Source organism: Flavobacterium jumunjinense (assembly GCF_021650975.2).
Lineage (GTDB): Bacteria > Bacteroidota > Bacteroidia > Flavobacteriales > Flavobacteriaceae > Flavobacterium > Flavobacterium jumunjinense.
Window position 1 is genome coordinate 344,014 of the sequence record NZ_CP091285.1, and the last position, 57,671, is coordinate 401,684.

Sequence of the window (57,671 nt, forward strand, 5' to 3'; positions counted from 1 at the left end):
AACAGCTTGGGTAAATGCCCTTTTCATCAAAAAGAGGATATTATAACAACTGGAACAAATAATCAATATTGGTGGCCAGAATCATTAAACTTAGATATACTTCATCAGCACGATACAAAAACAAATCCATTAGGAGAAGGATTCAATTATGCAGCAGAATTTAAAAAAATAGATTTAGAAGCATTAAAAACAGATTTAAAAAAATTCATGACAGAAAGTCAAGACTGGTGGCCAGCAGATTGGGGTCATTATGGTGGACTTATGATTCGCATGGCTTGGCATTCAGCAGGAACCTACAGAGTCACAGATGGTCGTGGTGGAAGTAATACTGGAAACCAACGTTTTGCTCCATTAAGCAGCTGGCCTGATAATGCTAGTTTAGATAAAGCTAGACGATTGCTTTGGCCAATTAAAAAGAAGTATGGAAATAAACTTTCATGGGCAGATTTAATGATTTTAGCAGGAAATATGGCTTATGAATCTATGGGGTTAAAAACATTTGGATTTGCTGGCGGTCGTGAGGATATTTGGCATCCAGAAAAAGATATTTATTGGGGAGCAGAAAAAAAATGGCTAGATGAAACGAAAGAACGATATAATAATGACCAAAACAGAGAATCATTAGACAATCCATTAGCAGCAGTTCAAATGGGATTAATTTATGTTAATCCTGAAGGAGTTGATGGAAAACCAGATCCGTTAAAAACAGCAATTGATGTACGCACAACTTTTAAGCGTATGGCTATGAATGATGAAGAAACTGTTGCACTTACAGCTGGTGGTCATACCGTAGGAAAAGCACATGGAAATGGAGACGCTTCGATTCTAGGAAAGGAACCAGAAGCAGGTGAAATTGAAGAACAAGGGCTTGGATGGCATAATCCTACGAGAACTGGAGTTGGTGTTGATTCTGTAACAAGTGGACTTGAAGGTGCTTGGACAACAAATCCAACACAATGGGATAATGGATACTTCTATTTATTATTTACTTATGAATGGGAATTAAAGAAAAGTCCTGCTGGAGCTTGGCAATGGGAACCAATTAACATCAAGGAAGAAGACAAACCAGTAGATGCTTTTAATCCAAATAAAAGAAATAATCCGATTATGACAGATGCCGATATGGCAATGAAAATGGATCCTATCTATAGAGAAATATCAGAAAAATTCTATAAAAACCCTGACTATTTTACTGATGTATTTGCAAGAGCTTGGTTTAAATTAACACACAGGGATTTAGGTCCGAAAGACCGTTATTTAGGGACTGATGTTCCACAAGAGGATTTAATTTGGCAAGACCCAATTCCTAAAGTTACTTACACATTAACAGAATCAGAAATAGAAGATTTAAAAGAAAAAATTCTAAATAGTGGTTTATCAAGAACAGAATTAATTAACACCGCTTGGGATAGTGCAAGAACTTTTAGAAGATCTGATTATAGAGGTGGTGCAAATGGAGCCAGAATTCGTTTAGCTCCACAAAAAGACTGGATTGGCAATGAGCCTGAAAGATTACAAAAAGTACTAAATGTCCTAACTCAAATTCAGAGTGGATTAACTAAAAAAGTTAGTCTTGCAGACTTAATCGTTTTAGGAGGAAGTGTTGCAGTTGAAAAAGCAGCCCATGAAGCTGGAGTTGCAACACAAGTATCTTTCTTAGCTGGAAGAGGTGATGCTACTGCTGAAATGACAGACGCAGAGTCATTTTCTGATTTAGAACCAACGCATGATGCCTTTAGAAATTGGTCAAAAAAAGAATATGTTGTTAAACCTGAAGAATTAATGCTAGACAGAGCACAATTAATGGGCTTAACTGCTCCTGAAATGACAGTTTTATTAGGAGGAATGAGAGTCCTTGGAACGAATTACGGAGGAACTAAACATGGTGTTTTTACTGAAAACATAGGCGTTTTAAGCAATGATTTCTTTGTTAATTTAACAGATATGAAGTACTCGTGGAAGCCTACAGGAGAAAATTCCTATAATTTAGTTGATAGAAAAACAGGGAATACAAAATGGACAGCAACTCGTGCTGACTTAGTTTTTGGTTCTAATTCTATACTTAGAGCTTATGCAGAAGTGTATGCACAAGATGATGCAAAAGAAAAATTTGTAAAAGACTTTGTAAAAGCTTGGACAAAAGTGATGAATGCAGACCGATTTGATTTATAAATAAAGTAATTAGTTTCAGCTATCAAAGAACAACTCAATAATAGCTAAAAACTATTTTAAAATAAGAAATAACCATAACTTAATCCTAGTTATGGTTATTTTATTTATAATTTTGCCTTAAGAAATTAAAACAACAATTTAAACACAAAAAACTATGGCATTAGTAGGAAAAAAATTCCCAAACATCACTGTAGATGCAATCTCTGAAATGGGTGACAATTTAAGAATCAACGTTTTAGAAGAAGCTGTAAACAACAAGAAAAAAGTACTTTTATTTTGGTATCCAAAAGATTTTACTTTTGTTTGCCCAACTGAACTACATGCTTTCCAAGCTGCTTTAGGTGATTTCGAAAAAAGAAACACTATGGTTATTGGTGCTTCTTGCGACACAAATGAAGTTCATTTTGCTTGGTTAAATACTGCAAAAGACAACGGTGGAATTGAAGGAGTAACTTACCCTTTATTAGCTGACACAACTAGAAACTTATCTGCTTCTTTAGATATTCTTGATGCAGAATGGGTTTATGATGACAACATGGAAGAAGAAATCTTAGAAGGTTCTAATGTAACTTTCAGAGCTACTTATTTAATTGACGAAGAAGGAAAAATCTTCCACGAAAGTGTAAACGATATGCCATTAGGTAGAAATGTGAATGAATATTTACGTTTAATAGACGCTTATACCCACGTTCAAACTAAAGGTGAAGTTTGTCCTGCAAACTGGGAAGAAGGAAAAGATGCAATGAGTGCTGACAGAAACAGTACAGCTGCTTATTTATCTTCTCACTAATAAATTACTCTGTTTCGAGTTTCAAGTTCAATAAAGAGAACTTGAAACTTGGAACTATTTTAAAATCTTAAATTACAAAGAAAATGTTTACAGAAATAGAACAAGATAACCTAGCTGAAGTTATTGCTTCAAATGAGACTGTAGTTGTACAATTCTCTGCAACATGGTGTGGAAACTGCAGAATTATGAAACCGAAATTTAAAAAAATGGCTTCTGAAAATGAATCGATTCCATTTTTAATGGTTGATGCAGAAAAATTCCCTGAGTCAAGAAAATTGGCAACAGTTGATAATTTACCCACTTTTGCAACTTTCAAAAATGGAAAATTAGTAAATCAAACGCAAACTAATAAAGTTGAAGTCTTAACAGAATTAGTAAAAGAAGTAATCTAATATTTTTTTAAAAAATATAAAAAAATGAAAATACCTGTAATTAAACAGCTGACACAATTTATAGAAGATAACGATCAAGATTATCTAATTGAAACTATTGAGGTTTTAGAAAACTTAACCGAGGTCTCTTCTTTAAAAGACGAGGAGCTTGATGTACTAGGTGAACTTATTTCTAATATGTATGGAGCTCTTGAAGTTCATAAAATGATAAAAGATGGAGCTGATAAAAAAACAGCTTTAAATGATTTCATGAAACGTGTCTTAGGTTCTATAGATAAATAAAAGAAATTTATTTAAATATTCGAACCATTAAGACATTAAGAAAGATTCAGAAAAACTAAATGAAACTTAATATCTTAATGGTTATTTTTTATACAAATTATTTATAATATTTTTTCTTTAACCAAAAAGCTACATTTACCAATATAATCAAAGCTGGGACTTCTACTAAAGGACCAACAACTCCTGCAAAAGCTTGCCCACTATTGATTCCAAAAACCGCAATAGAAACTGCAATAGCTAATTCAAAATTATTCCCAGATGCCGTAAACGACAAGGCAACTGCATCACGATAGTTGGCTCCAATTTTCTTTGAAACAAAAAACATCAAGAAAAACATAACAGTAAAGAAGATTACTAATGGAATCGCTATTCGAACAACATCTAAAGGTAAATCAACAATCATTTCTCCTTTCAAACTAAACATCACAACAATTGTAAACAATAAAGCAATCAATGTAATTGGAGAAACAAACGGAATAAATTTCTGATTAAACCATTTATCTCCAACATATTTTTTAATAAAATAACGACTCGCAACGGCTAATGCAAAAGGAATTCCTAAATAAATCCCAACTGTTTTGGCTATTTCAGTAATTGTAATATCTAATTCTAAACCTTGTATTCCAAATAAAGGCAACATAACTTCCAAATAAAAATAAGCATACAAACTAAAGAAAAACACTTGCAACAGACTATTAATCCCTATTAAACCAGCTGTTAATTCTCTATTACCTTCTGCTAATTCATTCCATACAATAACCATTGCAATACATGGAGCAATTCCGATGATAATTAAACCTGTCATATATTCTGGATAATCTTTCAAGAAAAATGTCGCTAATAAAAACATTAAAAACGGACCAACAATCCAAGTAACAAAAAAAGAAATCCCAATAATTTAGGCTTTGCAAACATTAAAGGTACTTTTGAAAAATCAATTTTAGTTAAAGGTGGATACATCATTAAAACTAACCCAATAGCTAAAGGAATATTTGTAGTTCCAGAAGAAAATGAATTAATAAATCCAGCAGCATTTGGAATAAAAAAACCTGTTCCAACTCCAATTAACATCGCTAAAAAAATCCAAAGCGTTAAATATTTATCCAAAAACCCTAATCTTTTTTTCATTTTAATAGGTTTTATTATTTTCCATATTTGTTAATTATTGCCATTTGACCAGCGTGATAAGCCGTGTGAGAAACTATTCGCCCAAAAGCTTCTGCTTTGGTTTTTGCACCAAATTCATTTGTACTAATAGTTGTTTCCCAATCTTCTTCACTTTGTTTTTCTACAATTAACTTTAAAGAATCAAAAGAATAGATAACATAAGCTTTTAACTCTTGTAAATTTGTCCACTCACCAGTATCTTTTTTATCAATTACTGTTTTTGCAATAACTTTAACTTCTTTTGCTCCGAAAACATTTTTTGCAAATAACAATTCTACATCACCAATATGACGAATTAAAAAACCAACACTATTAACAGATGGTTCTAATTTTTTCATCAAATCTTCTTGTTTAAAATTTTCTAATTGATTTGTGAATCTTGTTCTAGATTCTATCCAAAGTTCTAATAAAAGCTGTGTTTTTGATTTCATAATTATAAAATTAAAATCCTAATAGATTCATTAACCGAAAATAGCAAGAGTTTTTACACTACTCTATTTTATTATTATTTTTTTGCAGCGACTAATTATTATTTTTTATTTGAGAAAAAACATAGTTCATTTCTGAAGCTATTTCTATACTTCTCTCTAAATATTTCACATCCATTAAATCTGTACCATCAAATATTTTTGGATCCTCGTAGCGAATTGGCAAACGTTTTTCTGCTCCAGCAATAAACGGACAACCTTCATCCGCAGACGAACATGTCATTATTGCTGCAAAATTCAACCTAGGATTAAATTCATCATCAAATGTCTTTGAAAAACAAATAATTGGAGGTTCATTTTCCGAATATTTTATGGCATACACAGGATTACTATCATCGCTCAATTTTTGAATTTGAAACCCTTGATTTTGTAATGTTACTGCTACTTTTGAAAACAATGCTGTAGCTTCCGTTCCGCCAGAATAGCAATTCACGTTATTAACACTATAATGAGAAGCCATTGTTTGTGCCCAAATTTGCGATAAATGACTTCTTCTCGAATTATGAGTACATATAAAGTTTAAATTTACAGCTTGCTTATTATCTACTTTTGACTGTACAAATTCAATTAACGGTTGTAAAACTTCCTTTCTTTCACTTGAAACTAGGATAAGTTTTTCTTCTATGATATTTTTAACTATTGAATACATTTATGACTTTTTATAATGACAAAAAATAAAATCTTGCACACTTTCAAATGGTGTTTCGTGTTCTTCAGTAAAACAGTTCTCTAATTGAAAGTCATTCTCGAAAACTGCTTCCATTTTTTCAACTGTATATTGTGTAATTGGCAAGCCACTACATTTCAAAGGTCCTTCATCTGAAAAAGCGCCAATAATTAGATTTGATTTATCTTTTAACGCTCTAACAACATTGTTTTTATATTTTTCAACTTCAGAATCTTCCAATAAAAAATGAAAAGAAGCTCTATCATGCCAAATATCAAATTCATTTTCAATCTGATAATCCAATACATCCGTAACTAAAAAGTTAACAAGCTTAGCCTTATCCCCTAGCCTTGCTTTAACTTTATTAATCGCATTTTCAGAAATATCTAACAAATAAAGATTTGTATATCCTAAGTCAATTAAATTGTCTATCAAAAAACTATCGCCACCACCAATGTCTATTATTTTAGCATCTAAAGACAATTTACAGGCTTTTATTAACTGCAATGATGTTTCTGGTTTTTCCTGAAACCAACTCACTTCTTTTTCCGATTTAGTTTCAAAAATCGTTTCCCAATGTTCTCTTTTATCACTCATATTAACAACATCCAGAATTCGGACTACATAAATTTTCTTTTTCTTTCCATTCGCCAATTTTAACTTTTGGTTTCTCAGTTGGAATTCCGCATTTATCTTTAGCCAAACAATTAGTTAATTTTGATACTAGCAAAAAGTTTTTCCCATCAAAATCAAGATCAAATTTACCAATAGTAGCTGCCATTTGATATTCAACCTCTATTTCTAAATCTTCAATCCCAATAATTTTCTCAGACAATTCAATAATATGAACTAATTTTTCTGGATGCAAACGATGATCATAGTCATTCTCTTCCCATAATTGAAAATTTACAACTTCTTCCTTTCGAACGGTTCCACCACAATCTATAAAATGCTTCGTAACTTTACCTACTTCCGTAACATGAAAATGATTCGGTACTAATTCTCCATTTGGTAATTGAAAAGCTATTGTTGCCAATTCTTTTAACGCGGTTTTAATTTCTGATAATTTCATAATTAAGTAATTTATTATTAGTATTTAACTTTAGCAACATTTGTTTTGTAGCTGATTTGATATTCCTTTAAAATGTTTTTCTATAATAGCAATAGTTGCTTCATTAAGACAATAACAAATTGCTGTACCTTCAATAGTTCCTTTTATGATATTTGCATTTTTTAGTTCTTTTAAGTGCTGAGAAACTGTGGGTTGTGCCAAAGGCAATACATTTACAATATCTCCACAAATACATGAATCAACGCTTAATAAATATTGAATAATCGCAATTCTTGCTGGATGCGACATTGCTTTAAACAAATTAGCTATTTCATTTTGTTCTTCTGTAAAACCCTCTGTTTTTGAAACTCCCATAATTTAATTATTATATTGCAATATTACAATACAACAATTGAACTACCAAATATTTTTAAAACAAAAAAAGCCCTGATAAAAAATCAGGGCTTTTACTATTTAAATGTCCCGTCCTGAAATAAGTTGACATAAAATCGACTTATTATGAATAAATCAGAAAACAGGCCAGCAAAGCGTAGTCAACGCGATTATAATCTGGGCTTTAAATTAGCTGTTATTTCTCAAGTAGAAAAAGGCGAACTTACCTATAAGCAAGCTCAAAAGAAGTATGGAATTCAAGGTAGAAGTACAGTTTTGGTTTGGTTAAGAAAATTTGGTAATTTAGATTGGAGTAACCCCAAGCTTTTGTTTATGGTCAAATCTAAAGAAACTCCAGCCCAAAGCATTAAAAGATTAGAGAAAGAATTAGCTGATGAGAAGCTTAAAAACACAGTGCTAAACACCATGATTGATATCTCAGATAGTCAATACGGTACTCAAATTAGAAAAAAGTTTTCACCCAAACCATCCGACGCATCCAACAAGAAGAAGGCATAAGTATGTCCAGAACTTGTAGATTGTTTGGGGTAAGCCGACAAGCTATTTATCAGCAGGAAGCACGTTGTTTAGAACGAGAGAAAGAATTATTAATAGTAAAGCAACTCGTTGAAAAACAAAGAAGAATTATGCCTCGATTAGGCACAAGAAAACTTTATTTTTTACTAGAACAATCTTTTGTTGAAAATAGAATTAAAATCGGGAGAGATGCATTTTTTGCTTATTTGAAAAGAGAAAAAATGCTAGTTAAACCAATGAAAAATTACACAAAAACCACCTTTTCTAAACACTGGTTACGTAAGTACCCCAATTTATTTAAAGATATCGATATCAACAGAATAGAACAGGTTTTTGTTAGTGACATAACTTATATAAAATCTAATAAAAGAACTCATTATCTATCATTAGTTACAGATGTTTTTAGCAGAAAAATAGTTGGTTATCATTTGAGTGATGACATGAGTGCAGAAAGTGTGGTTAAGGCCTTAAGAATGGCAGTAAAAAACAGAAAAACAAACCTTCAATTAATACATCACTCAGACAGAGGTTTACAATATTGTTCTAAAATTTATCAAAATGAATTAACCAAAAATAATATTATTGCTTCTATGACCGATGGCTATGATTGTTATCAAAATGCTCTAGCGGAAAGAATAAATGGTATTCTAAAACAAGAATTCCTCATATACAAATGTAAATCAGGTGATGAACTTAACCTTTTAGTTAGAGAGTCTGTGGAATGCTATAATAGTAAAAGACCTCATTTGAGTTTAAATATGAAAACACCTAACTTTGTATATGAAAAAACCAGTGAAGTTAACTTCACTGGTTTTAATTAATTTATTGTAAAACTCGTCAACTTATTTTAGGACGACTCAAAAAAAGAATCTAGTGATTATTTTTCACCTTTTTCCATTTTCGCTTTTAATTCAGCTAATGCATCGATATCTCCTAAAGTAGATTTCTCAACATTATTGTTTGAAGAATTATTTTCTACAGATTTAACTGCTTTTTCTTCTTCTTCACGGAAGATAGCTGTGTGAGAAGCTACAACTCTTTTGAATTCTTTATTGAATTCGATAACTTTAAAGTCAGCTGCTTCACCTTTTTTCAATTTTTTACCATCTTCTTTTTCTAAGTGACGAGTAGGAATAAACGCTACAACATCATCTCCGAAATCTACAGTAGCACCTTTATCTACGATTTCACCGATAGTACCGTTATGAACAGTCCCAACAGCGAAAGCAGCTTCATGCTTATCCCATGGATTTTCAGTAGTTTGCTTATGACCTAAAGATAACTTACGACCATCAACATCTAACTCTAACACCACAACTTCCATATTGTCTCCAACATTTACAAATTCTGATGGATGTTTGATTTTTTTAGTCCAAGATAAATCAGAGATATATACTAAACCATCAATACCTTCTTCTAATTCTACGAAAATTCCGAAGTTAGTAAAGTTTCTTACAATACCTGTATGTCTAGAAGCAACAGGATACTTAGCAGTAATATCTGTCCAAGGATCTTGTGTTAATTGCTTAATACCTAATGACATTTTTCTATCTTCTCTATCTAAAGTTAAGATAACTGCTTCAACTTCATCTCCAATTTTCATGAAATCTTGAGCAGAACGCAAATGCGTAGACCAAGACATTTCAGAAACGTGGATTAAACCTTCAACACCTTCAGCAACTTCGATGAAAGCACCGTAATCAGCTAAAACAACTACTTTACCTTTTACTTTATCACCAATAGCTAAATCAGTACTTAAAGCATCCCATGGATGAGCATTTAATTGTTTTAAACCTAATTGAATTCTTGTTTTCTCATCATCGAAATCAAGGATTACAACGTTTAATTTTTGATCTAATTCAAGAACTTCACTTGGGTGATTAATTCTAGACCAAGAAAGATCAGTAATATGGATTAATCCATCTACACCACCTAAGTCAATAAACACACCGTAAGAAGTAATGTTTTTAACCACACCTTCTAAAACTTGTCCTTTTTCTAATTGACCAATGATTTCTTTCTTTTGTTCTTCGATATCAGCCTCAATAAGTGCTTTATGAGAAACTACTACGTTTTTGAATTCGTGGTTGATTTTCACAACTTTAAATTCCATAGTTTTGTTTACATACTGATCGTAATCTCTAATTGGTTTAACATCAATTTGAGAACCTGGTAAGAAAGCTTCAATACCAAATACATCAACGATCATTCCACCTTTAGTTCTACATTTTACGAAACCATTAACGATTTCTCCAGATTCATGTGCAGCAATAACTCTATCCCAAGCTTTGATTGTACGCGCTTTTCTGTGAGATAATACTAACTGACCTGTTCTATCTTCACGAATATCGATAAGCACTTCTACTTTATCACCAACTTTTAAGCTAGGATTGTAACGAAATTCATTTAAAGAGATAACACCTTCAGACTTAGCATTGATATCAACGATAACGTCTCTATCTGTAATTCTAACTACAGTACCATCTACAACTTCGTCATCTTTTGTATCGATGAATGTTTTAGATACTAAATCTTCAAATTCTTCTAAGTTTTTTTCATCTACTACATCAATACCTTCTTCGTAATTGTGCCAGTTAAAATTCGCTAAAAACTCTTCTTGTGTTTTATTAATTTCAGACATTTGCTGATAAAAAATTTGTATGTTGTGTTCTTATAGAGTTTCTTATACAGATTAAAAACTACAACAGTGTTTACATAAATGATTGATACCTAATGGAAACTCAACTCCGTCAAAAGGTGTGCAAAATTACAAATAAATTATTAATTACCAAAGATTTGTAGATAGAAAAGTAGATTTAAACAATGAGATGCGAGAATAAAGAAAATTGACTCAAAAAAAGAAATTAAGTTTTTAAAAACAGTAGTACTATTTTGTAGATTTACATATAAACAATCAAGAACCATGAGTTTACTATTATCTTTAATACACAAAAGCAACAACTCATCAGCGAAAGAGTTTGAAAAACTAATCGACAATTCTCATAACAATTTATTTGGTTTCGAAATTTGGAGAAATGAACTTTGGGGAAATAAAGTTATAGAAGAACTGAATTGCCACTTGCTATTCTCTCTAAAAAAACAGGACCTATTCTTATTTGACAATGATTTGCTAATTCTTAAAAAGGAATGCGAAATCATCTATAACAATATTGAATACATTTCAACTTCAACCACTATTGAAGCTGATGCTATTTCATTTCGAATAGGCAACCTAGAGGAATACATAAAAAAAGCATTAAAGTACCAATCATTAATAGGTTTAAATATTTCTTAAAAAATGAACATTCAAAAACCACTAATACATATTCTCTGGACCACATTTGATACTCTGCCTGTTTGGAATAAAAATGGTAATTGGGATGAATTCGCTAAAAAATATCAAATTTTAAAAGAAAACAAAATTGATTTCACAACTTCACACAAGCACTATAGCAAATACAACAACCAAATAGGGAAACCTACAACAAGATTTCTATCTGACAAAGCAATTATTAAACTAGAAGCCGATATTTTAAACTTAACGAAACCAAATGCCGACCGAATTATTAATGAACTCAACATTGTTCACATAAAAATAACCAATGTATTTGTAGAGATACTATTATTTTCAGATGAATTGGATATTAATCAAAAAATTGCACGTTTAAAAAGTAGAACAGCTACATTATTACATTTTTCATTTCCTGAAGAGTTTCTAGGAAAAAAAACATGGAGCAAAGGATATTGGCAATCTACTTTTAAAAAGAATCAAAAATTAGCATTAAATATTTTAAATAAATAATCATTTATTTAAAGCTATACTACACCTTCTCCTGAATCAAATTCATCACTAGATCGAATTGCTCTCGTTTAGACAATGCCGAATTATTAATCTCAATAGCTCCTTCTGCTTTTACTAATGGAGAATCTTCCCTATGTGTATCGATATAATCTCGTTGTTGTACATTTTCTAATACTTCATCATAGGTTACTTTTTGGCCTTTTTCAATTAATTCATCAAAACGTCTTTGGGCTCTTGTTTCCGCAGAAGCATTCATGAATATTTTTAACTCAGCATCAGGAAAAACTACAGTCCCAATATCTCTTCCGTCCATTACAATGGCTTTATCTTTACCCATTGCTTGCTGCTGCTCCACCAACTTGGTTCTTACTTCTGAAATCTCAGCAATTTTACTTACATTTCGAGACACTTCAATTGTTCTAATAGGCTGTTCTACATTCTCACCATTCAAGTACATTTCTGCAAATCCTAAGTTTGAATTGAATTGAAATTGTAATTTAACATTAGGCAATTGAGAAATTAGCGCTTCTTTATTCAAAAAATCCTCAGAAACATATTCGTTTTGCATAGCAAAGTAAGTTACCGCTCTATACATCGCACCCGTATCAACATAAACATATCCTAATGTTGCTGCTAATTCTTTTGCTAAAGTGCTTTTTCCTGTTGACGAAAATCCGTCTATTGCAATTGTAATTTTTTTCAATGTATTCTATTTTTCTTATTCTAATTTCCTTATTCTAGATCTATTGTTAAACCAAACAAATTAGTACTTGCAGCAAGTGTGTACCTAGAATAGGAATAATCAAACTTAATTTTACCAAAACGTAAACCAAAACCAGCAGAAATCCCTGCAAATGTTCTTTGATCTACTATACTTAATTCTTGCCCTCTTCTAAAATTATACCCTAAACGAATATTAAATCCTTTTTCAGGAAACAACTCTGCTCCTAAAATTACATGTCGTAATGCATTGTTAAAAAACGAAACTTTTTCTTCTTTTGATTCTCCGTCTAATGTGTTTTCAGTTCTATTTGGATTCGAAAAAGCGATATTCCATTGTTGTAAGTTTTCTAAAGTAAGATGCCAACGAACTGGTACATTTTCGACCAATTGAGAAATACCAGCATCTATAGACAGTGGTAATTTTTCTCTCACATCTTGATAGGGTGTAATTTGAAAACCTAAATTACGAACTGTAAATCCATAATTAATATCATTCTTTTCATCGACATATAAAAAACCTAAATCAACTGCTGTACCCCATGAATTGTAAGATTCTAAAGTAGAAGAAATCAATTTCACGTTTGCACCAACATACATATTTGTCCATGGAACATTATATGCATACCCAAAAGACAAAGCAGCTTCACTACCCGTAAAATCGGATGTTAGATTACCCAATTCATCTCTTCCTTCAAAGGTTCCGTAATTTATATAATTGATTCCTGCATGAAAAGTTTGCACATGTCTATCCCAAGTATAAGCATAGGCAGCAGTACCATAGGAAACTTCCCCATAATAGTTTCCGTAATTTGCAGACAAACGTTTGTGCATTTTTGAATTAATTGTTGCTGGATTATAGAATGCTTGATTCACATCATGATCCACAACTGTCACTGTTTTTCCTCCTAAGGCTGCTTGCCTTGGAGATTGTGCTAAATTCAAAAATTGATATACATATTTACCTCCAATTTGCGCTTGACAAAAAGCAACTGAAAAAATAAACAATAACTGTAATCTTAATTTCATTCTTATTTTGAATTACCAACCTGTAATTAATAACTTTTTCGCTGATTTTTCGCTACATTTTTGATATTTAGCGTAAGCTTTCGCAGCAGCAGCAGCAATTTTCTGCTCATCATTCGTGTTACAATATACATTTATTGCATCATGAATTGAATATGCTTCTGGACACATTAGTCCAGTAATCCAAACTAATGGATTTGATTTACACTCTTTTATGAATGGCAAAAAAAATATTTTACTATAGCATGCTAATATAATACAATCTCTTACTTTATTGTCTACATTTTTAATTTCTTCTTCAATTTTAAAATCCATCAAGCCATCATGACCAATATATCCTAATAAATTTGAATTTCCATTAACACCAATCACTTTATTATTTACCATTAAAGTATCTTTCATTTGTCCGGAACAACTTTTCAAAAAATCAACAGTACATTGTTTAATATATTTACCGTTGTAAGCATCTGCAACAAGATAATTCTCTTTTGACGTGTGTTTAAAAACCAATCTTTCCATTTTAACACTATCAATCTGAGAAGATTTAATCAATTTCCATTCCTTACTTTTCTTAAAATAAGTTTTCACACCATACCCACAACCCCAATATAGATTATTCTTAGGATCTTGTCCGTTTCCAATCCCCTTTGGCACAGGTACAATTCCCTGATATTTATTATCGCACAAAGCTACTAAAATATGAATAACTTTTTCAGTTTTATTATCAAACGTAGCATTAGAAGTCAAATTCACTTCTTCTATACTAGAAATTGATTTTGAAATAAACTTCTCTTGAATTGAATTCTCATTCTCCCTCTTATCACAAGAAAAGAAGAAAAGCAAGAAAAAAACAAAATGATAAGTCATACAAAATTGATTTAAACTAATACTATTTATCACTTGAATTTACTGCAATAAAACACCCTTTTATTTTACAGCAAATTTAAATCACAACTGATATAATAACGTAGTAATAATTCTAAAAGTATGTAAACACAAAAAAAACCTAAGCATTAAATATACTTAGGTTTTATATCTTAGAAAAACTTTATTCTTATTCGCTTAATTTTTTTGCGCTTTTAACTTTCTGATCGGTAATTGCAATTTCAACTACTTCACTCATTTTATCTACATAATGAAAAGTCAAGCCTTTTAAATAATCTGGTTTAATTTCATCTATATCTCTTTTATTTTCACTACAAAGAATAATTTCTTTAATATTCGCTCTTTTTGCTGCCAATATTTTTTCTTTTATTCCTCCTACTGGTAAAACTTTCCCTCTCAAAGTAATTTCTCCTGTCATAGCAATACTTTTCTTTACTTTTCTTTGCGTAAAAGTTGAAATCATCGATGTCAACATTGCAATACCAGCACTAGGACCATCCTTTGGAGTTGCTCCTTCAGGAACGTGTATATGTATATTATTACCTGTCAAAACTTCATTTGGAATGCCTAATATTTCATTATTAGATTTAATATATTCCAAAGCAATAGTAACCGATTCTTTCATTACAGTTCCTAAATTCCCTGTCATTGTCATCGTACCTTTCCCCTTAGAAATAGAAGACTCTATAAACAAAATATCACCCCCAACAGAAGTCCAAGCTAAACCTGTAACCACTCCAGCAGAATCATTATTCTCATATTTATCTCTTTCTAATCGTGGTGACTTTAGCACCTCTAAAATATCCTCATCTGTTAAAACCTTATTGTATGTTTCCTCCATAGCAATAAATTTCGCAGCATTACGAACCATTTGAGCAATTTTTTTATCCAATCCACGAACTCCAGATTCTCTTGTGTAGCCAATAACAATTTTTTCTAATTGTTTTTTTCCTATTTGTAAATCATCTGGCGTTAAACCATGCTCTTTCAATTGTTTTGGAAGTAAGTGTTTTTTAGCAATCTCTACTTTCTCTTCAATCGTATAACCCGACATGTTTATAATTTCCATTCTATCCCTTAAAGCAGGCTGTATAGTAGACAAACTATTCGAAGTTGCAATAAACATAACTTTAGACAAATCATATCCTAATTCCAAGAAATTGTCATGAAACTCAGAATTTTGCTCAGGATCTAAAACTTCAAGCAAAGCCGAAGAAGGATCTCCATTATGACTTGTTGATAATTTATCAATCTCGTCTAATACAAAAACTGGATTTGACGTTTTTGCTTTTTTAATACTTTGAATAATACGTCCTGGCATAGCACCAATATAGGTCTTTCTATGTCCACGAATTTCAGATTCATCACGCATTCCTCCTAAAGAAATACGAACATACTCTCTTCCTAACGCTTCTGCAACAGATTTTCCTATTGATGTTTTCCCAACACCTGGAGGACCAAATAAACACAAAATTGGAGATTTCATATCATTTCTTAGCTTTAAAACCGCCAAATGTTCAATGATACGTTTTTTAACATCTTCCAATCCGAAATGATCTCTATCTAATATTTTTTGCGCTCTTTTTAAATCGAATTTATCTTTTGAAAACTCATTCCAAGGCAAATCTAAAAACAACTCTAAATAGTTACGTTGAATTCCGAAATCTGGTGAGTTTGGATTTGAACGTTGCAATTTAGAAAGCTCTTTCTCAAAATGCTCTCCAACATTTTCATTCCATTTCTTTGATTTTGCTTTCTCACGCATTTCATCAATTTCCGCTTCATGAGAAACCCCACCCAATTCCTCTTGAATGGTCTTCATTTGTTGATGTAAGAAATACTCACGTTGCTGTTGATCTAAATCAAAACGCACTTTCGATTGAATGTCATTTTTTAATTCTAATTTTTGCAACTCAAGATTCATATATCGAAGCGTTTCTAATGCTCGCGTTTTTAAATCGCTGATTGAAAGCAATTCTTGTTTTTCCTCTACAGAAAGATTCATGTTTGAAGAAACAAAACTGATTAAAAAAGGATTACTCTCTATGTTTTTAATTGCAAAAGTAGCTTCTGTCGGAATATTTGGACTCTCTCTAATGATTTGAATTGCCAATTCCTTAATCGATTCGATAATCGTATTGAATTCTACATCATCATTTTCAGGACGAACCTCTGCAACTTCTTTGATTGTCGCTTTTAAATAAGGCTCTTCTTGTGTAAAAGTATCTATTTCGAACCTTTTCTTTCCTTGAAGAATTACAGTAGTATTACCATCAGGCATTTTCAGCACTCTAATAATACGCGCAACTGTTCCAATATGATGCACATCGTTTGGAGAAGGTTCTTCAATACTTTCATCTATTTGAGCTACAACACCAATGACTTTGCCTCCAGCATTCGCATCATTAATTAATTTTATAGACTTATCTCTACCCGCAGTAATTGGAATTACTACACCTGGAAACAAAACTGTGTTTCTTAACGATAGAATTGGTAAATCATTTGGTAAAACCTCATTATTCATCTCCTCTTCGTCTTCTGGTGTTAACAAAGGGATTAATTCAGCATCTGAATTAATATCTTGAAGTGACAAGTTGTCAAATGTTATTATTTTTTGATCTGGCATATTTTTAAAAGGGTCATTTTGTCATTATTCATATTCATTATCAGGCTTGTAAAATCTAAAAAATATTAGTTAAACATCTAAAAATCAATACAAATAAAAGAATTATACTAATTATAAGCTAACTATAAAAACAAGATTTATGCCATAAAAAATCCCGAACAAATAAATTCGGGATTAAGTTCTATTTTTTTCAACAGATTAATACAATGTATAATCTACTAATATTGAAGCATAAGTAGTTCCTCCTGAAACTGTTATACTTTTTATTATACCTACATTTTTTGCATACCAATATTCTGTAACCGCAGTTGTACTAGGTGAACCAACCATGCTTGCAATTTGAGTTATTTTAACTTTAATTACATCTGCATACGTTTCTCCATCAACTATTGCTGAAACATTTTTCTCTAAAACAACACCCGAATATGTTGTATTTATAGTTATTCCAGGAAAACCAGTATATGTTGTAGTTTGAGAGTAGCTACCATTCCAAGAGCCCCCTACAGCTAAATTATCGTTCAGAACAACATGTTCATAACCTGTTTGCGTTCCATTCAAACCACCTGCACTTATCGTAATATCATCTGTTTTAAGCTTATATATTCCTGAGTCTTTATTCAAACTAATTGTTACTGTACCTGAAGAGGTAGATCCAGTACCTGATTGAGGAGCAAATTTATAATATGTTTTACCACTTACAACTTCTGTACTTACCATTTTCATAACAGGTAATGCAGTACCATTTCTTTCTAAATGCCATTCATTATTAATTGCAGCCGGCCAATAATCTCCTGAAGAAGTACCTCCTCCTGAAGAATTTCCACCATTATCAACTTCACTAGATAAAGAAGAATCTATAGGTTCGATATTACATGAATTCAATGTAAAAATTGCTGTTATTACAACAAAAAGAAAATTTATCTTTTTCATTTTTAGATTTTTTTTTAAAAATAGATTCAAAAATAACATTTTATTTTATTCCTTAGGCACTTTTGTAAGCAAAAAGACACCCATAATAAAAAATACAGCTAAAAAGACAATTGCATTACGCATTGAACCAGAGAATTGATCGATTGTTGCAAAAATTCCCATTCCAATCACAATTCCGATTTTTTCAGCCACATCATAAAAACTAAAATAAGAAGTGGTATCTTCTGTCTTTGGTAAAAACTTTGAATAAGTTGAACGAGATAACGATTGAATTCCTCCCATTACCAACCCAACGAATCCTGCTGTAAGATAAAAATGAATGGGTTCCGTTACAAAAAATGCAAAAACACAAATAACGGCCCAAATTACATTTATAAAAAGAAGAGCTTTAATATTACCCCATTTTAGTGCCAGCATTGATGTTAAATAAGCGCCTCCAATTGCAACTATTTGAATAACTAAAATACTAATTATCAAACCAGTAGTTTTTTCACTATCTGATGCCCAATTAATTTCCTGTTCTCCAAAATAAGTAGCTACCAACATTACTGTTTGTACTGCCATACTATAAACAAAGAATGCAAACAAGTAGCGTTCAAGTCTTACATTGTTAAATAATTCTTTCTTTACTTTATTTAATTCCCTAAAACCATTGAATAGAATTTCCTTTGTTACTTTGCGTTTTGAGCTATTCCCTTTTGGCAAATAATAAAAAGTATATTGACTAAATACTAACCACCAAACACCTGTTAAAACAAAAGAAAATCGCATCCCATCGAGCGCTTCTTGCCCTTCTTTTCCTAGAATAAAAACAAACAAACAAATCACCAACAAAATAACACTACCAAAATACCCAAATGAATACCCTCTAGCACTTAAATCATCCTGCTGCTCTTCGTAAGCAATATCAGGCAAATACGAATTATAAAAAACAATACTCCCCCAAAATCCAATCAATCCAAAATAGAAACAGGCAACTCCAAAATATATATTTTCAGTAGAGAACCAATACAAACCTATGCAGGACAACGCTCCTAAATAACAAAAGAATTGCATGAAACGCTTTTTATTACCAACATAATCAGCAACACCTGACAATATTGGAGACAACAGAGCTACTGTTAAAAAAGCAAATGCAGTTACATAACTTATTAATGATGTCGGCTTGAAAAATATTCCTAAAAACTCCAAATCTGATCCACCTTTGGGATACAGAAAACCAAAGTATAATGGAAAAATTGAAGAAGAAATCACTAATGAATACACCGAATTTGACCAATCATAAAACGCCCAAGCATTTAACAACTTCTTACTTCCTTTTTGTAATGTTTTAAACATAGCTTATAAATTAAAAAGTCCTGCTTAGCAGGACTTCGAATATACATATTATATTTTATTATTTGAAAGTAACTCCATATTTTGCTGCTTCAGCTTTTGCTTGAGGAATTAAAGCTGTTAATTCTCTAATCCTTGTTTCATTACTTGGGTGTGTACTTAAAATTTCTGGTGGAGCTTGTCCTGATGATAATTCAGACATTCTTTCCCAAACTTTCACAGCATTAATTGGATCATAACCCGCTATAGACATTAAAGTTAATCCAATCATATCGGCTTCACTTTCATGACTTCTACTAAAAGGTAACATTGCTCCAACTTGAGATCCTGCACCATACGCTTGCATAATTAAAGCTTGTGTTTTTGGGTCTTTATTACCAACTGCTACTTGCGTTCCAACAGCACCTAATTGCTGTAACAACCCTGCACTCATTCTCTGTTGCCCATGATTTGCTAATGCATGAGCTACTTCATGCCCCATTACAGATGCTATTCCTGCATCATCTTTACAGACTGGCAAAATACCTGTATAGAAAACAATTTTACCTCCTGGCATACACCAAGCATTCAATTCTTTACTTTCAACTAAATTATATTCCCAAGAATACCCTTCTAAATAATCTGATTTTCCATTAGCGTTCAACCATCTTTCAGCCGCCGTTTTAATCTTCATTCCAATAGTTTCAATTCTTTTCGCATCTTTTGTTCCTTTTAAAACTTTATTTTCAGTCAAAAACTGATCATATTGTTGAAAAGCAGAAGGAAAGATTTGACTATTTGGCACTAAAGCCATTGTAGACTTACCTGTAAAAGGATTTTTTGCACATGATAGTATTAATGCAAAAAAGAATACCGAAACAATTTTTACTTTATTATTCATCTTAATTAGTGTTTATACAAAGTTAATACTTTTCAAAAACCATATCAAATATTAGCCCATAAATATTTTTTAAGATAAATTTAATAATCTTACACCACTATAAATAGTAATTTCGCAACAAAAAGATGTCAAAAAGACAAAAAGTAATATCAAGTAACTCAATACCAAGATCCATTTTATTCATAGCAAGTACGCTACAAATAGTTTCAACTACACTCACTGTAAAATTCGCAAAGAAGCTATTTACAAAACCTATAAAATACAAGGTGCCAAAAAGAGAATTTGAAATGAATATGAATTCTAAACAAGAATTGATTCACATATCTTCTATCAACAAAAAGATAATGACATATAATTATGGCAAGTATTCAAAAAAAGTACTACTTGTACATGGTTGGTCCGGAAGAGGTACACAATTAGTTAAAATAGCTGACAAAATGTTAGAATTAGGTTATTCTACAATAAGCTTTGACGCACCCGCTCACGGAAAATCGCCAGGCAACTCAACATTAATGCTTGAGTTCATTGAAAGTATATTAACATTAGAAAAATTACATGGACCTTTTGAATATGCAATTGGACATTCTCTAGGTAGCATGTCAATATTAAATGCAATTAAAAACGGCTTAGATGTAAAAAAAGCAGTATTAATTGGAAGTGGAGATAGCGTTAATGACATTCTATTAGATTTCGTTTCTAAACTAGGGTTAAAACCAACAATTGCAATAAAAATGAGAGAATCTTTTGAAAAGGATTTTGATGATTCCATGGAAAGTTATTCCTCTTATGTTGCTGCAAAAAACATAAAGACACCAACATTACTCATTCATGACAAAAACGATGATGATGTTCCCTATACAGCATCTGAAAATATTCATAAAAACTTAGAAAACAGCTCCATATTTTTAACAAAGAAACTGGGTCATAGAAAAATATTAGGTGATGAAAAGGTAATTAATCAGATTGAAAAATTTCTTACTAACTAAATAAAAAGCAAATAGGCGTTTCAATTGAAACGCCTATTTGCTTTTTATTTTATGAAAAATATAATCAACTACTTCCCTAACATACTATTTTTTAAATCTTTGTCTGCAGGTTTTCCAGACAGCCAAATACCAAACAAAGCTTTTTTAAAGTCAGCTCCATCAATTGTTCCTTTTTTAGTACCATTTTTATATACTACAACTCCAGATCCAGGAACATTTGCAATTATAAATGAATCTCCTTTATTAAATTCATCTTTAAAAAACGATTTAAATTGATCAATTTTAGTTTTCAAAGCATCCGTTTTTCCACCTGTAGCATTTTGAAATCCTTCATCAACTGCACTTATCATTTTTTCTGAAGTAATCATTCCTGAAACAATATCCAATTTAATTACTGCAGCATCATTACTATTTATAATTTCACTTGCGTTTGAGCTTTTTTTAGGAAGATATAGAGAACCAACATATAAATCGATCCAAAATTTCTCTCTAATTCCAGCACCATTCAATGTCAAATTCTTTCCTTCAACAGTTATATTTTCATCAAGTTTAACACCTGAAACTGTTTTTTGAGCTTGTAAAGATGTCATTGTTGTCATTACAACAATTAAAAATGTAAAAATTCTTTTTTTCATGTTTGTGATTAATTATTAATTCAAATAAACATTAGTAACTTATCCCTAGTTGTCTAACATTGCTCTTTTTAATTTTTCGTCAGCTGGCTTAATGCACAACCAAACTCCGAATAATGCTTTCTTAAAATCCATTCCTTCAATTGTACCTTTTTTTACACCATTCTTAAAAACTGTAATACCAATTTTAGGATTAAAGACAATCATAAACTCATCTTTTTCTTTAAGATCATCTCTAAAAACCGTTAGGAATTTATCAATTTTAGTTTTTATTGAAGTTATGTTTCCATTTGTTGCATTCACAAAGCCTTCTTCCATTAATTCTATCATTTTATCTGTAGAAACTAAACTAGAAACGATATTTATCTTAATAATTGCTGGTTCACTACTGTTTATTATTTCATCAGCATTTGTACTTTTACTTGGAAGATATAATGAGGCAACATATAAATCAATCCACATCTTTTCTTTAACACCTGCTCCGTTTAAAACAAGTTTATTTCCATCAAAAGAAAGAGTCTCATATACACTTACACCAGACACCTTATTTTGAGCGGTTGTCATGTTTATTTGTAAGATCAGAAATGTTAATAGTAGGTAAAGTTTTTTCATAATTTTAAAATATTGTAATTTTTTGTTAAATATATAAATTTTTTCTTTTCAATTTGTTAATTGCAGCATTTAATTCGAATCCTAATAAAAGAACCATACAATTAATCCATATGTAGAACATTAAAACAAGAAGCGTGCCAATTGATCCATACAATTCGTTATATCTTGCAAATTTCTCCACATAAATACCAAATATATAAGAAGTTAGCACTATTAGAAGCGTTGTAAAAACTGCTCCATAACTTATAAATGGGACATTTTTGGTTTCACTTGCACCAAATTTATATAAAATTGACGTCGTTATAAGTATCATTAAAACAACGAACAAATACCTTCCCCATTCAATTAAATAGACATCATTACTTATAAATCCTTGACTTTTAATCTTCTGTATCAATACTTCAAAAATAACAATCGAGGCAACAGTTATAATTAAAATCAAAGATAAAGTTAATGAAATTGCTAAAGCTACGAAATATTGTTTAAAAAAATTTCTAGTTATTGTAATATGCTCTGACATTTCAAAACCACCTAAAATAGCATTAACACCATTTGTCATCAAGAAAATAGACAAAATAAAACCTGATGAAAGGAGACTTTTATAACTCGTATTCATGATGTCTTTTAGAATGAGTTCAATTGCTTCATATGTATTTGGAGGCACACCTTTTTCTACAAAAAACAAGAAATCATTTTGAAAATTTTCAATTGGAATATAAGGAATTAAATTTAAAATAAACAATGCAAAAGGAAATAATGCCATAAAAAAACTAAATGCAACTGCACTTGCCCTATATGAAAAAGCACCTTTTACAATTCCTAAAAAATACAATTCAACAATATCATACAGACTTAAACCTTCTGATGACATGAATGTAATTTTCTTAGCAAAAGCAACTAATTGTTTTACTATTGGAATTTTATTCAACCTCTTTTCTATCGCCTCTGACATTAAAGTGCTTTTAAGCTTAAATCCATATTATAAACTGAATGGGTCAATGCTCCTGATGATATATAATTCACACCACATTCGGCATATTGTCTAATTGTTTTTTCATTTATATTCCCCGAAGATTCTGTCAAACACTTACTTCCTATTAAAGCAACAGCTTCTCTTGTCATTTCAAAAGTAAAGTTATCTAATAAAATTCTATAAACACCATCGCTCATCAGAATTTCTTTTACTTCATTCATATCTCTTGCTTCAACAATTATTTTTAAATCCCTATTGGTTTCTTTTAAATAATTTTTGGTCTTATTTATTGCTTTTGTAATACCTCCTGCAAAATCTATATGATTGTCTTTCAACATTATCATATCATAAAGTGCAAAACGATGATTTTCTCCTCCTCCAATTTTCACAGCCCACTTTTCAGGAGCTCTTAATCCTGGGGTTGTTTTTCTTGTGTCTAATATCTTTGTTGATGTCCCTTCTAACAAATCAACAAAAAACCTAGTTTTAGTTGCAATAGCACTCATTCTTTGCATTGCATTTAAGACTAAACGTTCTGCTTTTAAAATAGACTGAGAACTTCCTGTTACATGAAAAACTACATCTCCGTATTTTACTTTTTCACCGTCATTGATAAACGTTTCAACATGCATTGAGGCATCAACATAAGCAAAAACTTGTTTCGCAAATTCAACTCCAGCAATAACCCCATCGTCTTTTACCAATAATTTAGCTTTCCCCATTGCATCACTTGGTATACAAGCCAAAGAGCTATGATCTCCGTCTCCGACATCTTCTCTTAATGCATTAATTATTATTATCTCTAATTCGTTTTGAAATTGTGCTTCTGAAATCATTATATAAAATTTGAATGCTAAATTATGAATTCGAATTAACAAACTCAATAGTTTTATTAAAAACATAAAAAATCCCGCTAGTAGCAGGATTCAATATGATAATTATTTATTGTATACCGACTCTTTTTTAAAATGTTTTGTTAACAAATAATAAAAAACTGCTCTATATTTATGCTTGTTAGATTTCCCATACTGCTCTATTACATCTGCGATTGCACTATCAAGTTCTGGCCCATCGTTTAATCCTAACTTTTTAATTAAGAAATTATTTTTAACAGTAGCTAATTCTTTTGGATCTGTTCCTGAAACTGTTGAAGAATCTGCATTATAAATTGAAGGTCCACAACCAATTGTTACTTTCGTTAACAAATCCATATCTGCGGTTATACCACATTTATCTTTTAAATCAGCAGCATACTTTGTAATTAATTCATCTCTTTTACTCATAATCATGTTGTTTTTAAATGTTAAAAATAATTTGTTTTATAGTCTAATAAAACGCATTAAGTCCTTATAAAATTATAATTTTATTTTAAATTTTTAAAATATTCTAGCAAAATTTTATTATTTAATTTCTCAGGTGTTGTTATTTCTAACAAATTCGGTTTAGTATTATCTGTAAAAAAAGTTTTCAATTGCGTTTCTAACTCTAAAGATGTTTTAACATTCTGATAATTAAACCCAAACATTTCTGCTAGTTTAATTGCAGTCAAATTATGCGAAGTTTCAAAAAATTGATTAAATGTTCTTTCTTCTTTATGACCTGGTAAAATCCTAAAAATACCACCTCCACTATTATTTATCAAAATTATCTTGAAATTTTTAGGTATGTATTGATTCCAAAGCGCATTACTATCATAAAAAAAGCTAATATCTCCCGTAATTAAAACAGTTGGCTTATTAATTGCACAAGCAGCTCCAATTGCTGTTGAAGTACTACCATCTATTCCACTCGTTCCTCTATTGCAAAACACCTCTATCGTTTCATCTAACTTTAAAAGCTGCAAATATCGAACAGCAGAACTATTACTTATTTGCAATTGACTATTCTTAGGTAAATTTTCAACAACAAGATCAAATGCCTTAAAATCAGAAAAAGGTATATTGCCTAAATAATCATCTGATTTAATCTTTCTTTCTGCTACAATTTGAAGCATTCTCTTTTTATAATTACTAAAATCTTCATTCTTTACAGAAATTAATAATTTTAAAAATGACGCTACATCTGTTTCAAAATGTTTTGTAAGACATCCATAAGTATCATAAGCTCTTAAGTTATCAACATGCCAATGTTCATTTGGTTGATATTTCCTCAAAAAAGCTTTAATTCTTTTCGAAACGACCATTCCTCCAAAGGTTAACAAAATATCAGGTTGAAAAAACTTAAAATCTTCTTCATCAAAAGGAGTAATTATAGTGTCGATATTAGAAACAAATGTTTCATGATGAAGATTCGATGTTTTCTCTGTCATTACAATAACATTTGGGTCGCTTGCCAAACTATTTAAAATTGATTGTTCAATTCTACTTGGTTTACTTTCTCCTACTAAAATTAACTTTTTATGACTAGTATTCCATCTTGAAATAAACTCTTGATTCAGAACAAATTCATTTTCTTTTTCATTACAAAAATCAACCAATTTTGGATTTATTGACAAATCCGTAACCACCTCATACAAAGGTTCTTCGAAAGGAATATTTATATGAACTGGCCCGTGATTTACACTTGCTAAATGCAACGCATACTGAATTGAAAGATCATTTTTCTCTGACGCTTCTTCAGTTAAATTTGCGCTATTCAAAATATGGTTTGAAAAGACATTTTCTTGACGAATAGTTTGTCCATCGCCAATATCAATTTTATCATGCGGCCTATCTGCACTAATTACAACTAAAGGAATTCGACTATAGAACGCCTCGGCAACAGCAGGATAATAGTTTAAAACAGCCGAACCAGAAGTACAAACAACTGCAACTGGCTCCTCTATTTGTTGTGCAATTCCTAAAGCAAAAAAAGCAGCACATCTCTCATCAACAATACTATAACATTCAAAGAAAGAATCATTAACAAATCCAATCGTTAATGGTGCATTTCTAGATCCAGGAGAAATAACAATATGTTTTAATCCTTTAGCTTTACAAATGGTTAATAGGCTTTGTGCTAATGGAATTTTTGGGTATTTAATTTGTTCTATCAATTTTATATTTTAAAATATTCAAAAAAACTGAATGTATATTTAATTGCAAAGTTATAAAGTTGAAAAGGTTTTTTATACTTTTGTTTGAAAATAAATACTTTTTACAATGTCAATCTTCATTAGACCTTATACTTCTTCCGATTGTGAAGCCATTTTAGACATTATAAACTTCAATATACTAAATTCTACAGCTTTATACGATTACAAAGCGCGAACATTATCGCAACAAATAGCTATTTTTGAAGACAAATTAGAGAAAAATTTCCCTATAATTGTTGCTGAGCAAGACAATAAAGTTGTTGGTTTTGGATATTATAGTGAATTTCGTTTTAGAGAAGCATATAAATTCACTGTTGAGCATTCGGTATACGTTACACACAAAGAGCATGGAAAAGGCATTGGTAACCTTTTACTTTCCGAATTAATAACTTTAGCTAAAAAACAAGAACTTCACACTATGATAGCTGTAATTGATTCTGAAAACCAAAATAGCGTGAAGTTTCATGAAAAATATGGTTTTGAAACCGTTGGAGTAATTAAAGAATCTGGCTATAAGTTTGACAAATGGCTAAACTCTGTAATTATGCAATTATTTTTAAAACCTTAATATTATTTACCTTCAATCCAATTAACAATTGAAGCATCAGTTGGTAAAGTTGTTGGAGCTATTACTTTTTCTAATATTCCATTTTCATTAATTAGATATTTTTGAAAATTCCACTTTACCTCACTATCTTCAACACCGTTTTTAGACTTTTGAGTTAGATATTGATAAATGACATGCATATCGTCACCTTTTACAGAAATCTTACTCATCATAGGAAAACTTACACCATAATTACGTTCACAAAAAGTTGCAATTTCGCTTTCTGTACCTGGTTCTTGTGCTCCAAAGTTGTTTGCAGGAAAGCCAACAATTACAAAATCACTATCCTTATACTTTTCATACAAAGCTTGCAATTCTTTATATTGTGGTGTTAATCCACATTTAGAAGCCGTATTCACTATCATTACCTTCTTCCCTTTCAAAGTAGAGAAATCGAACTCATTCCCTTCAATATCTTCCACTTTAAAATGATATAAACTTTCTTTCATTTTCATTTCCTTTTTATTCTCCACGTTTAACTTTTTAGATTGCGCTTGAAAGCTCTGACTCGCAAAAAAAACTAAAGCACAAGCAATAATACTTTTTTTCATTTTTTTTATTTCAAATTTAGTTTTAATTCTACTAAAAACACCTAAACAAATCATAAATCTAAATTAAATTTGTACATTAGAAAATCCAAACAAACTTAATACTATGTTTTTTTTTAGAACAGTCATCTCCTTTTTACAAGATGATGAATACAGAGATTTATTAATCACCACATTTATGATACTTTTAATTGGAACATTAACGTATCATTATTTAGAAGGGTGGGGAATTATTGACTCATTATACTTTTCTGTTGTTACATTGACAACCATAGGTTACGGTGATTTTACCCCAAAAACTGATGCAGGAAAACTTTTTACTGTTTTATATATAATTGTAGGTATTGGTATGATTCTTAGCTTCATAAACACTATCCAACATCATTATACCTATATGAAATATAGAGAAAAGAAAGAAATTTTAAAAACAAGAAACTTAAAAAAAATAGCTGAAAAGAAAGAGCATCAGCAACATTTAGATTCTAAAAACAATAATTTTAAAAACTAAATACATTAAGTGTTCTATAACTAACAGTCTTTTTTTTATGAAGACATTAATTTTGCTTTATAACAAAAACATTAGTATTATGAAGCATTTATTTTTATTCATACACTTTATTACAATTATTGGATTTTCTCAAACCACAGAGAGTAGAATTAAGAACTTCAATCTTGAAAAAGACTTAGGCATTCAAGGCTATGATCCCGTTGCCTATTTTACAACAAACAAAGCCGTTAAAGGAAAACCCGAATTTCAACACAATCATAACGGCATAATTTATTATTTCTCATCAAATAACAACAAGGCACTTTTCATAAAGTCTCCATCAAAATACGAACCTCAATATGGTGGTTGGTGTGCTTACGCAATTGGTAAAACTAGCGAAAAAGTAAAAATAAATCCAACTACTTTCAAAATCATTAATAACAAGCTTTATCTTTTTTACAATGCTTATTTAACCAATACATTAAAACTTTGGAACAAGAATGAATCGATACTTAAAGCAAATGCAGATATTAATTGGAATCACTTAATTAAAGAATAAAGTGAAAAATTGTTTTAAAGATCAGTTATTCCCCTAAAAAAGACTTTTACTATAATCCTGAATCAATTCAGGATTTTTTTTTATTTTTACAAAAAACAAATTCATTATGCGATTTTTCTTAGCAATTGCTTCATTTACCATTTTCTCTTCTTGTATTGCTCAAAAAGAAACAACAACATCTAAAAAAAGCACTTCAATTAAAGAGCTTACTTTTTCAACTCCAGAAAGTGTATCAAAAACATTATCTTACCTTGCTTCTGACGAATTAGAAGGAAGAGACACAGGTAGTGAAGGAATAGAAAAAGCAAGTATTTTTTTAGAAAACATATTAAAAGAAAACAGTGTAAATCCCTACTTTAAAACCTATAGAGACACACTTTCAAATTATAACAAAACTTCCTATAATATTGTTGGTTATATTGAAGGTTCTGATCCGAAATTAAAAAATGAATTTGTAATTATTGGAGCACATTACGATCATATTGGAAAAATAAGCGCTGTTAACGGAGATGATATTGGTAATGGTGCCAATGATAATGCATCTGGATCTACAGCTGTAACAGAAGTTGTGAAATATTTTGCCAAAGCCAAAAATAACAAAAGAAGTTTATTGTTTGTGTTTTTCTCTGCGGAAGAAAAAGGATTATTAGGTTCTAAACATTTAGCTCAAAAATTAAAAAAACAAAACATGGATTTATATTTCATGTTTAATTTCGAAATGATTGGTGTTCCAATGGTTAGGAAAGACATGTTACTCTATTTAACTGGCTTTGGAAAAACCAATATGGCACAAACCATGAATGAATATGCAGGCGAAAAACTAATTGGTTATATTCCAGCAGAAACACAATATCAATTATTTAGAGCTTCTGATAATTATCCGTTTTTTACTGAATTTGATGTTCCTGCACAAACTGTCTCTACTTTTGATTTTGAAAATTTTGAATTTTATCATCAACCAGATGATGAATTTGAATTAATGGATCCTACTCACATGGCAAATGTGGTAAACAAAATGATTCCTGTATTAGAAAAAATGATTAACTCACCAACAAAAGAGATTCAAATAAAAAAATAATGAAAAACATAATCATAACTGGAACTTCTCGTGGAATTGGTTACGAATTAGCATTGCAGTTTGCAAATGAAGGTCATAATGTATTAGCTATTTCTAGAAAAACACCTAAAAGTTTAATTGAAAACCCAAATATTACTTGCTTAGCAATCAACATTTCAGATGAAAATCAACTAGAGCAAGTAAGTAATTTCGTTTCAACCACGTGGAAGAAGGTAGATATCTTAATTAATAATGCTGGTAGTCTTTTACACAAACCTTTCCAAGAAATTACATCTAAAGAATTTCAAGATATTTACAAAGTGAATGTTTTTGCTGTAGCCGAATTGACAAAAATATGCATTCCTTACATGAGCAAAGGAAGCCATGTAATCACGATTAGTTCAATGGGTGGTATTCAAGGAAGCATGAAATTTGCTGGTTTAGCCGCGTACAGTTCGAGCAAAGGTGCAGTTATAACACTTTCAGAATTATTAGCCGAAGAATACAAAGAACAAGGTATTTCTTTTAATGTTCTAGCGCTTGGTGCTGTTAACACAGAAATGCTTCAAGAAGCTTTTCCTGGTTATGAAGCACCAATTTCCGCTACAGAAATGGCTGATTATATTTATAATTTCTCATTAACAGGAAATAAATTCTATAACGGAAAAGTTTTGCAAGTTTCTTCAACTACTCCATAATTATTGTATTGCATAATTAGATTCGTATTTTTCAGAATTATCGATTATAGTTACCACTCTTATTCGTTTCTGAACTTGATTTTCATATCTAATAAAATTAAGTTCAGATTCGATTATTTGTTTTTCACTCCCAACTGTACATATTATACTTTTATCATCTATTTTGAAAGAAAAACAAATTGGAAAAGATTTGTTGTTTTTTATTCTTAAATCTTTGTATCCATAAACAACAGTAGCATCAGAGCCTAATGGAGTAAACCGATCTTCCTCTGAATAAATATCTACTGAATGATTATACCGCTCAATAATTTCAAAGTTTGATTTCAGTGCTGTAACGTAAATTAGAGTTGAAATTTGACAAAGACCACCTCCTACTTCTTCTGATATTGTCCCATTAACAATATTTCTCCCTTTTTTAAATTTATTCTTTTCTGTAGGATTTCCTATTATCTTCCAAAAAGAAAAAACTTGATTTGGATACACTACAACCTTTTCTATTCTTTCTTTTGCTATCTTAAAATTATGCACCTTGTTTTCGAAATAATTACCTTTTTTTATTTCTTGAGTTGTTCCAACTTTAAAGGCAAAATTTATCTTTCCCTCTGATGGTTTAGCAAAGTTAATTTTATAATCTTTTAAAGAACGAATTCCTAATTTTAGCCTGACTTTCCATATTTTAGGAATCCACTTCTTCATCTTTATTTTTTCTTTAGTTCAATTATTAGATAGGAGGCATATTCTTTTAAAAAAGAGTTACAAAGCAAATCATCTAATTTTAAAACAAATTTTCTAAATCGAATAGGAATCCTATGAATAGGTAAAAAAAGCACACCTCTAATAGTATTTATTACCGACTCTTCACCTATTACTTCTTTTATTTCATCTATTGAAAAATGATTTGCTCCATGCCAGTTATCTGCTTTATAATTGGTTAATAAGCGTCTTTTCTTAGAAGGAAAATCAAAAATTAAATTCCCTTTTGTTTTTAATTTCAACCTAGATTCTTTTAAAAAATCCAAAGTACTCGTTTTGTCTAAATGCATAATGACATGAAAAGAAAAAATCGTATCGAAAAAATCATCATCATAAGGAATTGATGAAATACTACCAATTTTAAACTCTTTATCTGAAAACTTATTTTTTGCAATTTCTATCATCTTTTCACTAACATCAACTCCAAAATTTGCAAATTCTAAAAGCCTTCCAGTACCACAACCTAAATCTAAAATGCTAAAATCATTACTCTTTGGCAGATGCGCTAATAAAAACGTACGCTCTTGTTCATCAATGAATTTTCCGTATGAATTTCCGAACCTATTTTCATCATAAGTTGTGGCTAATTCATCATAATAGTTTTTTATTTCATTATTCATTACCTAAATATATAATAATTCTGTCAAAAATAGATAAATTTGCATCCGATGAGTGATGTTTTAAATAAATACCTTCCTGAGCATGCTGTCTCTTCTTGTTTTGAGTTAATCAAAATAAATCGAGTACATCTAAAAATCGTCAATGAACGTTTAACACGTCATGGTGATTACAGAAAAAATGCTAACGGATTTCATCAAATAACAGTAAATGCAAGTTTAAACAAGTATCGCTTTCTTATTACTTTAATTCATGAAATTGCCCATCTAGTCGCTTTTGAAAAATATGGCAGGTATATAAAACCACATGGTAACGAATGGAAATTAACCTTTCAGCACTTAATGGTTCCTTTTATTCGCCCAGAAATTTTCCCAACACAGTTGCTTCCGCTATTAGCAAGACATTTCAAGAACCCTAAAGCAAGTAGTGACACAGACGCAACCTTATCATTAGCATTAAAGCAATTTGACGAAAATGAATCCGATAAAAATTATATCTTTGAAATCCCATACGGAAGTCATTTTCGAATTCATAACGGACGTGTTTTTAGAAAAATAGCGCTTCGAGTGAAACGCTATGAATGTCTTGAGCTAAAAACAGGGAAAATGTTTTTATTCCAACCTAATGCTGAAGTCGAATTAATACCTAGTTAATTTATAATGTTACATCAATTTAAGAACAAACCTCATTTTTTTTTGATGGCTTTTATTATCCTATATTTACTATTAGGTATATATTGTAATACAAGTAAAACCTTAGACATTAATATACACGATACTTATTATGTTATACAAAGCAAGCATTTGTATTTTTCAATCAGTATTTCACTTATTATTTTCTATCTGTTTTACCTATTAATTCCATATTTCAAACTAAGATTATCTTCAGACTTAAAAAACATACACATCTATATCACTTTAATATCAAGTATTGGAATCACATTTCCTTATCACTATTTCAATAATGAGAAAGATTTATTTTCTCCCACACTTGATCGATTATTTTTTATAACCTTTTTCGCAGCTTTACTTGTTTTGTCACTATTTGTGTTTCTTCTAAATATTTAAATTTGTATCTTTAAAATATTAAAAGTAAAATATAACAAACCTGCAATCTAATTTTCAAAATATGAATACAAATTATTACGCAATATTAATGGCTGGAGGAGTTGGTTCTCGTTTTTGGCCTGTAAGTACTACCGATTTCCCAAAGCAGTTTCATGACATGTTAGGCACTGGAGACACATTAATACAAAAAACATTCAGTCGTTTATCGCAACTTATTCCTAAAGAAAACATTTTAATACTTACAAATGAGCGCTACAATGATTTGGTTCTAGAGCAACTTCCACAAGTAAAACAAGAGCAAATTATTTTAGAGCCTGCGATGCGAAATACGGCTCCTTGTATCTTATATGCCTCTTTGAAAATAAAAAAACAAAACCCAAACGCAGTTGTTGTTGTTGCGCCAAGTGATCATTGGATAGAAGATGAATTGCAGTTTATTTCAAATATTCAACGTTCTTTCGACTACTGTGTTCTTCAAGAAACATTAATGACATTGGGAATATTACCCACATTTCCAAATACAGGTTATGGATATATTGAATTTGACAAATTAGATACACGTCCTATAAAAAAAGTAGCGCAATTTAGAGAAAAACCTGACTACCCTACAGCTAGGAAGTTCATTCAAAGCAGAAATTTTCTTTGGAATGCAGGAATTTTCATTTGGAGTATCAAAGCTATTACAGAAGCCTTTGAAGAGTTTCAACCAGAAATGTATGAACATTTCATGAATGGCTATGCTGTTTACAATACACCCGCTGAAAAAGCTTTTATTTTAGAAAACTATCCAAAAGCAGATAACATATCTATCGATTATGCTATTTTAGAAAAGGCACAAAATGTTTATGTTCTTCCAGCAACTTTTGATTGGAATGATTTAGGAACTTGGGGTTCTTTATATGATAAATTACCTAAAGACAAACAAGAAAATGCAATTATTAATGCAAAAGTACTTTTAGAAAACGCATCAAACAACATCATTCGAACTGAAAACAAGAAAACAGTAGTTATTGACGGCTTAAACGATTATATAATAGTTGACAAAGACGATGTCTTATTGATTTACCCAAAAAACAAAGAACAAGAAATTAAAGCTATTGTAAATAAGTTAAAATAAACAATGGAAAACGATAATACATCCAAGACCTTTTCTGAAATTATCAAACAATTGAAAGAATTTGTTATTGCTGTTTTTGACATCTCTAGAGATTCAGACAAAACGGCAACGATTGAAGATATCAAGTCAGGGATATATATGAAAGGTACATCTGCTTGGGTACTAATTTTCTCTATTCTAATCGCTTCGGCAGGCTTAAACACTGGTTCTGCACCTGTTGTAATTGGAGCGATGCTAATTTCACCACTTATGGGACCAATTTTAGGTATTGGACTTTCTTTAGGAATCAACAACATTGACTTTCTTAAAAAAGCGCTGACTAATTTTGCCGTAATGGTGGTGCTAAGTTTACTTACTTCGTTTTTGTTTTTTAGTATTCCTATGTTCCAAAACGAAACAAACGAACTAATAAACAGAACAATTCCAGATGTTAGAGATGTAATTATTGCTTTTTCTGGTGGTCTAGCTTTAATTGTAGCTTTAAGCCAACGAAACAAATCTTTAAACACCATTGCTGGAGTTGCCATAGCCACTGCTTTAATGCCGCCTTTATGCACTGCAGGCTATGGATTAGCTACTGGAAAATGGCATTTTTTTGGTGGTGCTATGTTTTTATTCTCAATAAACACTATTTTCATTGCCTCTGCAACATTTATAATCGTTCGTTTTTTAAAATTCCCTTATGAAGCTTATGCAGATTCAAACAGAAGAAAAAGAATTTCTCAAGTAATTTCCTTTTTTGCTTTGGCAATTTTAGTTCCTAGTATTTATATGTTTTATGGTTTATACAAAAAATCAGATTTTACACAAAAAGTGACCTTACTAATCGAAAAGGTAAAAAAAGAACAAGGCATACTAATATTAGATGTTAATACTGACTACACTACTAAGAAAATAGAATTTGCAGTTATCGGAAAAAGCCTTTCAAAAGATGATATTTCTACATTTAAGCAAGAAATGAAACAATTGGGGTATGAAGACTGTAATTTTAAAGTATTACAAAATGCTGGTAATATTGAAACTATCAATAAAATAAACGAAATAGAATCTTCTTTCCTATCCAATCAACAATTGCTTGTTAAAAAAGAAGCTATATTATTGGAGAAAGACAAAGAAATTTTCGAATTAAAAAACCTTTTAAGTGTAAAAAAAGAAAAAGTTTTCCCTTTTAATGATATTGCGAAAGAAATAAAATCACTACGTCCTGAAATTGAAGAAGTCACTTTTTCAGATGCAATTAAAACTAATTTTTCAAAAACAGATACTATTCCAACTTTTCTAATAAAATGGAATAAAAAAGTAAAAACAAAAGAAAAAGAAGAAACATCTAAAACACTACAAAATTGGTTGCGAACAAAATTAAAGAGTGATAAAATAATCATTAAAGAGGATCATTAATTTGCATCCTCTTCCAAATACATTTTTCTTACTTTTTTGAATAATTCAGATGAGTACACAAAATCGGTAACTGCTTCATTATCTGTTTTAAAAATCTCTCTATTTGTTCCTTCCCATTCTAACAATCCGTTTCTTAAAAAAACGATTTTCTGTCCAATTTCCATAACAGAATTCATATCATGAGTATTAATAACAGTTGTAATGTTATATTCTTCAGTAATCTCTTGAATTAAATTATCTATAACAATTGCGGTCTTAGGATCTAAACCAGAATTTGGTTCATCACAAAAAAGATATTTAGGATTATTTACAATCGCTCTTGCAATTGCGACACGTTTTTGCATTCCTCCAGAAATTTCAGAAGGTTTCTTTGTATGTGCGTTAATTAGGTTTACTCTATCAATAACAAAATCAACACGTTCTTTTATCTCAGCTGGTGTTTTATTTGTAAACATTCTTAAAGGAAAACCAATATTCTCAGCTACAGTCATGCTATCAAACAAAGCACTGCCTTGAAAAACCATACCAATTTCTGTACGAAGTTCTCTCTTCTCATCATCAGTTAAGTTAGAATATACTCTACCATCAAACTCAATCGTGCCCGATTCTGGGGTATGTATTCCTAATAAAGATTTCAAAAAAACTGTTTTACCAGAACCACTTTGCCCAATAATTAAATTAGTCATACCCGCTTCAAAACGAGTACTAATTCCTTTTAGTACTTTTTGATCTCCAAAAGTTTTCTCTATATTTTTTACTTCTATCATTAGCTTAAAAGGAGTTGTGTTAGTATATAATTCGATAAAATAATAACCACAGATGTCCAAACAAAAGATACCGTACTAGCTTTTCCAACTTCCAAAGCTCCACCTTTCATATAAAACCCATGAAAAGAAGGTATTGTCGCTAAAATTATGGCAAACATTACGGTTTTAATAAATGCATAAGCTATATGGAAAGGAATAAATTCTGTTTGAAGTCCGGTAACAAACTGAGTACTCGTTGTAAAACCACCATAAACACCTGCAACGTATCCTCCAAAAACACCTAAAAACATACTTAGTCCAATAACAAAAGGATATAATAAAAGTGCAATCATTTTTGGAAAAACCAAATAATTCAATGCATTCACTCCCATTACCTCTAAAGCATCAATCTGTTCTGTAACTCTCATAGTACCAATACTTGAAGTTATAAAAGAACCCATTTTACCTGCCATAATAATAGAAATAAAAGTAGGCGCAAATTCTAAAACAATAGATTGTCTTGTTGCAAAACCAATTAGATATTTAGGAATTAAAGGATTTGTTAAATTCAATGCTGTTTGAATGGAAACAACACCTCCAACGAAAAAGGAAATAAAAGCAACAATCCCTAATGAATCTATAATTAAATCGTCTACTTCTTTTAGAATTAATTGTTTCATTACACTCCATCTTGTCGGTTTATTAAAAACCTCTTTGAGCATAATAAAATATTTTCCAATTTGTGATAAATAACGTATGAGCATCATAGTTTTAAAATATCTTCAAAAATAGTAATAAGTTGTGAGTTGTTAGTTATGAGCTTATACTTTTTTATCAATTACTTCTTCTTTGCTTTTCTACATTTCCGAAATTTTTCTTTTTCTCTTTTATAGTATTGTTTCCAAAAATATAACTGGCAGAAAGTCGAATATACCTATTATTTCTATTTACATATCCAGTTCTTTAGAGTAATTAAAAAAAGTAACCAATAGTAAAGAAGTAAATACACTTAAAATTCCAATTATATTGATAAGCTTAATCCCGTTCATTATTGCTTTTGATTGAATACTTACAAACTATAAGTTTAAAATTACTAAAACAACTTTTCTTTCACTTTCTTCCAGCGATAGTTGCTTTTTAATTCGTTAATACAAACAAAACGAGTTACTAAAAATAGTAACCCGTTTACAAATTAAATATTATTTATTCAATTACAATCCAGAGCAAGCAATTCCCTCAGTGTAGATGTGACGATCTGGACAAACTCCATCGCCAGATGGGACAACTCCTAATTGAGGATTATTAAAATACCCTGGCTCTGGTAAACAGCAATAATCTGCTATAACTTGAACTTTACCTCTTCCTCCGTAAATATTCTTTTTAGTTTGTGTCGTTAGTTCTTCTACATTGTTTAAACTTAAAATTGATTTTTTCATAATATAAAAAATTAAATTGTTAAAAATTATTTCCCTTAGAAACTTGCAAGAATTCTTTAGCAAATATTAAGGTAATTAAGCAGTTTTACAATTGAACAAGTGTACTATTTATAAATACATATAGTATTATTTATAAATAGTACAGCGTTAAAAAACAAACAAAACACTGAAAAACAATGATTTAAACAGAAACAAAACCGAAATTTAGCTATCAACTAGCAAAATCATTTTTAGGATGCTATTTTGTTTTAAATTTGAACATAATCTTAAAATTAAGAAAATGAAAAAGTCTATTAAGCAATTAAAGCTTGAAAAATTAAGCAAAAACGAGTTAATGAATATAAATTCAATAAAGATTGAAGGTGCTAGTGGAAAAAATGGCGGAAACCCTGATGGTTTAAACGGTCCATGTGGAACTGAACCAAGCCCTAAAGATCCAAACTATAAAGCAGCGCTCCTATTGTGGGAAAATTGCATTGAAATGTATGAAAATCCAACTTCTGCAGGAACTTGTATTTTCTAAATTATTTTTCATTTAATTTGTTAATAAAGAGGATCGGGGTAACTCCCGTTTTCTCTTTAAATATTCTAGAAAAAGATGCCCCATTTTTATAGCCTAACATTTCTGCTAATGCCTGTGTAGTATAATTTCTAATTTTTTTATCTTCAATTAAAGTTTTAACAATAAAATCTACTCTTAAAGTATTAGTATAATCATTAAAACTCATTTTTTTATGATTATTTATAAAATTTGAAAGATACGTAGTATTAGTATTTATTTTTTTAGCAGCATTATGAAGGTTAAAATTTTTATCTAGAAAATATTCCGCTTTTTCAATTTTATCTAATCCTTCAATTATTTTTAATTCAATATCATCATTTATAACAACTGAATTAGAAACTGTAACACTTTCTAGTTCTTTTTTGTTATACTTTTCAATAATTTCAAGTAATTTTTTCTTTTGTTTCTTCTTTCTCAAAATAAAAAAATAAAAAACAATTATAAGACCAAATAGCATCAAACCAAGAACTAAAGCAATTAAAACTTTATCAGACCTAAGACTGGTGTTTTCACTTTTTATTAAACTCACTTCTTCTTTTAAATCTGCATTTTCAAGTGTCCTATATGCTTCTGCAAATTGCTTTTTTTCTTCGTCTGTTGTTTTTTCATACAATAATAAAAAAGTATCATAATAGTAATTTACAGAATCTGCCTTATTTTCTTCAATATAGATTTTGGTTAAATATTTATGTGATAATAAATAATTAAAATCTACCAAAGTATCCGAATGATGTTTAACAAACTCTAAAAAACCTTTTTTGGCAATTTTAAAATCTCCTTTCTGATAATTGTTGTAGTAATAATTAAACTTAGCATTTAACAGTAATTGATTGAAATTTAAATCTTCATAAAGTTCAATTGCCTTAACTGAATATTCATTTGCTTTCTCAAACTCTTTTTTATGATTATATAATAGTGCTAAATAATAATTCGCTGGTGCTAAATATTGTTTTTCATCTGTTTTTAATATAATTTTATTAAACTCAGTAATTGCTGAATCACAATATTTTGTATTTACTTTCGAATCTTCATTAAGTTTTCTAAAGTAAATTGACCCTAATGTATTTGTTATGTATTTATCTATAAAATTATAATTATTAGAATCATGAATATCTTCCAATAGTATTCTTATTTCCTTAATTTCATTTATTGCTTCATCTAACAAATTAATTGCACCTAAGTTTATTGCAATATTTATTTTAATTTTTGCTAATTGAAAAGGCTCACCGTTTAGCAAAGCAAATTCTCTTGCTTTAATATATTTTTTTATTGACTCATCAAATTTACCATGATTTTTATCAATGTGACCTAAGAGTATATATATACTTGCTAAATCTTTATAGTATTCTTTTTTAACAATGACTCTATTTAAATGCTCTTGTATTTTTTTATCGTATACTACAACATCAAACTCTGCTCCTGTTAATGTTAAAATGTATTTCTTTGTTGTAAAAGCAAATGCTAAATCAATATCTTCTTTCGATTGAAATATTTTATTTACATATATTAATGCACTATCAGGTTTATTCTGCAATTGAAAAAATTGTTCTTTATAAAACTCAATACTTTTATCTTTTGGTATTTGAGCATTAACACTTAACGTTAAAAATAATAGTATAACACTAAACAATTTTAATCTATTCATACACTTAATCTTCAATAATTAAAACAACTTTTCCTTCATTTTCTTCCAGCGGTAATTTCTGATAAATTTTGCTTGTTCTTTAGTAACCAATAATTCTTTTTTAGAAAATTTGGCTTTTAAAAAACCATGAATATAATCGACAAACAATAAAGGTCGCTTTTTCCTCATTGCTAATTTTAATGATGCGATAGAGGTGATTAAAACCCCATAGCCCAGACTATAAAAAGCTTCTCCCTGTTTGTAACGAGCCGTTTTATTATAATTAGCTCCAGTTGGTTTTAAATGTTTTACATGTAGTGTTTCATCTGTAACTACCTTCCAATTATAGAATTTACACAATAATTCATCTACTGTATCCCAACCCATCGCAGGTTTTAAGCCACCAATTTGTTTGAAAGTTTCTTTCCTATAGGCTTTAAAAGCACCACGAATATGATCTTTATCGGTTAAGTTTTCTAAAATCCAATCACCATTTTTTTCTATGTAAGCAAAACCACCCACCATTCCAATCGTTTCATCGGATTGAAAATGTTTTATAATGGTTTGAAAGTAATTAGAAGGAAAAATTAAATCGGCATCTACTTTTACAATAATATCATAATTATCATCAATGTGTTTTTCTCCTTCATGAAAAGCCTGAATTACCTTGCTCCCAGGCAAATGTATGGCTTCTGATTTTTTATTTACTAAAGAAATATAAGGATATTTTCCAATATAAGATTGCACAATTTCAGAAGTTGCATCTGTAGAATTATCATCTACTACAATAATTTTTGTTGGCAGAACGGTTTGACTCACCAAAGAATCTAAAGTTAAACCAATAAATTGAGCTTCATTATGTGCTGGAATGATGATGTAATAGTTCATGGAATAGTCTTTTTTCTTTTATCTATTCTCTTTTTCTCTAACTGCATAAACCAAATAATACCTTGGCGTAAAAAAGCGCAACAAAGGTCTAAAACCTAATTTCTTTACAGGATGCGTAAATTGAATACTATCTACAATTCTGAATCCCGTTTTTTCCAATAACCAATCCAATTGCCAGTCTTCAAATTCATGATAATGCCTGTCCCATTTATCGGTTTTACTTCGATAAGCTGATGCAAACCACAATCGCATTGGAATAGAAATAAGCACTTTATCGCACTTAACATTTTCAAGTACTGTATAAGGATTTAATAAATGTTCAAAAATCTCAAAGGCAGTAAAAACAGTATAATCTTCCGCCTTCAATGCACTTTGATCGTTATCTATATCTTCTCCATTAGTATTAATAACAGTATATTCGTTCTCTATCATAATTTTAGAAAACGGATTTGAAACTCCTAAATCAAAAATTGTTTCAGAAGTTGCAATATGCTTTTTAAGAAATGCTAAGGTTAGCTTAAAACGTTTATTAGGAAAAGTTTTTTCGTACATGGAAATTTTAAAATTTTAAAACTGCTGTAAAAATAACTTTTATACTTTAATCCTTATACTTTTAAACAAAAAAATTACATTCTATATACTATTGCATTGATATTCATTCCTGCTCCAACAGATGCAAAAAGAATTACATCTCCTTTATTAATAGATTGGTTTTCGATTTTCTCATTTAGCAACAAGTCATAAAGGGTTGGCACTGTTGCAACACTAGAGTTTCCTAATTCATGAATACTCATTGGCATTATTCCTTCAGGTACAGATTGTTTATACAATTTATAGAAACGTTGAATAATGGCTTCATCCATTTTTTCATTGGCCTGATGAATTAATATTTTTTTCACTTGATTAATAGCTATACCACTATTATCAAGGCACTCTTTCATTGCTTTAGGAACATTATTTAATGCAAACTCATAGATTTTTCTACCATACATTTTTATATAGCAAACATCAGAATTTAATTCTTTATTGTATGACTCTCCAAAAAACAAATATTTAGCCTCATCAAACGCAAATGTTGCCGATTCATGAGCCAAAATTCCTCCTTCTTCATTTGTAGCTTCAATAACTGTAGCTCCTGCCCCATCTGAATAAATCATCGAGTCTCTATCGTGTTTATCTACAACCCTTGATAACGTTTCTGAACCAATAACTAAACATTTTTTAGCCATTCCTGCTTTAATAAAAGCTTGTGCTTGAATTACTCCCTCTATCCAGCCTGGACAACCAAACAAGACATCATAAGCAACGCATTTAGGATTTTGTATTTGTAGCAAATGTTTTACTCGTGTTGCTAAACTTGGAACAGTATCAGATTGAATTGAATTATGTTTAATATCACCATAATTATGTGCGAAAATTATATAGTCTAATGTTTCAGGATCTATTTTTGAGTTTTCAATAGCTTTTTTTGCTGCTATAAAAGCCATGTCAGAATTCACCATTCCTTCCTCTGCGTACCTTCTCTCTTGAATTCCAGTAATTTCTACAAATTTATGAGCAATTACATCATTGGAAGAATTAAACACAGAACCATCTTCATTTAAAAATTTATGGTTTGAAAAATCTTGATTTGTAACCTTTAGATTCGGTATATAACTTCCAGAACCTGTTATTTTGATATTCATAATATTGTGTTTCTGTAACGAATTTATTAATATTTTTCAGAAAATCGCTTAATCCGTTTGTAATATTTAAAGTTATTGCATTATAACCAAATTATTGCTAATAAAATACTTATTTCTTTATTTTAAAGCAATTTATTGCGAAAACTTTATTTGTAATACTGTAGCCATATTTAAAGCTTGGGTTTTCATTTGTTCTACTTTCTCTCCTTTAAAATACTCATCTAAAGTGGTGTATAAATGTTTCAACCATGTATCAAAGTGTTCTTTTGTAAAAGCCGATTTTTCATGGATATCTTTATGTTTTTGAAACATATTATTATGATATCCGCCTTTTAAAAATAATGCTTGCTCCCAAAAAGTAGCTAATATTTCAAAGTGTTCTTCTAAATGCTGATCAACCTTAGTTACTCTTATAAAGAAAAAACTAATAGTTTCATCAACTAATAGTTTGTCATAGAACTTTCGCATAATAAGTATTATATCTTCTCTCGTCTCTATGTCTCTCATTTCTTAATGCTCATTTTTATTAAACAGATCTGGCAATAAACCTTGCCACGTACTATTCTATTTAGTGTCAAAGATAATTATTTAAAAATATTTCGAACTAATATTTTTTTTCAATCGAAGCAATTAGTTACAAAAAAACAGGTATTTCTACTTATTGTTGAGATTTACAATATTAATATCTTTATTACCTAAACAAAACATACTAATATAAAACAAGTAATTAAAAAAACAATATAATGGAACAGATTAAACTAAACTTCATCAATAAATCTAACGACACAAACAACAGCAGTGTTGTCATTTTTCAAAAAAACGAGGCAATCAACTTTGATGAAATCGCAGTAGCTTGGAAAGTAATTAAAAACTGTGGTAGATTAGACAATCATCCATTTACATTTCCGTTACAATTTCAGGTATCTGCTAGTGATTCTTATGGAAACTACACTCCTCCATTAACAGCTTATGATGGTCAAGCTTTTGAAATGGTAAAAAGCACATCTGGAAATATTCTTGTGCTATCTACAACGCCAGCAGTTTCAATGTCGGAAGTAGAAATACAAAACAACTTACTAACAGGAACAATAAATGGAAACTGTTATAGAGATGGAAAACTTTTAGCTACAAAAATGAGTATTGCATCTGGTCAAAAAGCAGTCTTTGAATTCCAACCTAAAATTTTTATTGGAGTCGCCCCTCAGGTTGAAGAAGGAGAAGTAATGAACTCTGCTATTATTTCACAAATTAATACAGAAATTAATTTGATTGGGATTTTCAGTGGAGACATTGTAATGACAGGTGGTGGTTCAGGACCAAATTCAACCCCTTTTAATTTCACGCTCGAAAACATTAACAAATAAGCATATTAAAGAAATAGAACACTAAAAAAAGGCTTCGATAAAATCGAAGCCTTTACTATTATTAAGTCATAAAAGACCAATGTATTACATATATGCCTCAATAGGCGCACAGCTACAAACTAAATTTCTATCTCCAAAGGTTTCATCTACACGACGAACACTTGGCCAGAATTTATTATCAGCTATATATTCTAATGGATAAGCTGCTTTCTCTCTTGAGTAAGGTAAAACCCAAGTATCAGCTGTTAACATATTCAATGTGTGAGGAGCATTTTTCAATACGTTATTTGAATCATCAGCAGTAGCTTCTTCAATCTCTTTACGAATTGAAATCATAGCATCACAGAATCTATCCAACTCCGATAAGTCCTCAGATTCTGTTGGTTCAACCATTAAAGTTCCAGCAACTGGAAAAGAAACCGTAGGTGCATGGAAACCATAATCCATTAAACGTTTTGCAATATCAGAAACCTCAATGCCTTTTTCTTTGAAACCTCTACAATCTAAAATCATTTCGTGAGCGGCTCTTCCTTTTTCTCCTGAATACAAGATTGGATAATGCTCTTCTAAACGTGCTTTCATGTAGTTTGCATTTAGAATAGCATATTTTGTAGCATTTGTAATGCCTTCTGCTCCTAACATACAAATATATCCGTAAGAAATTAAACAAACTAAAGCAGACCCATAAGGTGCTCCAGAAATTGCAGTAATTGCTTGTTCTCCACCAACATTTACTAATGGATTACTTGGTAAAAACGGAACTAATTTTTCATTCACGCAAATTGGTCCAACACCTGGCCCACCTCCTCCATGAGGAATAGCAAACGTTTTGTGTAAGTTTAAGTGACAAACATCTGCACCAATAGTTGCAGGATTTGTTAATCCAACTTGTGCATTCATGTTTGCACCATCCATATATACTAAACCTCCATTATCATGAATAATTTGAGTAATTTCTTTAATAGCACTTTCAAAAACACCATGAGTTGAAGGGTAAGTTACCATTAAACAAGACAATTCATCTTTATATTGCAATGCTTTTGCTCTCACATCTTCTACATCTATATTACCGTTTTCCATTGTTTTAGTAACGATAATTTTCATTCCAGCCATAGCAGCTGATGCAGGATTTGTTCCGTGAGCAGAAGCAGGAATTAAACAAACTGTTCTTTGATTATCTCCTCGTGACTGATGATAAGCACGAATTGCCATTAAACCAGCATATTCACCTTGAGCTCCTGAATTTGGTTGTAATGTAGTTCCTGCAAAACCAGTAATCACATTCAATTGATGTTCTAATTTTTTAAGCATTTTAGTATAGCCTTGCACTTGATCTAATGGAGCAAATGGATGGATTGTATTCCAATATGGCATACTTAAAGGCAACATTTCAGCAGCTGCATTCAATTTCATTGTACAAGAACCTAAAGCAATCATCGAATGATTTAAAGACAAGTCTTTACGCTCTAATTTTTTAATATAACGCATCAAACTTGTTTCAGAATGGTATTTATTGAATACTTCGTGCGTTAAAAATTCCGATTTTCTGTTTAAGTGCATCGGATAATTGTTATCTAAAACATATTCAGAAACTTCAAAAGCTTCTTTTCCTACTGCTTCAGCGAAAATAGCAATTACTTCATTAACATCTTTAAATAAAATCGTTTCGTTTAAAGAAATTGAAATTGTTTCGTCATCTATATAGAAAAAATTCACTTCTTTGCTTTCAGCGATTGCTCTCACTTTTTTAGCATCTGCTTTCACAACAATAGTATCGAAATATGCAGTATTTGTTTGATAAACACCCAACTTATTCAATGCGTTAGCCAAAGTTGAAGCCATTCCGTGTACTTTATCTGCAATATATTGTAGTCCTTTTGGCCCGTGATACACAGCAAACATTCCAGCCATTACAGACAATAAAACCTGAGCTGTACAAATGTTTGAAGTTGCTTTTTCACGTTTAATATGTTGTTCACGTGTTTGCAATGCCATACGAAGTGCACGATTACCATCAGCATCTTGCGAAACTCCGATAATTCTTCCTGGCATAGAACGTTTAAATTCTTCTTTAGTGGCAAAGAACGCAGCATGAGGCCCACCATAACCCATTGGAATTCCAAAACGCTGTGTTGTTCCTACCACAACAGCTGCTCCCATTTCTCCTGGAGGCGTCAGTTTTACTAATGATAAAATATCTGCCGCAACTGCTACTTTTATTTCATTATCGTTTGCCTTTTTAATAAAATCTGCATAATCATATACTTGTCCATACTTTCCTGGATATTGAAGTATTGCTCCAAAATATTCGTCAGAAAAATCAAACTCTTGGTGATTACCAATTACTAATTCAACTCCAACTGGTGTAGAACGTGTTTGTAATACAGATAATGTTTGTGGTAAAATCTCTTCAGAAACGAAGAATTTACAAACATTATTTTTCTTTTGCTCTCTTGATCGAACATCAAACAATAGTGCCATTGCTTCAGCAGCAGCAGTACTTTCATCTAATAAAGAAGCATTAGCAATTTCCATTCCTGTTAATTCGATAACAGTTGTTTGGAAATTTAAAATAGCCTCTAAACGACCTTGTGCAATTTCTGCTTGATATGGTGTATAAGCAGTATACCAACCTGGATTTTCAAAAATATTTCTTTGAATTGCTGGTGGAACAATTGTTGGATGGTATCCTAAACCTATGTATGATTTAAAAACTTTATTTGTTCTACCCAATAAACGAATATGGTTTGCATATTCATATTCGGTCATAATATGTTCTAATTCCAATGGTTTCTTTAAACGAATATCTGTTGGAATAGTTTCGAATATTAATTGATCTAATGTCTCGACTCCAATGGTTTCTAACATTTTTGGTAAGTCGTTTTCTCTTGGTCCTAAGTGCCTTAAAGCGAATGCATCTGTTTTCATATCCTTAATAAATATGTATAATTTGTGTGTGTTGTTATTGGGGAACAAAAGTAATTATTAATCTTGTAATAAATCGACTTTAAAAAGCTATTTTTTGTGATTTTATGAACTAAACGTCATTCTTATTAACACATTGCTTATTTTTGTTTCATGAGCATTTTAAAAAATATTCTTAGTTTTTATATCGAAAGCAGTCTTCATGTTGCTTTTGCCGTCTATGCTTTAGTGCGAATTACTTTTTTAAAGTTAAACATTCCTTATGACGAAGCAGTAACCTTATTTGGATTTTACGGAACTATAGTTGGCTACAACTTTATAAAATATGATGAATTGGCTCGTATTAAAAAAGTAAAACTAACATTTCGTTTTAAAGCTATCATTGCTCTAAGCGCAATCTCTTTTTTAGCAACTTTTTATTATTTTTTAGAACTTCAAACCAAAACAAAATGTATTGGCTTTCTCGCTTTGATAATTACAATTCTTTACACTTTGCCATTTTTCCCAAACAAAGAGAACATGAGAAACTGGAGCGGTGTAAAAATATATCTTGTCGCTCTAGCATGGGTAGGTGTTACTGTTTGTTTACCTGTTATTAATGCCAATCACGATTGGAATAGTATCGTGTTTTTAAAATGCATTCAACGTTTTATATTAGTGTTTGTATTAATGCTCATTTTTGAGATTATTGATTTAAAAACAGACAATTGGCACTTAAAAACAATACCGCAACAAATTGGAGTTTCTAAAACAAAATATTTAACCTATTTACTCTTATTGTTATTTTTCTTTTTAGACCTCATGAAACCTAACATCTCTTTTAGGAGCATGATAACAACTTTCTCTATCGCTTTGATTGTTGCACTTTTTACTTATTTCGCAACAATTAAAAAGAATAAATACTACACTAGTTTTTGGGTAGAAAGTATCCCTATCTTTTGGTTAATACTTCTCTTAATTTAATTCATTAACTGATTACAAATTAAATAGATCAAAAAAAACTATTCTTACAGCAACTATTTATAAAAATGACTACAGCTATTTTTAACATCTTTTTATGTAGCACTTTCTTTGTTTTTTCAATTTGGCTACATAAATTGTAGCAAAATTAGTTTTTAATCAAAATTGCTCCGTTAATGAAAAAAGTAAAAGAAGAAAAAGCGATTAGAGAATTATTAGGCGCTACACAGGAAGAGATGGCTTTATTATTATTCGTTACGCGAAGTCGGTATTCTTTATTTGAATTAAAAAAAAGAAGCTTACCTAGGAAAGCTATGACAAGACTTTCTGAAATGCTTTCTTTTATTCAAAAAGCTAAAAGCGACGCTAAAAAAAACGACAAAACAAGCACAGAAGAAATTCAGAAAAAGAAAGAGCTTATTGAAAAGGAAATAAAAAACAATCTTTTTCAACAATACAAACTAGAGAAAAAATTATTCAGTCTCGAAAAGAAAAATCAAAAGGGTTTAGCCGCTATACACTTAGCGGACTATTTAGCTCAAAATGATGAATTTGGCAAAGAAATCGCTAATAATTTCCGAGAAAAAGCACATTATGATTTAAAAAAAAGCAGCTTTGAAATAAGAGAAAAGCATAAATTAAAACTACTTGCTTTAAAAGCGTATCATAAAGAATTAAACAAAGCAATGAGCGACTTAAAACTTTAAAAAAATGAAACTATTTTTCAAAAAAACACTACGAATACTTATACTATTATTCATTATTTTAAATGTAATTGCGTTTTTTCATGCCTATAAATTCACTCATTTCAGCCAGAGCATTACCGAAAGAACTAAAAGTCCTGAAAAACTATCTGCTTTTGAAAAAATAAAAATTGTTCTCACTGGTGTTAATAATCCAAAACCTAAAGGCACAAAATTACCTACTCAAAAATTTGAAACTTTTACATTAAAAAGCAACAAAGAAATTGAATGTTGGAGTATTAAAAAAGAAAGTTCAAAAGGTACTATTATTTTATGTCATGGTTATAGTGGAGAAAAATCGATGATGCTAGACAAATCAGATATTTTTATAAAAAATGGGTATAGCACATTATTAATTGACTTTATGGGAAGCGGCAATTCTGAAGGAAACCAAACTACCATTGGTTATATGGAAGCGGAACAAGTAAAAACTGCTTATGATTATCTCAAAAATAAAGGAGAAAAAAATGTTTATTTATTTGGCACATCTATGGGAGCAGTTGCTATAATGAAATGCATAAACGATTATAAAATTAGCCCAAAAGGAATTATCATTGAATGCCCTTTCGGTTCCATGTATCAAACAGTTTGTGCAAGATTTGACCGATTGAAGGCTCCTACTTTCCCTATGGCAGGAATACTTCTTTTTTGGGGAGGTGTACAAAATAGTTTTTGGGGATTCGATCACAACCCTACAGAGTATGCAAAAAACATAGCCTGTCCTACTCTATTATTATATGGTGAAAACGACAAAAGCGTTAATAAAGACGAGATTGACGCTATCTTCAAAAACATTACAGGTAAAAAAAAATTGAATGTATACAAAAATACAGGACATGAAAATTATCTTATAAAAAACAAAACCGAATGGACAAAAAACACTACAGATTTCATTTTCGAAAACTAAAAAACAGTTTTTTATTACAAAGTGCGTATTTATACGTACGAAAAACCTAAGAAACTACGTATAAATACGTATTGTGCAATACAATCTATAATCATAACTTTGCTGAAATTTCAAAAAAAATACAAACTTTTAAATTCAACAAAATGAAGTCTATTAAACTTACGGCTCTTCTAATTACACTTTTTGCATTCACAACCTCATGCAATCAAGAACCATTACCCGATTTATTAATCGAAAACACACAAGGATATAACAAATTAACGGATTATATTTATTCTCACTATCCAAATTTAAAAGACAGTATTGAAGTATTAGATTTTAGCTATTCTGCCGGATTAGAATCTCCAGACAGAACAGACAAATACAGCGACATGAACATCAGTTTTGTACATGGTAAGGACAAGAATACAATTGTAAATTACTCTATTAACAATACTGGTAAATTAAACAATGCAATTATAGACATTAGTGTTGGAGATATACTTAACAAAAAACTATCTAACAATTACGAAACATATGAACCTTATCTTTTTTCTGCAAAAAGCATCGATTTTAAAGTAATTAACGAAGTGATTTTAAAATCGATCACTCTTTTTAAAGCAGATACAAATGTAGAAAAGTACTTTTGCTCTGCAGTTAGTATAGAAAAAGAAGATGAAAACCTTGTTCTTTCAATTACAATTAATGAAGAAAAACAAGTTTCAGGTATTCACAAAACTTATGATTGGTCAATTGACGGTAAAAACCAAATAAAATAATTTATTGCGAGGGTTTTGTTTTAGATGCTAAAACAAAACCCTCGCTTTTTTTAAAATGAAGTAGATACAATTTACAAAGACTTTACTACTATAAACCATAACAAAAATGAAAGAAGAAAATTTTGAAGAGATTATTAAAAATGACGAATCACTTAACAAGCTACTAAATCAAAAAGATGTTAGTGTTTTTAGCAATTTTTCAAACAGTAATTTTAAAAATGAAGACTTCAAAAAACATATTAACGAAGCGTATAGAACAAGCTATAAAGAGGTCTTCGATAAAAGCTTTGGCACTTCCGAAGAAGGAAAAGTAACAACGCTATTCAGATCTGTAGAATTTTTAGCAACACCAGAATTCAAAGAAGAGATTTGCAACGATTTAGAGAAAATAATTACAGCAGCTTTAATTAATATAGACACCTATAAAAACACATTACAGTCTAAGCCTTCAGATGTGAATATGCCTAATCATTATAAAAAATTCATTAATGCGCTAAATATTGTGAACATAGATATTCTGAACAGGTTTGATGATAATGAGAAAATCAAAACTATTAAAAATCAAATTCTAACTTCTGTTTTTGACATTTGCGACATTCTAAGCCAGTTACCCGATAACACAGCTTACAAAATGAATACTTATAATCTAATTTTAGAAAAAGTTCAAAAAATTAAAGACCTTGGTAATCAAAAAGAGCGTTTTGAGATTCACAAACAAAAAGAAAAAACAAAAAATATAGGGATGCAGGTTAAACTATTTGCAGGATTGGCCCTTGTAATTTTATTTGCAATAATTAGAATATTAATTACATTTCTTCGTCACTAATATTTTTTTAAAAACACATTCATAAAAAACGAAACACAATGGATAAAAATATTACAGATTTTATCTCTAAAACATTTCTGTCCTATTATCCTGTGAGTGAATACTCTTTATCACTTCTACATTCTATTGCAACAATTAAAAAATTAAAAAAGAATGAAACCTTATTATCTTTCGGGCAAATATCTAAAGAGTCTCACATTCTATACAAGGGAATTGTTGTTTCTAATTTCTTATCGGATGAAGGAAATACCTACCACAAAAATATATTTCTAGAAGGTAATTTCCTTGGATCTACGGTTTCTGCATTAAAAAGTGAGCCTTCTAACTTTTCTTTAGAAATTATAGAAAATGCTACTATTATTAGTTTCGATTATTTAAAATACAGAACCCTAATAGAAGAGAATGAAGATTTAAAAAACTTCTATGTTGCTTATCTTGAAAAAAATTGGATTATAATTAAGGAACAAAGAGAGATTGATATTGTAATGAAAGATGCAAAAACAAGGTATTTAAATTTCATCAATCTTCATCCTGAAATAGAAAAAAGAGTTCCTCTTCATTATATCGCATCTCATTTAGGCATTACACCTACACAATTGAGTCGCATTAGAAAAAACACATAACCTCAACATATGTAAAGAAAATATAGTTTTCATCTTCGCATCTTTGTCAAATGAAAATTATTTTTATTTATTGTGCAGCATTCATTGGAGGTGTGTTTTTAGCCATACAAGCTGGTTTTAATACGCAACTAGGTTCTATTTTAAAACAACCTCTTATAGCAGTAATCTCAACCTCGATTACTAGCGCTTTATTTGCAAGTATTGCTTTGTTTGCATTTAACAAAGACAACTTTCAAACGAATCATTTCATTCAAGTGCCAACCTATTTATGGTTTATTGGCGGACTTTGTAGCGCAATAGGTATTTCATTATATTTTTATACTATTCCAAAATTAGGCATTTCAAAAATGATCTCTTTTGGTCTATGTGGTCAACTTGCATTTTCTTTAATTGCAGGAAAATATGGTTGGTTAAACCTTCCTATTGAACCCATCACAACAAAACATATCTTAGGTATTTTATCTATGATAATTGGTATATTTTTAATCAATTCTAAATAAAAATGAACACCATCGAATTAAACATTAACAATCTTACAGCGCTTTGGAAAAGTGCTTGCGTTCCTTTTAATAGTTATAGTACAAAAGACGAGATTGAATATTGCTCTATTCCTAATTCAAATTGGCCCAATAGAATTTGGACAAAGGAAAAAATAACGAAAGAAAACATAGTAAAGATTTCGGAAATAATTCAAAACTATAAATCAGAACTTGTCTTTTCTTTTTTTAATCAAAATAGCTCAAATGAAGAGGATTTAATTCTAGAAAATGGTTATTCTGAAAATTTTAGTCAATATGGGATGAGTTTAAAACTAGATAACACATTCAACACGAATTACCTTCTAGAATTTAAAAAAGTTACAACACAAAAAGAATCTAAAAATTGGTGTATTGCGTTTAAAGAAGCATTTGGTTATATAATTAGTAGTGAAACTGTATTTAAAAATTGTGCAAAAATTGATTATTTCATTATTTTTCATCAAGACCAAATTGTTGGAACAATTCTTTATTATATAACAAACAACACAATAGGAATTCATAGTTTAGGAATTATTCCATCCATGAGAAAGAAAGGTTATGCTCAAGATATTATGTGCCACATTCTTAACAAAGCATTAAATTTAGGAATTCCCTTAGCAACACTTCAGGCATCAAAAATGGCTAAATCGATGTATGAAAAATTAGGTTTCACTACAGCATTTGTCCTTCAAAATTTCAAATTAAATTCAAATTAAATGTTTTGCACTTCACTATCTCTTCATTCAAAATTATTTTATATTTGTTAAACACAATTATAATGTAAACAAATTATTGCCATGGGATTATTTTCTAAAATGTTCAAAAAGGACGAAAAAGAAGACGAAAAGAAAATTGTTTTCGCAAAACAAACGCCAACAATGGAAGATGCATATAAAAAAGCACAGGATACTTTCAATTATTTTTGGAGAGAAGTATATTGGGAATACAGAAGAATAATTCCAGCACATGATTTATCGATTGTAAAAATTCCTTTTCAACAAAAGTTTGAAGAATTTGACGAACCTATTGTTGAACATATGTGGATTAATGAGATTGAGTTTGATGGAGAAAACATTACAGGTATATTAATGAACACTCCAAATCAATTAACTAACATTACTAACGGTGATAGTGTTTCAATTAAACTAAGCGAGATTAGTGATTGGATGTTTTCCATTGGAGGAAAAACGCATGGTGGATTTACTATTCAACTTCTTCGTTCAGATATGAGTGAAAAAGAAAGAAAAAACCATGATGCTGCTTGGGGTTTAGATTTTGGAGATTATGATGCTATTTTAGTGGCATATGAACAAGAAAAACATCCTGAAAATTTAATTGAACATCCTATGAGTAAAAATATGGTAGAAAAATTTCGCGAGTTTTTAAATAATAATCCTGATGAAATAAATGCCAAGGACGATTTAGGCTATACAATGCTACACAGAGAAGCAATTGCAGGGAACAAAGCTATAATTGACGTTTTAAAAGAATTTAATGTAGACTTTAATGCTCGAACAAATCAAGGCAAGACTGCATCCGATTTTGCACAAGATTTAAATTGGGAACACTTAATTCCAATATTTCAAAAATAAAAAACAACTATTCCAACAGATATTATATTTTTCAATGTTTACACACATTATACTTACTTTTTTTATCTGTTGGAATCTTTTTTTAGAAAAAAAAACACTTAAGTTTTCTTTCTAAACTTACTTCTCAATTCTATTTTTTTACTTTGTTTAAAAAAACTACTTTTTAAACAAAGTAACTTATTCGTTTTTTATGCTATTCATTTGCATATCATTCTCTTATAGTTATAGTATACAAAATATTAAAATTTTCATTTAAAATGCTATAAAACAACCCTCTATATCATAAAAAGTGAAATAACCATAAAAAAACATATTTTTTTTATTCATACTTTTGTAATCCCTAAATTTAACAAATTACCTATGAAAAAACAATTACTCACTCTTGTTGGGTTTGTGTTGTCATTGCTTGCGCACGGACAAATGGCAGAAGAAGCCATTCAACTTAAAAAAATCAATTGCGTTGAAACCGATTTAAAGACTGGTGAAAAACTAACAAAAACGTATTCTTTTGAAAATGGAAAGTTAACATCAATTCAAACTTCCGATGTTATTCAGTATTTCTACTACAATAAAGATGGAAAACTTGATCGAACACTTAAAGAAAACGAAAATAATTACTGGAAAGAATTAACAACCTATTTTTATGATGCTAATGACAATTTAGTCAAATATATTAACAAATATGACGAAGGAAATAAAAGTGTTACAAAAACAGTAACCTACAAACACCAAGGTGGGCGTATAAAAGCAATTACAAAAAGTAGTATTAGCTCAGCAAAATTTGTTCAAAGTATTGATTATTTTTTCAAAGACGGAAAAATTGTTAGTGAATCAGAACGTAACTTAAGTGAAAAAATCATTAACAATAAGCGTATTGATTATAATGAAAATGACATTGTAACCTATAAAGGGTTATTTGGTGATAAAACGGTTGACAGTTATGATTATGATGATAAGAAGTCAGCAATGCTATTATTAATTAAAAATGTTTTTGGAGCAAATTATCAAACTATCGTACATCTAATCTCATCACAAGAGAAAGAATTTCCATTAGAATCTATTTCTGAACACAATTTATTGAAGTTCTCATCGACTTCACCCTCAAAAACAGAATATTCGAAAAAATTCACCTATAACAACTTCGGCTATCCAGAAAGTCATACACAAGTCATAGACAAAACAAAAACGGTTGTTACTTATGAATATGAATAAATAACTTTTAATATAAGAATATTAAAAAGCTACAATTTAAAAACAGACTTTGGTCTGTTTTTTTTATACAAAAAAATAAAGTACCTACGATTCAATTCAATCATTTTTAAGAAAAAAGCTACCTAACTCATATCTTGTTCTTTAAAAAGCTAATTTCGTTCCATTATTTGCTCATCTTGTTCAAATTAGCTTATAAAATTAATTGTTTTCAAACTATATTTGTATAAAATTACTGTATAACCAAGAAGATTAAAATTGTTTTGCATACAAAGTTTTGCTGTTCACAACATTTAAAAAAAACACTTTTAATATATCTGTAATTTTAATGATTTTAAAACACTTAATTTATGAAAAACAAAAAAACAAAGTACTATGTAGCTATGCTATTTAGTTTGGGAGTTTTCACAATGAATGCTCAAAATGCCACCGTTAGCGCTGGAAGTAACGCTTCTTCTACAGAAGGAAATGTTTCATTCTCAGTTGGCCAACCGTTCTACACAACAAACACAGGCTCAAATGGATCTGTAGCTCAAGGTGTACAACAGCCCTTTGAAATTCAAACGGTATTAGGAACCGAATTGTTTTCAATTCAATTAAAAATGTTGGCTTACCCAAACCCAACTACTGATGTTTTAAATTTATCTATTGATGAAAGTGAATTGTCAGGCATGTCTTATGCGCTTGTTGATTTTAATGGCAGAGTAATTAAAAGTAGTGTAATCTCAAACCAAAGTACTACTATTTCTATGGCAGAATATCAAAAAGCGATTTACATTCTTAATGTAACTCAAAACAATACCATTATTAAAACTTTTAAAATTATTAAAAAATAAAAATATATGAAAAAAATAATTACTCTTATAACTGTATTATTAATTAATACAATTGCATTTGCACAAGCTCCACAAAAAATGAGTTATCAAGCTGTTATTAGGGATGGTAGCGATGCATTGGTAGTTTCAACAACAATTGGAATGCAAATCAGTATTTTACAAGGATCTTCAACAGGTACAGCAGTTTATGTTGAAACACAAACACCATCAACAAACGCAAATGGATTAGTTAGTATTGAAATTGGTTCAGGATCAGTTGTTTCTGGAAATTTTTCTACTATTGATTGGTCTACTGGAAACTATTACATCAAATCGGAAACGGATTTAGCTGGCGGAACATCTTATACTATTTCTGGCACAAGCCAGTTGTTAAGTGTGCCTTATGCAATGTATGCAGGCAATGCTGGAGGAGGTTTAGCAAACGGTTCGGCAATTGGAGTTTCTCCTTTTTGGAATGGAACATCTTGGGTAACGAATAACACTAATTTTTATAACAACGGTACGAATATAGGTCTTTATACTACAACTCCAACGGCCCAATTAGAATTAGCAGATATTTACAATGCAGGAGGAAAAAACCTTCAAATTGGAGATGATGTTTATTTAAGTGATGTTGATGTACCTAATGTTTTAGGAATTTATGGCGTTCAAGATTCAGATCGTGCAGCTATAAAATTAGGGAGTACAGGTCCAGAAGTTTGGGGTTTAAATAATAATATTGGTATTGGTAATAATAATCCAACAGCAAAATTAGATATTGCAGGTAATGTAAAAATTAGTGATGGAACTCAAGGTGCAGGAAAAGTTTTAACTTCAGATGCTAACGGATTAGCTACTTGGACTGATGCAGCACCTTACTATCATCTTACGAATGTATATGGAACACCTTCAGCTCCTTTTACACTTGGAGGTAATGGAACAATGGTTACTTTTGCTATTTATAATAATTGCGCTCAAGGTTCAGCATATGGAGGAACTATGATGATTGACCCAACCGGACAAGTGACAATTATAAACTACGCAAATGTATTAGCAACAGCAACCATGTCTGCTACAGGTAATGTAATTTCTTTAGAATCTGGATGTGGAACAATAACTATAACATTAAATGTCTCAGGAACTTCTTGTACGATGACTACAGGAGGAGTAGCAGGTGCATATACAGAAGTGAAATTAACTACGTTTAGAATATAAATCAAATTTAAAAAGAGAAGCTTAAAGCTTCTCTTTTTTTTAAACTAACATTTAAACTTAATTTTAACCTAAAAACAATTATTATGAGCAAAACAAACCAAAAAGACAGTTCTTGCGAAAAAACGGTAAGACCTGCTGGAATAGAAATACAGAAAGTTATAGTAAGTAAATTGGATTTTCAAATAAAATTTCCTAGTCCAAGACATAACAAACCCCTACCTCCAACTGTTCAAGTTGCAATAAACAACACTAAAGAAATGGAAATTAGCATTGTTGTATTTGTAAGCGAAAATACAAATGTAGATCCAAATAATTTATGTGTTATTCAAGATTTTAGCTATACTAACGATCAAATGCCTTATGCTAATTTTTACGTATGTTATGATGTAACTCCAGAGTCATGTTCGACTTTCAATGTTTTTCAATTGACATTCAATGCGATTAATTCTCCTAAAGGATACACTCCAAATATAACTTTACCTAATGATATGCCAATGCCAAACATTTTAGATTTAAAAGAAATTGTTTCTTTTTTATGGGACGAAGACCCTGTTGGTTCTAGAGGAACAGTTACTACTGTTCAACAAGGAGTAGGTTAGTCAGTATTTTTTAACTTTAACATGAGAAAATCCATAATTAAAAAACTTATGGATTTTTTTTAAATATATTTGTACTTACTCCAAAAATCATATGAGACAATGATTAAAGTAAGACTATTTATATTGACAATATTTTTTTTTTATACTTCATTTCTTTTTTCTCAAAAAGACATTGATAGTTTATTTTATTCTTCCATAAAAACAATAGTAAAAAAGTACCCAAAAGAGCATAATATTCAAAAAGCTTCTTTGTTTTTTTATCAAAAAAATTGGGATTCGACTCTAGTATATTCAATGAAACAGCTAGTGATTCCTAATCAAAAAATAAATTTAGAAAATTATTGCCAT

63 protein-coding genes and 1 pseudogene (2 of these 64 only partly in view) are annotated in these 57,671 nt (G+C 30.2%); 32 read left to right on the plus strand and 32 right to left on the minus strand.

What is annotated here, in order from left to right:
* From katG to L2Z92_RS01715, 4 genes are all read left to right on the plus strand, one after another.
* Window positions 1-2,172, plus strand: partial view of a catalase/peroxidase HPI gene (gene katG, locus L2Z92_RS01700; protein WP_236457126.1) — the 3' portion only. Its footprint begins 12 nt before the window's first position; the window shows 2,172 of its 2,184 coding nt (coding positions 13-2,184); its start codon lies off the left edge, out of view; its stop codon occupies window positions 2,170-2,172.
* A 154-nt stretch (window positions 2,173-2,326) separates the two neighbouring features.
* On the plus strand, window positions 2,327-2,962 hold the full coding sequence (locus L2Z92_RS01705; RefSeq protein WP_236457127.1) for a peroxiredoxin: 636 nt from the start codon (window positions 2,327-2,329) through the stop codon (window positions 2,960-2,962).
* A gap of 83 nt (window positions 2,963-3,045) precedes the next feature.
* The gene (locus L2Z92_RS01710; RefSeq protein WP_236457128.1) at window positions 3,046-3,354 is read left to right on the plus strand and encodes a thioredoxin family protein; all 309 of its coding nucleotides are present in this window, start codon (window positions 3,046-3,048) and stop codon (window positions 3,352-3,354) included.
* 24 nt (window positions 3,355-3,378) lie between these two features.
* Window positions 3,379-3,636 carry a DUF6952 family protein gene (locus L2Z92_RS01715; protein WP_236457129.1) on the plus strand — a complete coding sequence of 86 codons (258 nt, stop codon included), beginning with the start codon at window positions 3,379-3,381 and terminating at the stop codon, window positions 3,634-3,636.
* 97 nt (window positions 3,637-3,733) lie between these two features.
* On the opposite strand, the pseudogene arsB reads toward L2Z92_RS01715, so the two are convergent.
* The 6 genes and pseudogenes from arsB to L2Z92_RS01745 form a co-directional block, all read right to left on the minus strand.
* Window positions 3,734-4,764, minus strand: a pseudogene (arsB, locus tag L2Z92_RS01720) (ACR3 family arsenite efflux transporter).
* A 14-nt stretch (window positions 4,765-4,778) separates the two neighbouring features.
* Complete coding sequence (locus L2Z92_RS01725; protein WP_236457130.1) at window positions 4,779-5,234, minus strand: DinB family protein; 456 nt, start codon at window positions 5,232-5,234, stop codon at window positions 4,779-4,781.
* Window positions 5,235-5,325: 91 nt separating this feature from the next.
* A complete protein-coding gene (locus L2Z92_RS01730; protein WP_236457131.1) occupies window positions 5,326-5,940 on the minus strand; it encodes an arsenate-mycothiol transferase ArsC in 615 nt (204 codons plus the stop codon).
* Window positions 5,941-6,555 carry a class I SAM-dependent methyltransferase gene (locus tag L2Z92_RS01735; RefSeq protein WP_236457132.1) on the minus strand — a complete coding sequence of 205 codons (615 nt, stop codon included), beginning with the start codon at window positions 6,553-6,555 and terminating at the stop codon, window positions 5,941-5,943.
* Window position 6,556: 1 nt separating this feature from the next.
* On the minus strand, window positions 6,557-7,030 hold the full coding sequence (locus L2Z92_RS01740) for a DUF6428 family protein (protein WP_236457133.1): 474 nt from the start codon (window positions 7,028-7,030) through the stop codon (window positions 6,557-6,559).
* A gap of 30 nt (window positions 7,031-7,060) precedes the next feature.
* Window positions 7,061-7,384 carry an ArsR/SmtB family transcription factor gene (locus L2Z92_RS01745; protein WP_236457134.1) on the minus strand — a complete coding sequence of 108 codons (324 nt, stop codon included), beginning with the start codon at window positions 7,382-7,384 and terminating at the stop codon, window positions 7,061-7,063.
* A gap of 144 nt (window positions 7,385-7,528) precedes the next feature.
* On the opposite strand from L2Z92_RS01745, the gene L2Z92_RS01750 reads away from it, so the two are divergent.
* Window positions 7,529-8,760, plus strand: a protein-coding gene (locus L2Z92_RS01750) for an IS3 family transposase (protein WP_236454916.1) whose coding sequence is annotated in 2 segments (ribosomal slippage) — window positions 7,529-7,889 and window positions 7,889-8,760 — 1,233 coding nt in all. Because the reading frame shifts where the segments join, the coding sequence is not laid out codon by codon here.
* Window positions 8,761-8,816: 56 nt separating this feature from the next.
* Here L2Z92_RS01750 and rpsA read toward each other — a convergent pair.
* A complete protein-coding gene (rpsA, locus tag L2Z92_RS01755; RefSeq protein WP_236457135.1) occupies window positions 8,817-10,580 on the minus strand; it encodes a 30S ribosomal protein S1 in 1,764 nt (587 codons plus the stop codon).
* 282 nt (window positions 10,581-10,862) lie between these two features.
* On the opposite strand from rpsA, the gene L2Z92_RS01760 reads away from it, so the two are divergent.
* Window positions 10,863-11,234: a hypothetical protein gene (locus tag L2Z92_RS01760; protein ID WP_236457136.1), complete on the plus strand. Its 372-nt coding sequence runs from the start codon at window positions 10,863-10,865 to the stop codon at window positions 11,232-11,234.
* Between the two features lie 3 nt (window positions 11,235-11,237).
* On the plus strand, window positions 11,238-11,741 hold the full coding sequence (locus L2Z92_RS01765; protein WP_236457137.1) for a hypothetical protein: 504 nt from the start codon (window positions 11,238-11,240) through the stop codon (window positions 11,739-11,741).
* 19 nt (window positions 11,742-11,760) lie between these two features.
* Here L2Z92_RS01765 and cmk read toward each other — a convergent pair whose 3' ends face one another.
* The 7 genes from cmk to L2Z92_RS01800 form a co-directional block, all read right to left on the minus strand.
* Entirely contained in the window at window positions 11,761-12,444 is a 684-nt protein-coding gene (gene cmk, locus L2Z92_RS01770; protein ID WP_236457138.1) for a (d)CMP kinase, read from the minus strand.
* A gap of 29 nt (window positions 12,445-12,473) precedes the next feature.
* Entirely contained in the window at window positions 12,474-13,490 is a 1,017-nt protein-coding gene (porQ, locus tag L2Z92_RS01775) for a type IX secretion system protein PorQ (RefSeq protein WP_236457139.1), read from the minus strand.
* Window positions 13,491-13,502: 12 nt separating this feature from the next.
* Window positions 13,503-14,354, minus strand: a complete 852-nt coding sequence (locus L2Z92_RS01780) for a hypothetical protein (RefSeq protein WP_236457140.1) — start codon at window positions 14,352-14,354, stop codon at window positions 13,503-13,505.
* Between the two features lie 187 nt (window positions 14,355-14,541).
* Window positions 14,542-16,998 (minus strand): endopeptidase La, encoded by a 2,457-nt coding sequence (gene lon / locus L2Z92_RS01785; RefSeq protein ID WP_236457141.1) that lies wholly within the window; start codon window positions 16,996-16,998, stop codon window positions 14,542-14,544.
* A 198-nt stretch (window positions 16,999-17,196) separates the two neighbouring features.
* Complete coding sequence (locus tag L2Z92_RS01790; RefSeq protein ID WP_236457142.1) at window positions 17,197-17,928, minus strand: hypothetical protein; 732 nt, start codon at window positions 17,926-17,928, stop codon at window positions 17,197-17,199.
* Window positions 17,929-17,973: 45 nt separating this feature from the next.
* On the minus strand, window positions 17,974-19,266 hold the full coding sequence (locus tag L2Z92_RS01795; RefSeq protein WP_236457143.1) for an MFS transporter: 1,293 nt from the start codon (window positions 19,264-19,266) through the stop codon (window positions 17,974-17,976).
* A 58-nt stretch (window positions 19,267-19,324) separates the two neighbouring features.
* Window positions 19,325-20,143 carry a M48 family metallopeptidase gene (locus L2Z92_RS01800; RefSeq protein WP_236457144.1) on the minus strand — a complete coding sequence of 273 codons (819 nt, stop codon included), beginning with the start codon at window positions 20,141-20,143 and terminating at the stop codon, window positions 19,325-19,327.
* A 125-nt stretch (window positions 20,144-20,268) separates the two neighbouring features.
* On the opposite strand from L2Z92_RS01800, the gene L2Z92_RS01805 reads away from it, so the two are divergent.
* Window positions 20,269-21,129 carry an alpha/beta hydrolase gene (locus L2Z92_RS01805; RefSeq protein ID WP_236457145.1) on the plus strand — a complete coding sequence of 287 codons (861 nt, stop codon included), beginning with the start codon at window positions 20,269-20,271 and terminating at the stop codon, window positions 21,127-21,129.
* A 68-nt stretch (window positions 21,130-21,197) separates the two neighbouring features.
* Here L2Z92_RS01805 and L2Z92_RS01810 read toward each other — a convergent pair whose 3' ends face one another.
* From L2Z92_RS01810 to menD, 6 genes are all read right to left on the minus strand, one after another.
* Window positions 21,198-21,764, minus strand: a complete 567-nt coding sequence (locus L2Z92_RS01810; protein WP_236457146.1) for a chalcone isomerase family protein — start codon at window positions 21,762-21,764, stop codon at window positions 21,198-21,200.
* Between the two features lie 45 nt (window positions 21,765-21,809).
* Window positions 21,810-22,373 carry a chalcone isomerase family protein gene (locus tag L2Z92_RS01815; protein ID WP_236457147.1) on the minus strand — a complete coding sequence of 188 codons (564 nt, stop codon included), beginning with the start codon at window positions 22,371-22,373 and terminating at the stop codon, window positions 21,810-21,812.
* Between the two features lie 25 nt (window positions 22,374-22,398).
* Window positions 22,399-23,325 carry a YihY/virulence factor BrkB family protein gene (locus L2Z92_RS01820; protein ID WP_236457148.1) on the minus strand — a complete coding sequence of 309 codons (927 nt, stop codon included), beginning with the start codon at window positions 23,323-23,325 and terminating at the stop codon, window positions 22,399-22,401.
* On the minus strand, window positions 23,325-24,182 hold the full coding sequence (gene nadC, locus L2Z92_RS01825; RefSeq protein WP_236457149.1) for a carboxylating nicotinate-nucleotide diphosphorylase: 858 nt from the start codon (window positions 24,180-24,182) through the stop codon (window positions 23,325-23,327). The genes L2Z92_RS01820 and nadC overlap by 1 nt, the downstream gene beginning before the upstream one ends.
* Before the next feature lie 102 nt (window positions 24,183-24,284).
* Complete coding sequence (locus tag L2Z92_RS01830; protein ID WP_236457150.1) at window positions 24,285-24,629, minus strand: DUF2853 family protein; 345 nt, start codon at window positions 24,627-24,629, stop codon at window positions 24,285-24,287.
* 80 nt (window positions 24,630-24,709) lie between these two features.
* Window positions 24,710-26,368, minus strand: a complete 1,659-nt coding sequence (gene menD / locus L2Z92_RS01835) for a 2-succinyl-5-enolpyruvyl-6-hydroxy-3-cyclohexene-1-carboxylic-acid synthase (protein WP_236458896.1) — start codon at window positions 26,366-26,368, stop codon at window positions 24,710-24,712.
* Window positions 26,369-26,486: 118 nt separating this feature from the next.
* Between menD and L2Z92_RS01840 the strand changes: the two genes are divergently transcribed.
* The gene (locus L2Z92_RS01840) at window positions 26,487-26,987 is read left to right on the plus strand and encodes a GNAT family N-acetyltransferase (RefSeq protein WP_236457151.1); all 501 of its coding nucleotides are present in this window, start codon (window positions 26,487-26,489) and stop codon (window positions 26,985-26,987) included.
* Between the two features lie 2 nt (window positions 26,988-26,989).
* Here the strand turns inward: L2Z92_RS01840 and L2Z92_RS01845 are convergent, their stop codons facing one another.
* Window positions 26,990-27,577 carry a glutathione peroxidase gene (locus tag L2Z92_RS01845; RefSeq protein WP_236457152.1) on the minus strand — a complete coding sequence of 196 codons (588 nt, stop codon included), beginning with the start codon at window positions 27,575-27,577 and terminating at the stop codon, window positions 26,990-26,992.
* 103 nt (window positions 27,578-27,680) lie between these two features.
* Here L2Z92_RS01845 and L2Z92_RS01850 point away from each other — a divergent pair, with 103 nt between their 5' ends.
* The 4 genes from L2Z92_RS01850 (at window position 27,681) to L2Z92_RS01865 (ending at window position 30,375) form a co-directional block, all read left to right on the plus strand.
* Window positions 27,681-28,082, plus strand: a complete 402-nt coding sequence (locus L2Z92_RS01850; protein ID WP_236457153.1) for a potassium channel family protein — start codon at window positions 27,681-27,683, stop codon at window positions 28,080-28,082.
* A gap of 79 nt (window positions 28,083-28,161) precedes the next feature.
* Window positions 28,162-28,620 (plus strand): YHS domain-containing (seleno)protein, encoded by a 459-nt coding sequence (locus tag L2Z92_RS01855; RefSeq protein WP_236457154.1) that lies wholly within the window; start codon window positions 28,162-28,164, stop codon window positions 28,618-28,620.
* Window positions 28,621-28,726: 106 nt separating this feature from the next.
* On the plus strand, window positions 28,727-29,698 hold the full coding sequence (locus L2Z92_RS01860) for a M28 family metallopeptidase (RefSeq protein WP_236457155.1): 972 nt from the start codon (window positions 28,727-28,729) through the stop codon (window positions 29,696-29,698).
* A complete protein-coding gene (locus tag L2Z92_RS01865; protein WP_236457156.1) occupies window positions 29,698-30,375 on the plus strand; it encodes an SDR family NAD(P)-dependent oxidoreductase in 678 nt (225 codons plus the stop codon). The genes L2Z92_RS01860 and L2Z92_RS01865 overlap by 1 nt, the downstream gene beginning before the upstream one ends.
* Here the strand turns inward: L2Z92_RS01865 and L2Z92_RS01870 are convergent, their stop codons facing one another.
* Both L2Z92_RS01870 and L2Z92_RS01875 read right to left on the minus strand, forming a co-directional pair.
* Window positions 30,376-31,071 carry a VanW family protein gene (locus L2Z92_RS01870; protein WP_236457157.1) on the minus strand — a complete coding sequence of 232 codons (696 nt, stop codon included), beginning with the start codon at window positions 31,069-31,071 and terminating at the stop codon, window positions 30,376-30,378. It lies immediately after the preceding gene.
* Between the two features lie 2 nt (window positions 31,072-31,073).
* The gene (locus tag L2Z92_RS01875; RefSeq protein ID WP_236457158.1) at window positions 31,074-31,748 is read right to left on the minus strand and encodes a class I SAM-dependent DNA methyltransferase; all 675 of its coding nucleotides are present in this window, start codon (window positions 31,746-31,748) and stop codon (window positions 31,074-31,076) included.
* 48 nt (window positions 31,749-31,796) lie between these two features.
* Here L2Z92_RS01875 and L2Z92_RS01880 point away from each other — a divergent pair, with 48 nt between their 5' ends.
* The 3 genes from L2Z92_RS01880 to L2Z92_RS01890 all read left to right on the plus strand — a co-directional run bounded on the left by L2Z92_RS01880 (window position 31,797) and on the right by L2Z92_RS01890 (window position 35,328).
* On the plus strand, window positions 31,797-32,399 hold the full coding sequence (locus L2Z92_RS01880; protein ID WP_236457159.1) for a SprT-like domain-containing protein: 603 nt from the start codon (window positions 31,797-31,799) through the stop codon (window positions 32,397-32,399).
* Window positions 32,400-32,874: 475 nt separating this feature from the next.
* Window positions 32,875-33,930, plus strand: coding sequence for a mannose-1-phosphate guanylyltransferase (locus L2Z92_RS01885; protein WP_236457160.1), 1,056 nt, complete (start codon window positions 32,875-32,877; stop codon window positions 33,928-33,930).
* Window positions 33,931-33,933: 3 nt separating this feature from the next.
* Window positions 33,934-35,328 (plus strand): DUF389 domain-containing protein, encoded by a 1,395-nt coding sequence (locus L2Z92_RS01890; protein WP_236457161.1) that lies wholly within the window; start codon window positions 33,934-33,936, stop codon window positions 35,326-35,328.
* On the opposite strand, the gene L2Z92_RS01895 is transcribed toward L2Z92_RS01890, so the two are convergent.
* From L2Z92_RS01895 to L2Z92_RS01905, 3 genes are all read right to left on the minus strand, one after another.
* Window positions 35,325-36,095 carry an ABC transporter ATP-binding protein gene (locus tag L2Z92_RS01895; RefSeq protein ID WP_236457162.1) on the minus strand — a complete coding sequence of 257 codons (771 nt, stop codon included), beginning with the start codon at window positions 36,093-36,095 and terminating at the stop codon, window positions 35,325-35,327. The genes L2Z92_RS01890 and L2Z92_RS01895 overlap by 4 nt on opposite strands.
* The gene (locus L2Z92_RS01900; RefSeq protein WP_236457163.1) at window positions 36,095-36,841 is read right to left on the minus strand and encodes an MlaE family ABC transporter permease; all 747 of its coding nucleotides are present in this window, start codon (window positions 36,839-36,841) and stop codon (window positions 36,095-36,097) included. Before L2Z92_RS01900 ends, L2Z92_RS01895 begins: the two co-directional genes overlap by 1 nt.
* Window positions 36,842-37,285: 444 nt before the next feature.
* On the minus strand, window positions 37,286-37,510 hold the full coding sequence (locus tag L2Z92_RS01905; protein WP_236457164.1) for a hypothetical protein: 225 nt from the start codon (window positions 37,508-37,510) through the stop codon (window positions 37,286-37,288).
* A 280-nt stretch (window positions 37,511-37,790) separates the two neighbouring features.
* Here L2Z92_RS01905 and L2Z92_RS01910 point away from each other — a divergent pair, with 280 nt between their 5' ends.
* Window positions 37,791-38,033: a hypothetical protein gene (locus L2Z92_RS01910; RefSeq protein ID WP_236457165.1), complete on the plus strand. Its 243-nt coding sequence runs from the start codon at window positions 37,791-37,793 to the stop codon at window positions 38,031-38,033.
* 1 nt (window position 38,034) lies between these two features.
* On the opposite strand, the gene L2Z92_RS01915 is transcribed toward L2Z92_RS01910, so the two are convergent.
* The 5 genes from L2Z92_RS01915 to L2Z92_RS01935 all read right to left on the minus strand — a co-directional run bounded on the left by L2Z92_RS01915 (window position 38,035) and on the right by L2Z92_RS01935 (window position 42,776).
* Entirely contained in the window at window positions 38,035-39,717 is a 1,683-nt protein-coding gene (locus tag L2Z92_RS01915; protein WP_236457166.1) for a helix-turn-helix domain-containing protein, read from the minus strand.
* A gap of 18 nt (window positions 39,718-39,735) precedes the next feature.
* Window positions 39,736-40,584 (minus strand): glycosyltransferase, encoded by an 849-nt coding sequence (locus L2Z92_RS01920; RefSeq protein WP_236457167.1) that lies wholly within the window; start codon window positions 40,582-40,584, stop codon window positions 39,736-39,738.
* A gap of 18 nt (window positions 40,585-40,602) precedes the next feature.
* A complete protein-coding gene (locus tag L2Z92_RS01925) occupies window positions 40,603-41,136 on the minus strand; it encodes a methyltransferase (protein WP_236457168.1) in 534 nt (177 codons plus the stop codon).
* Window positions 41,137-41,210: 74 nt separating this feature from the next.
* Window positions 41,211-42,269 carry a 3-oxoacyl-ACP synthase III family protein gene (locus tag L2Z92_RS01930; RefSeq protein ID WP_236457169.1) on the minus strand — a complete coding sequence of 353 codons (1,059 nt, stop codon included), beginning with the start codon at window positions 42,267-42,269 and terminating at the stop codon, window positions 41,211-41,213.
* 132 nt (window positions 42,270-42,401) lie between these two features.
* On the minus strand, window positions 42,402-42,776 hold the full coding sequence (locus L2Z92_RS01935; protein ID WP_236457170.1) for a group III truncated hemoglobin: 375 nt from the start codon (window positions 42,774-42,776) through the stop codon (window positions 42,402-42,404).
* Between the two features lie 236 nt (window positions 42,777-43,012).
* Between L2Z92_RS01935 and L2Z92_RS01940 the strand changes: the two genes are divergently transcribed.
* Window positions 43,013-43,633, plus strand: a complete 621-nt coding sequence (locus L2Z92_RS01940; protein ID WP_236457171.1) for a hypothetical protein — start codon at window positions 43,013-43,015, stop codon at window positions 43,631-43,633.
* 84 nt (window positions 43,634-43,717) lie between these two features.
* On the opposite strand, the gene gcvP is transcribed toward L2Z92_RS01940, so the two are convergent.
* A complete protein-coding gene (gene gcvP, locus L2Z92_RS01945) occupies window positions 43,718-46,561 on the minus strand; it encodes an aminomethyl-transferring glycine dehydrogenase (protein WP_236457172.1) in 2,844 nt (947 codons plus the stop codon).
* A gap of 150 nt (window positions 46,562-46,711) precedes the next feature.
* On the opposite strand from gcvP, the gene L2Z92_RS01950 reads away from it, so the two are divergent.
* The 14 genes from L2Z92_RS01950 to L2Z92_RS02015 form a co-directional block, all read left to right on the plus strand.
* Window positions 46,712-47,521: a UbiA prenyltransferase family protein gene (locus tag L2Z92_RS01950; protein WP_236457173.1), complete on the plus strand. Its 810-nt coding sequence runs from the start codon at window positions 46,712-46,714 to the stop codon at window positions 47,519-47,521.
* 173 nt (window positions 47,522-47,694) lie between these two features.
* On the plus strand, window positions 47,695-48,225 hold the full coding sequence (locus L2Z92_RS01955; RefSeq protein WP_236457174.1) for a hypothetical protein: 531 nt from the start codon (window positions 47,695-47,697) through the stop codon (window positions 48,223-48,225).
* Between the two features lie 4 nt (window positions 48,226-48,229).
* Entirely contained in the window at window positions 48,230-49,168 is a 939-nt protein-coding gene (locus L2Z92_RS01960; RefSeq protein WP_236457175.1) for an alpha/beta hydrolase, read from the plus strand.
* Window positions 49,169-49,311: 143 nt separating this feature from the next.
* Complete coding sequence (locus L2Z92_RS01965; RefSeq protein ID WP_236457176.1) at window positions 49,312-49,926, plus strand: hypothetical protein; 615 nt, start codon at window positions 49,312-49,314, stop codon at window positions 49,924-49,926.
* 106 nt (window positions 49,927-50,032) lie between these two features.
* Window positions 50,033-50,752, plus strand: a complete 720-nt coding sequence (locus tag L2Z92_RS01970; RefSeq protein ID WP_236457177.1) for a hypothetical protein — start codon at window positions 50,033-50,035, stop codon at window positions 50,750-50,752.
* Between the two features lie 38 nt (window positions 50,753-50,790).
* A complete protein-coding gene (locus tag L2Z92_RS01975; protein ID WP_236457178.1) occupies window positions 50,791-51,375 on the plus strand; it encodes a Crp/Fnr family transcriptional regulator in 585 nt (194 codons plus the stop codon).
* Window positions 51,376-51,425: 50 nt separating this feature from the next.
* Entirely contained in the window at window positions 51,426-51,875 is a 450-nt protein-coding gene (locus L2Z92_RS01980) for a DMT family transporter (protein ID WP_236457179.1), read from the plus strand.
* A 2-nt stretch (window positions 51,876-51,877) separates the two neighbouring features.
* On the plus strand, window positions 51,878-52,609 hold the full coding sequence (locus L2Z92_RS01985) for a GNAT family N-acetyltransferase (protein ID WP_236457180.1): 732 nt from the start codon (window positions 51,878-51,880) through the stop codon (window positions 52,607-52,609).
* An 81-nt stretch (window positions 52,610-52,690) separates the two neighbouring features.
* Entirely contained in the window at window positions 52,691-53,485 is a 795-nt protein-coding gene (locus L2Z92_RS01990; protein WP_236457181.1) for a DUF2314 domain-containing protein, read from the plus strand.
* A 360-nt stretch (window positions 53,486-53,845) separates the two neighbouring features.
* On the plus strand, window positions 53,846-54,697 hold the full coding sequence (locus tag L2Z92_RS01995; RefSeq protein WP_236457182.1) for a hypothetical protein: 852 nt from the start codon (window positions 53,846-53,848) through the stop codon (window positions 54,695-54,697).
* Between the two features lie 347 nt (window positions 54,698-55,044).
* The gene (locus L2Z92_RS02000; protein WP_236457183.1) at window positions 55,045-55,530 is read left to right on the plus strand and encodes a T9SS type A sorting domain-containing protein; all 486 of its coding nucleotides are present in this window, start codon (window positions 55,045-55,047) and stop codon (window positions 55,528-55,530) included.
* A gap of 6 nt (window positions 55,531-55,536) precedes the next feature.
* Window positions 55,537-56,724: a hypothetical protein gene (locus tag L2Z92_RS02005; protein ID WP_140964365.1), complete on the plus strand. Its 1,188-nt coding sequence runs from the start codon at window positions 55,537-55,539 to the stop codon at window positions 56,722-56,724.
* Window positions 56,725-56,807: 83 nt separating this feature from the next.
* A complete protein-coding gene (locus tag L2Z92_RS02010; RefSeq protein ID WP_236457184.1) occupies window positions 56,808-57,323 on the plus strand; it encodes a hypothetical protein in 516 nt (171 codons plus the stop codon).
* Between the two features lie 99 nt (window positions 57,324-57,422).
* Window positions 57,423-57,671 carry the 5' portion of a tetratricopeptide repeat-containing sensor histidine kinase gene (locus L2Z92_RS02015; protein ID WP_236457185.1) on the plus strand. It continues 1,497 nt past the right edge of the window, so the window shows 249 of its 1,746 coding nt (coding positions 1-249); its start codon is at window positions 57,423-57,425; the stop codon falls past the right edge of the window.

Bases quoted from the DNA above. Each gene is read 5' to 3' on its own strand.
- L2Z92_RS01705 (WP_236457127.1), top strand. From the start codon at position 2,327: ATGGCATTAGTAGGAAAAAAATTCCCAAACATCACTGTAGATGCAATC.
- L2Z92_RS01710 (WP_236457128.1), top strand. From the start codon at position 3,046: ATGTTTACAGAAATAGAACAAGATAACCTAGCTGAAGTTATTGCTTCA.
- L2Z92_RS01715 (WP_236457129.1), top strand. From the start codon at position 3,379: ATGAAAATACCTGTAATTAAACAGCTGACACAATTTATAGAAGATAAC.
- L2Z92_RS01725 (WP_236457130.1), bottom strand. From the start codon at position 5,234: ATGAAATCAAAAACACAGCTTTTATTAGAACTTTGGATAGAATCTAGA.
- L2Z92_RS01730 (WP_236457131.1), bottom strand. From the start codon at position 5,940: ATGTATTCAATAGTTAAAAATATCATAGAAGAAAAACTTATCCTAGTT.
- L2Z92_RS01735 (WP_236457132.1), bottom strand. From the start codon at position 6,555: ATGAGTGATAAAAGAGAACATTGGGAAACGATTTTTGAAACTAAATCG.
- L2Z92_RS01740 (WP_236457133.1), bottom strand. From the start codon at position 7,030: ATGAAATTATCAGAAATTAAAACCGCGTTAAAAGAATTGGCAACAATA.
- L2Z92_RS01745 (WP_236457134.1), bottom strand. From the start codon at position 7,384: ATGGGAGTTTCAAAAACAGAGGGTTTTACAGAAGAACAAAATGAAATA.
- rpsA (WP_236457135.1), bottom strand. From the start codon at position 10,580: ATGTCTGAAATTAATAAAACACAAGAAGAGTTTTTAGCGAATTTTAAC.
- L2Z92_RS01760 (WP_236457136.1), top strand. From the start codon at position 10,863: ATGAGTTTACTATTATCTTTAATACACAAAAGCAACAACTCATCAGCG.
- L2Z92_RS01765 (WP_236457137.1), top strand. From the start codon at position 11,238: ATGAACATTCAAAAACCACTAATACATATTCTCTGGACCACATTTGAT.
- porQ (WP_236457139.1), bottom strand. From the start codon at position 13,490: ATGAAATTAAGATTACAGTTATTGTTTATTTTTTCAGTTGCTTTTTGT.
- L2Z92_RS01780 (WP_236457140.1), bottom strand. From the start codon at position 14,354: ATGACTTATCATTTTGTTTTTTTCTTGCTTTTCTTCTTTTCTTGTGAT.
- lon (WP_236457141.1), bottom strand. From the start codon at position 16,998: ATGCCAGATCAAAAAATAATAACATTTGACAACTTGTCACTTCAAGAT.
- L2Z92_RS01790 (WP_236457142.1), bottom strand. From the start codon at position 17,928: ATGAAAAAGATAAATTTTCTTTTTGTTGTAATAACAGCAATTTTTACA.
- L2Z92_RS01795 (WP_236457143.1), bottom strand. From the start codon at position 19,266: ATGTTTAAAACATTACAAAAAGGAAGTAAGAAGTTGTTAAATGCTTGG.
- L2Z92_RS01800 (WP_236457144.1), bottom strand. From the start codon at position 20,143: ATGAATAATAAAGTAAAAATTGTTTCGGTATTCTTTTTTGCATTAATA.
- L2Z92_RS01805 (WP_236457145.1), top strand. From the start codon at position 20,269: ATGTCAAAAAGACAAAAAGTAATATCAAGTAACTCAATACCAAGATCC.
- L2Z92_RS01810 (WP_236457146.1), bottom strand. From the start codon at position 21,764: ATGAAAAAAAGAATTTTTACATTTTTAATTGTTGTAATGACAACAATG.
- L2Z92_RS01815 (WP_236457147.1), bottom strand. From the start codon at position 22,373: ATGAAAAAACTTTACCTACTATTAACATTTCTGATCTTACAAATAAAC.
- L2Z92_RS01820 (WP_236457148.1), bottom strand. From the start codon at position 23,325: ATGTCAGAGGCGATAGAAAAGAGGTTGAATAAAATTCCAATAGTAAAA.
- nadC (WP_236457149.1), bottom strand. From the start codon at position 24,182: ATGATTTCAGAAGCACAATTTCAAAACGAATTAGAGATAATAATAATT.
- L2Z92_RS01830 (WP_236457150.1), bottom strand. From the start codon at position 24,629: ATGAGTAAAAGAGATGAATTAATTACAAAGTATGCTGCTGATTTAAAA.
- L2Z92_RS01840 (WP_236457151.1), top strand. From the start codon at position 26,487: ATGTCAATCTTCATTAGACCTTATACTTCTTCCGATTGTGAAGCCATT.
- L2Z92_RS01845 (WP_236457152.1), bottom strand. From the start codon at position 27,577: ATGAAAAAAAGTATTATTGCTTGTGCTTTAGTTTTTTTTGCGAGTCAG.
- L2Z92_RS01850 (WP_236457153.1), top strand. From the start codon at position 27,681: ATGTTTTTTTTTAGAACAGTCATCTCCTTTTTACAAGATGATGAATAC.
- L2Z92_RS01855 (WP_236457154.1), top strand. From the start codon at position 28,162: ATGAAGCATTTATTTTTATTCATACACTTTATTACAATTATTGGATTT.
- L2Z92_RS01860 (WP_236457155.1), top strand. From the start codon at position 28,727: ATGCGATTTTTCTTAGCAATTGCTTCATTTACCATTTTCTCTTCTTGT.
- L2Z92_RS01865 (WP_236457156.1), top strand. From the start codon at position 29,698: ATGAAAAACATAATCATAACTGGAACTTCTCGTGGAATTGGTTACGAA.
- L2Z92_RS01870 (WP_236457157.1), bottom strand. From the start codon at position 31,071: ATGAAGAAGTGGATTCCTAAAATATGGAAAGTCAGGCTAAAATTAGGA.
- L2Z92_RS01875 (WP_236457158.1), bottom strand. From the start codon at position 31,748: ATGAATAATGAAATAAAAAACTATTATGATGAATTAGCCACAACTTAT.
- L2Z92_RS01880 (WP_236457159.1), top strand. From the start codon at position 31,797: ATGAGTGATGTTTTAAATAAATACCTTCCTGAGCATGCTGTCTCTTCT.
- L2Z92_RS01885 (WP_236457160.1), top strand. From the start codon at position 32,875: ATGAATACAAATTATTACGCAATATTAATGGCTGGAGGAGTTGGTTCT.
- L2Z92_RS01890 (WP_236457161.1), top strand. From the start codon at position 33,934: ATGGAAAACGATAATACATCCAAGACCTTTTCTGAAATTATCAAACAA.
- L2Z92_RS01895 (WP_236457162.1), bottom strand. From the start codon at position 36,095: ATGATAGAAGTAAAAAATATAGAGAAAACTTTTGGAGATCAAAAAGTA.
- L2Z92_RS01900 (WP_236457163.1), bottom strand. From the start codon at position 36,841: ATGATGCTCATACGTTATTTATCACAAATTGGAAAATATTTTATTATG.
- L2Z92_RS01905 (WP_236457164.1), bottom strand. From the start codon at position 37,510: ATGAAAAAATCAATTTTAAGTTTAAACAATGTAGAAGAACTAACGACA.
- L2Z92_RS01910 (WP_236457165.1), top strand. From the start codon at position 37,791: ATGAAAAAGTCTATTAAGCAATTAAAGCTTGAAAAATTAAGCAAAAAC.
- L2Z92_RS01915 (WP_236457166.1), bottom strand. From the start codon at position 39,717: ATGAATAGATTAAAATTGTTTAGTGTTATACTATTATTTTTAACGTTA.
- L2Z92_RS01920 (WP_236457167.1), bottom strand. From the start codon at position 40,584: ATGAACTATTACATCATCATTCCAGCACATAATGAAGCTCAATTTATT.
- L2Z92_RS01925 (WP_236457168.1), bottom strand. From the start codon at position 41,136: ATGTACGAAAAAACTTTTCCTAATAAACGTTTTAAGCTAACCTTAGCA.
- L2Z92_RS01930 (WP_236457169.1), bottom strand. From the start codon at position 42,269: ATGAATATCAAAATAACAGGTTCTGGAAGTTATATACCGAATCTAAAG.
- L2Z92_RS01935 (WP_236457170.1), bottom strand. From the start codon at position 42,776: ATGAGAGACATAGAGACGAGAGAAGATATAATACTTATTATGCGAAAG.
- L2Z92_RS01940 (WP_236457171.1), top strand. From the start codon at position 43,013: ATGGAACAGATTAAACTAAACTTCATCAATAAATCTAACGACACAAAC.
- gcvP (WP_236457172.1), bottom strand. From the start codon at position 46,561: ATGAAAACAGATGCATTCGCTTTAAGGCACTTAGGACCAAGAGAAAAC.
- L2Z92_RS01950 (WP_236457173.1), top strand. From the start codon at position 46,712: ATGAGCATTTTAAAAAATATTCTTAGTTTTTATATCGAAAGCAGTCTT.
- L2Z92_RS01955 (WP_236457174.1), top strand. From the start codon at position 47,695: ATGAAAAAAGTAAAAGAAGAAAAAGCGATTAGAGAATTATTAGGCGCT.
- L2Z92_RS01960 (WP_236457175.1), top strand. From the start codon at position 48,230: ATGAAACTATTTTTCAAAAAAACACTACGAATACTTATACTATTATTC.
- L2Z92_RS01965 (WP_236457176.1), top strand. From the start codon at position 49,312: ATGAAGTCTATTAAACTTACGGCTCTTCTAATTACACTTTTTGCATTC.
- L2Z92_RS01970 (WP_236457177.1), top strand. From the start codon at position 50,033: ATGAAAGAAGAAAATTTTGAAGAGATTATTAAAAATGACGAATCACTT.
- L2Z92_RS01975 (WP_236457178.1), top strand. From the start codon at position 50,791: ATGGATAAAAATATTACAGATTTTATCTCTAAAACATTTCTGTCCTAT.
- L2Z92_RS01980 (WP_236457179.1), top strand. From the start codon at position 51,426: ATGAAAATTATTTTTATTTATTGTGCAGCATTCATTGGAGGTGTGTTT.
- L2Z92_RS01985 (WP_236457180.1), top strand. From the start codon at position 51,878: ATGAACACCATCGAATTAAACATTAACAATCTTACAGCGCTTTGGAAA.
- L2Z92_RS01990 (WP_236457181.1), top strand. From the start codon at position 52,691: ATGGGATTATTTTCTAAAATGTTCAAAAAGGACGAAAAAGAAGACGAA.
- L2Z92_RS01995 (WP_236457182.1), top strand. From the start codon at position 53,846: ATGAAAAAACAATTACTCACTCTTGTTGGGTTTGTGTTGTCATTGCTT.
- L2Z92_RS02000 (WP_236457183.1), top strand. From the start codon at position 55,045: ATGAAAAACAAAAAAACAAAGTACTATGTAGCTATGCTATTTAGTTTG.
- L2Z92_RS02005 (WP_140964365.1), top strand. From the start codon at position 55,537: ATGAAAAAAATAATTACTCTTATAACTGTATTATTAATTAATACAATT.
- L2Z92_RS02010 (WP_236457184.1), top strand. From the start codon at position 56,808: ATGAGCAAAACAAACCAAAAAGACAGTTCTTGCGAAAAAACGGTAAGA.